Genomic DNA, 55,314 nt, shown 5'->3' with positions numbered 1-55,314 from the left:
CTCCAGATATTGACAGCGATATAGACGAGATAGGCGCCGCCTGCGACCTTCAGCAGGACATACAGCCATTCGAACTGCGACAGCAGCGCCGTCAGCCCGGCGAGTGCCAGTACGGCAAAAACGACACCGCCGGCGCCCATGCCGAGCGCGGCCGCAAGGCCATCCAGCCTGGAACGCGAGATGGCGATCCTGGAAACGACGACGAAGCTCGGGCCGGGGCTCATCGCCCCGACCGCCAAGGCTGCCATGATGCTGATGAAAATGCCCGCAGAAGACATCGGAAACCTCTCTTTTGGATTGAACGAACGCCAGGGGCGCCGCGGGCGCTCCGGCGCTTGCCGATGGTCGTCATCCCGTTTACCAGCTCTGCCGGCGGCGGCACGCACGTTTAAGGCTGCGGATCGGACCCGATGGTCCTTGATGCACGCCGAAAGCGGTAGCCTGCTTCCGGCGCAGCCGTCAGAACTTGTCTGCCACCTGGATGCCGGCCGGACCGAGAATGACGGCGATCAGCACCGGCAGGAAGAACAGAATCATCGGCACCGTCAGTTTCGGCGGCAGGGCGGCCGCCTTTTTTTCCGCTTCGTTCATGCGCTCGTCGCGTCCTTCCTGGGCGAGAACGCGTAGCGCCTGCGCGACCGGCGTGCCGTAGCGATCGGCCTGGATAAGCGCTTGAGTCACCGAGCGCACCAGCTCGATCTGGGTGCGCGTTGCAAGATTTTCGAGCGCCACACGGCGATCCGGCAGGAAGGAGAGCTCGGCCGTGGTCAGCACCATCTCTTCGGCAAGCGCCGGCGACTGCTCGCCGAGCTCTTCCGATACACGACGCATCGCGGCCTCGATCGAGATGCCGGATTCGACGCAGATCAGCATCAGGTCCAACGCATCCGGCCAGGCGCGCTTGATCGAATGCTGGCGCTTGCTCATACGGTTCGAGATAAAGATATTCGGCGCGTAGAAGCCGAGATAGCCGACGCCGATGATGGCAAAGAGGCGGATGGGCGTGCCTCGTCCAGCAAGGTTGCCGAGGCCGAAGACCCAGACAGCGGCAAGCGTCAGGAAAAGGAAGGGCAGCAGGAAACGCGCCACGAGGAAGGTATTTAGCGCGTTCTCCGAGCGAAACCCAGCGGCACGCAGCTTGTTGACCGTATTGTCGTCGACGAGCGCTTTACGCAGGTTGAAGCGCTCGACGATCTGGCGGACCGAGCGATTGTTCTGGCTCCTGAGCGAGGCCTTGCCAACGCCGGTTTCTGTGTTCATGCGGGCGCGTTCGCGGGCACGGATCTGCTCGCGCTCAGTCGAGACAGCCTTCATGCGCTTGTTGAGATCACCGCGCTCGAAGAAGGGGATGGCGATCGTGTAAAAGGTGGCGAAGACGGCGATCGCGACGAAGAGCGCGATCAGCATGCTCGGATTGGTCAGCGTTGCGGCAAAGTCCTGCGACATGGTGCTTCCTTCAGGCTAGATGTCAAAATTGACCATGTTGCGCATGACGAAGATGCCGATCGACATCCAGATTGCCGAGACACCCATAATGAAATGGCCGCGCGGATCGGTGAAAAGGATCATCATGTAGTTCGGCGAGGTGAGATAGACGAGAGTCGCGACGATGAAGGGCAGAGCGCCGATGATGACGGCCGACGCCTTGGCTTCCATGGAGAGCGCCGAGACCTTGGCCTTCATCTTCCTGCGCTCGCGCAGTACCTTTGAGAGGTTGCCGATTGCTTCCGACAGATTGCCGCCGGCCTGCGACTGGATGGCGATGACGATGGCGAAGAAGTTGACTTCCTGGAGCGGCATGTGGATCGTCATGCGGGCGCAGGCGTCGGGGATGCTGAGGCCTACCTGCTGCGCCTCGATCACGCGCCGGAACTCACTCTTGACCGGGTCGGTGCCTTCGGTGGCGATAAGGCGGATCGCATCGTTGAGCGGGAGACCCGATTTGATCGAGCGCGTAATGACGTCAAGCGCATTGGGAAGCTCGTTCAGGAATTTATTCTGGCGGCGCTTGATCAGGAAGCCGAGAACCCAGCGCGGCAGGCCGAGACCGGCGACGACGGCGACACCGACCATGACCATCCACGATACACCAACGACGAAGGCGACGAACAGCAGCACGGAGGCGAAGATGGCGCTGATGAGATAGAATTTCGCTACCGTGATCGTCAGGCCGGCCTGCACCAGCCGGGATTTCATCGACAAGGTCTTCTTGGTCTTTTCGTGCTGGCGCTTTTCCAGATCCTTCAGATTGTCCTGCACCGATTTGCGGCGCTTGGACAGCTCCTGCACCCGGTCACGGGCAGCCTTGACCTTGACGCGGTCGCTTTCGGCCGATTTGACGCGGTTGATGCGGCTTGCCGATTTCTTGTCGGCCTCGATCTTCGAAAACAATAGGGCATAGGCGACCGCCGCCGCGGAGACGGCGGCGAGGACGACGATTGCCAGCACTACCGGATCGAACCCAAACATCACGCCTATTCCTTGGTTTTCGCTTCCATCGCGTCGAGGGCAGCGGCAAGACGTTTTTCCTCATTGAAGTAGCGGGCGCGATCCCAGAAATGCGGCTTGCCGACGCCGGTCGATATGTGCCGGCCGATCAGGCGGCCGTTCGCATCCTCGCCTTCGATCTCGTAGCGCATCAGATCCTGGGTGATGATGACATCGCCTTCCATGCCGATCACCTCGGTGATCTGGGTGATGCGGCGCGAACCGTCACGAAGGCGTGCCGCCTGAATGACGACGTCAACCGAGCTGGATATGATCTCGCGCACCGTCTTTGCCGGCAGGGTAAAGCCGCCCATGGCGATCATCGATTCGATACGGCTCAGGCATTCGCGCGGCGTGTTGGCGTGGATCGTGCCCATCGAACCGTCGTGACCGGTGTTCATCGCCTGCAGCAGGTCGAAAACTTCAGGTCCGCGCACTTCGCCGACGATGATGCGCTCGGGACGCATACGCAGGCAGTTCTTGACGAGATCGCGCATTGTGATCTCGCCCTCGCCCTCGATATTCGGCGGGCGCGTTTCGAGGCGCACGACATGCGGCTGCTGCAGCTGCAGTTCGGCCGTATCTTCGCAGGTGATGACGCGCTCATCCCTATCGATATAGTTGGTAAGGCAGTTCAAAAGCGTCGTTTTGCCCGAGCCGGTACCGCCCGAAATGACGACGTTGCAGCGCACGCGCCCAATGATCTGCAGCACGGTTGCGCCTTCCGGCGTGATCGCGCCGAAACGGACGAGCTGATCGAGCGTCAGCTTGTCCTTCTTGAACTTGCGGATGGTGAGCGCCGGCCCGTCGATCGACAGCGGCGGCGCGATGACGTTGACGCGCGAGCCATCCGGCAGGCGCGCGTCGCAGATCGGGCTTGATTCGTCGACACGGCGGCCGACCTGGCTGACGATGCGTTGGCAGATCGAGAGAAGCTGCGCATTGTCGCGGAAGCGGATCTCCGATTCGATCGTCTTGCCGCCGACTTCGATGAAAGTCTGGCCAGCACCGTTGACCATGATGTCGGCGATATCGTCGCGCGCCAGCAACGGCTCCAGCGGGCCGTAACCGAGCACGTCGTTGCAGATATCCTCGAGCAGTTCCTCCTGCTCGGAGATCGACATCGCAAAGTTCTTGATAGTGATGATGTCGTTGACGATATCGCGGATTTCCTCACGCGCACTTTCACCGTCAAGCTTGGAAAGCTGCGAGAGATCGATCGTATCGATCAGCGCGGAAAAGACCTGCGCCTTGGTGTCGTAATATTCATCGGTGCGGGCCGGACGCTTGCGCTGCGGCGTCTGCATCGGCGGTGGCGTCACTTGCTGGCGTGCGGGCTCGCGCGAGGGTTCAACCAGAATGGAGGGGGAAGAGGCCACAGAGCCGGCGGCCGGAGCCGGCGGCGGCGGAGCAATCGCCCCTCCGACCTTTCCGGAACCTTCGTTTCCGCGTTTTCCAAACATGCCACTCGATCCAATCTGCTCGTTCTAACTTGTCTACTTGCGCTTCAGGAGGCCCAGCAGGCCGCCTTTCTTCGCCTTCTTGATCGCGACCCGACCGGTGACGATGTGCGATATCTGCGAAAAGGTTTCCGCCGTCGGCGATTTCGGGTCGACTTCCGAGATCATCCGGCCGCTATTGGCGGCGTTGCCGAAAAGATTGATGTCGAAGGGGATGATCGCGATCGGATCGATCTCCAGCGGTTCACAGAAATCCGACGGCGAAATCTCCGGACGTTTCGGCATGCCGACCTGATTGAGGATGAGATGCGGCGGCCTGTCGTTCGGCCGCATCTTGCGCAGCGCGTCCAGCATGTTCTTGGCGTTGCGCAAGTTGGCGAGATCGGGAACCGCTGCGATGACCACCTCGTCGACGCTCGACAGCACGGAGCGCGTCCATTCCGACCAAGCATGCGGAACATCGAGCACGGTGACGGGCGCGCTGCGCTGCAGGACATCGAGCACCGGCTGGAAAGCCTGGCCGTCGAAATCATAGGCACGGTCGAGCAGCGAGGGTGCCGCAAGCAGGGAAAGATGCTCGGAGCATTTCGTCAGCAGGCGGTCGAGGAAGACCTCGTCGAGACGATCGGGCGCGAAGACCGCTTCGGCGATGCCCTGGGCCGGATCCTGATCGAAATCGATGTTCGCCGTGCCATAGGGCAGGTCGAGATCGGCGAGGATCGTCTCGGTGGAGAAGAGGTTGGAAATGCCGAAGGCGCAATTGTGCGCGATGGTCGAGGCGCCGGTGCCGCCCTTCGAGCCGATGAAGGCGATGCTGCGACCAAGCCGCTCGGCGTCCGGATCGACGAAGATCGAGGCCATCGCCGCAAGGATATCGGGCATGGCGACGGGCTGGACCATATATTCGGAAATGCCGTTGCGGATGAGCTCGCGATAAAGCCCGATATCATTGTAATAACCGATAATGACGACCTTGGTCGTCGGATCGCAGACGGCGGCAAGCGGCGCGAGTTCGGCGAGCAGGTTCGCGGCATTCGCCTTGGTCTCGAGGATGATGAGGTTCGGCGTCGGGGCGCCAGAAAACATATTGGCGGCAGCGGCGATGCCGCCGCTGGTGATGCGCATGCTGACCTTCGCCACGCGCCGATCATTGGCACAGCGTTCCATGACATGCTGCAGGGCCTCGCTCTCGCAGAAAGCATGGACGGAGATGCGCGGCAGCGGCCGCATGTTTTCCAGATCCGCCATACGCACCGCCTCCTCGGCGTTGCGAAGCTCGCTGGGATTCCTTATTTCGTATTCGATCGCGCTCATCGTTCCGTTCCGCCTCAGAAGCCGCTGTTGCTGTCGGCAACATCTTCGATCGTCGATGTCGTCGTCCGGTATTCTTGGATCGCATTGTTGCGCCGCTGCGCGTCGATCGGAGTCATGCCACGGGGCGCCACCAAATCCTCCGGATTGGCTATCTGGGCGGCCAGGTTGTTCTGCGAGGCGCAGCCGAAATTATAGTAATTCTGGTTGGTCAAATCGTTCGAGATGTCCTTCGGCCACTGACCGCATTGCGTGGTGATCGCGGTGGTGCCGGTAAAACTCAGCCGGATCGGCGCCGCATCGCCCGCGCCGGCGGCGGCATAGGAAGTGTTGACGATCTTCGAGCTTGCGATCCCTCGCGACGCCAGCTCGGCACGGACCTGATTGCGCAGCTGATAGGCTGCTGCCGCATTGGGCGAACCTTGCGGCGACAGCACGTAAACCGGGCCTGAGGCGCGCGAGATGTAGTTTGCGGCAAAGCCGCGGATGAGATCGCGCTGGGCGATGGTCAGGCGGCGATCGGTCGAGGCGACGGGTATATCCACCGTCTGCTCCGCCTCCGTAACGATGATCGGGTGGCGGGCGCGGTAGTCATCCGGAATGCCGCCGGTCGTCAGTTGGTCGTGCGGGCCGGCGCATCCGGAAAGGACGGCCACCGAAATGGCGGCTGCGGCCAAAAGCGCCTTCGAGATTCCGAGGTGGGGTGTCGTCGAATTCATATGGGCCATCGCCTGATCTCTGTTTTCTGCCAATGCTGCCGATCGTGCCCCGCTCATTTGTAGATGAACCCGATCGAGCCGTGGAACTGCGCGTCGGCGACGGGCGCCTCGCTGCGGCCATAGACCTTGTTGACACGGTTGAGGAAGAAGGTTGCGCCATCGTTTTCGGGGCTGAAATTGTCGTCCGGCCGGTTGAGCTGATTGCGCGCCACCGGACGTACCAGATAGGGCGTTGCGATGATGACGAGCTCGGTTTCCTGACGCTCGAAACCTTTCTGGCGGAAGAGCGTCCCGAGCAGTGGGATCTTCGAGACGCCTGGTGTGCCGCCCATCGTCTGAGAAACGTTGTCGCGGATAAGACCGGCGAGCGCGATCGAACCGCCCGAGGGCAGCTCCACCGAAGTCTCCGCCGAACGGCGCTGATAGGTGGCGTTGCCGCTGCCGGCCACCGGTTCGGAGACATTGGTCTTGATCTGCAGGCTGATGCGTCCCGATGACAGCACGACCGGTTTGAAGGCGAGGTTGATACCGTAGTTAAACGGCGTGACGGTGACGTTGCCGTTGCTGTCGGTCGTCGAATAAAGTTGCTGACCGCCGGAATTGAAGGTCGCGGCCTGGCCCGATATCGCCGTCAGCGTCGGCTCGGCGAGCGTCTTGACGACCTTGGCCTGCTCCAGCGCGTTGAGGTAGGTCGAAATATCGTACTTGCCGATCGAGCTCTTGAAGAGCGCCGCCAGACCGCCGCCAACCGTCGATGTGGCACTGTCGGTGCCGGGACTGCCGAGTTGGGCGACCGTCATGCCGGAGGAATTGGAAACCAGATTGTCGAAGCCGAGTTGCTTCAGCACCTCGCGGCGGACCTCGGCGATCGTCACCTTGAGGGTGACCTGGTCCTCGCCCTCAATCTGCAGGAGGTTGACGACCTGCGAAGTCTGGCGGCCTTCGGCAAAGAGCGCCACCGAACTGTCGCCGCCGGTGCCGGATGCCGTCTCAGTTCTGGTCGTCGCCTCCCCACCCTTCAGGAAGACCTGCGCCAGATCGGCCGCCTGCGTGGCATCCTGCGGCGTGCGCACCGTGCCGGTCAGCACGATGTTGTCGGAGACGATTTCGACATTGATGTTGGAGTCGGGAATGAAGCGGCGGAGATTGACCTCGAGGCCGGAGACGTCGCGCTCGATCTCGATATCGAGATTGACGATCTCCTGTCCGCCGGCTCCGAAGACGAAGATATTGGTCTGGCCGACCTTCTTGCCGAACAGGTAGATGCGCCGCGAGGTGCGGGTCACAGCATCGGCCATGGTCGGATCGGAGACGAGGATATCATGCGCGTCCTCCGGCAGATCGACGACGACGGCCTTGTTGAGGCCGAGCTTCAGCCGGCGATGGGCATTGGAGCCGGTCTGCGAGATCCGGACCAGGCTATCGGAATCGGCGCGCGCCTCGCCTGCGCCGAGAACCGGAACGAAAGAGGCCGGCACTATACCGGAGACTCCGATTGCTAGCGAAAGGCAGCCTGTCAGGAGAGGTCCGGCGCGCCGCGTTGAATTGCCCATTTGCACGTCCTTTTACTCCGCCTTCGGCGCTGCGCTGGCATCCGTGACGATGGCGCCCGACTTGATGACCTGAATGATCGCACTGCCGTTGTCGCCGCTCAGCAGATAGTCGGCGGCACTTGTATCCTGCTCCTGCGCATCGGCGACTGAGCGCAACGCGAGCGACAGCCGGTCCGCCATCTGCTGGGCGACGGCGAGAACCTTCGTTTGATCAGGGGTGAGTTCGAGCGTCGCGGTCGTGCCGACCACCGATTTCGAGCCGTCGTCCTTTTCCTGGATCTGCTGGTCGATGGCGAGGACGCGGACATTGCTCAACACGGTTTCGGTGATGAGCTTGTCAGCCTCAGTGCCCTTGCGGACCATGATGACATCGACGCGGTCGTTCGGCAGGATGAAACCGCCGGCGCCGGTTGCCACCGATATCTCGGTCGCGACGGCGCGCTTGCCGGCCGGCAACAGCGAGGAGAGGATACGGCTGCTGGAATCGGCGATCTTTTCCGGCCGGATCGGTTCGCCTTCGAAGATCGGCAGACGCACGACGGCGCCCTGCAGATCCCTGATCGCATCCGGCCTATCGGCTTCGCTGATGAGGCCCGGGACGACGCCGCCCTGCGGCCAGGCCATCCAGTGCACCAACTTGTCGTCCAGCCGTGCGCCGACCGGCAGATTGGCGCTCGAGACGAGGATGTTGACGGTGGGTTCCTTCTCGACGACCGAGCGGACCTGGGTGACGACACCGCCACTGCCCGCCATGCGCATCGCGAGGAGGCCGGCGAGGCCGGCTGCCACCACGGCGACAGCTAGGATTATAAGGCGGGCCGGTTTCATCGATCATTCCTCGGGGCACGATATGTTCGCCCTGTAGAATGCTCAGTAATTGGTATAATTATGGTTAATGGAACGCTTACATTTTAAGTTAACGGGCATTTAAAATGCCGTCATTTCAGGCTTTCCAGCGCGGCGATGAAGAGCGGCGAGGAAGGAAAGGCCATGAAGCCGCCGATCGCGATCGCGATGCCGTAGGGGATCTTCTTGGCGAGCAGGACCGAGTTCGGCACCGGCAGCCCGATGGCGAGGATGGTATTGGACTGCGTTCTCACCAGCAGGATAAGCAAGGTGATGAGACCGCCGATCGCGGCGACATCGGTCATCAGGAAAAGCAGCGATTCGTTCAGACCGAACCAGAGCGCGGTGGCGCTCAACAGCTTGGCATCGCCGCCGCCCATCACATTGAAGGTAAAAAGAGCGAAGCAGGCGCTGAAGACGATGGCGGCGCCGGCAAGATGCATGCCTATCATCTCCAAGCTCAGGCCGGTAAGCGGCGCGAGGATGAGGAAGGAGGCAATGAGGATCAGGGAAACGCGGTTTGGGATCGTCATGGTGAACAGATCCGAGAAGGCCGCCATGGCGAGGCAGAGTGGCAGTATCACGAAGACTGCAGCTGCGATCATACTTATACCCGATGTGACTTGAAGCGAAAAGGCCCACGGCCGTTCGGCCTGTGAGCCCGCTCTATATATATCGGCCAGATCAATCCGACCGGCAATATTGTGAGGGCCGCGTGACGGCGCCCCTGCCTTACGGAGTGGTGGTCGTAGTGCCAGCGGCCTGGGTGGCGGCGTCATCCATCCGGTCGCTCAGGTTGTTAAACGTGTCGCCGATCTTGGTGCCAAGTGTCGTTGCGCCGGTGATGAGCGCTACGGAAATGAGAGCAGCGATCAGGCCGTATTCGATTGCGGTCGCGCCGGATTCGTCCTTCAGAAAACGGCTAAAAAGCTTGGTCATGGTAACTCCTAACTCCAGTTGATGTTCAGCACGTCCGCCAACTGTTTGCCGTTGATCGGATGACTGCAACCTAGCGAATGGCCGTTTCCATCGGCTTAAGGAAAAGAGTTAACGACATGTGAACGAGACAACAGACCTTTGTACGGTCAGTATTTTCTTATGCGCTTACCTCAATATTTAACAATATTCCGGGAATAATCGCTGCATTCATCCGGAAATAGCACTAATTCCGCTTCCAGCCGAAGGGTACCTTGCCCGGAGACCGTGTCAGATCGGAGCATTACGCTTCATCCTGGAACAGGGCGGCAGGCTTAAGGCTTCGTTCACCATTTTTTTCCATTCTATGCGCATATTGCGCTGTGATCGTGAAAGAGGACCCAATGTCATCGAGCGGCAAAACCATTTTCTTTGCCGGCATGATCGCCGTTTTCGGTATTTCGGGAGTTTCCGCGGCCGCAGACGATGACATGTTGCGCGTCTACATGGATCACGCGCGCGTCCTGAAGCTCGATCGCCCTGTCAGCAAGGTGATTGTCGGCAATGCCGCGGTTGCCGATGCGACCGTCGCCGACGCCAAGACCATCGTGCTCACGGGACGCAGCTTCGGCACCACTAATCTGGTCCTCCTCGATGCCGACGGCAACGCGATCCTCGACGAACGTATCCTGGTGTCGATCGACGAGGGTAATACGGTGCGCGTCTACCGGCAGACGCAGCGCTCCGTGCTGTCCTGCACGCCGAACTGCGAGCAGCATGCGCAGCAGGCGACCACGGGCACCTCGCCTTGATCGGCCTGCCTCGGTTCTTCGGCCATTCGTTAAAATCGTCGTGTCAGGTTGAAACGGAAAATCAACGAACGGACCTTAGTCTGACGACTGGAAAATGTCGCGCGGATCCAGGCAATGACGGCAATTGATCAGCAGACGGATAAGCGGCGCGCCTTCGCTCCGTTCCGTTTCTCACGGTTTCGCGCTCTCTCCCGTTCGCGCGACGGCGCAGCGGCGATCGAATTCGCCCTGCTCGCCATTCCCTATTTCCTGGTGATTTTCGCAATCCTCGAAACTTTCGTCGCCTTCGCCGCCGAAGAACTCGTCTCCAACGGCGTCGATACGATGAGCCGCCGGATGCGAACCGGGCAGATCACCTATAATCTCGGCCGCACGACCGATATGAACCAGGCGCAATTCCGCCAGGCTTTCTGTAACGAGATCTCGATCCTAGTCCGCTGCTCGGCGAGCGAAGTCGCCACGCCGAGCAAGCTCTACCTGGATGTTCAGACGTTCAGTACCTTCTCGGCCATTCCGACGACGATCCCCAAGCTTTCCACCGACAAATATGCCGATATCAATACGGCGGCCTTCAAATATGCGCCGGGCGGCGCCGGCACGATCAATATGGTCCGCGCCTATTACCGCTGGGAAATCATCACGGATCTGGTCCGACCCTATATCACCACGATACGCCCCTCCGACGGTTCGATGCCGAGCCAATATCTGATCGTCGCAACCGCGGCCTTCCAGAACGAGCAGTATCCATAATGGCGTTGCGCAACCCGTTCACCAGATTGGTCCTGACCGCACGGCGACTGGCCCGAGACCGCAAGGGTGCCGGAGCGATCGAATTCGCGATCCTCTTTCCCGTGCTGATCATGCTCTATATCGGCGCTTTCGAGATCACGATCGGCCTCAGCGTCAGCAAGCGCGCGACACGCGCTGCGGGGACGGTGGCCGATGTCGTCACCCAGCAACAATCCGTCACGAAGAGCACGCTCGCGCAGATGCCATCGGTCGCAACCGCGATCTTCATGCCCTACAACTCGACGTCGCTGACGCTGAAGATCACCGGGATTACCATCGATGCCAGCGCCAATGCGAAAGTGCTCTGGTCCTGGGCACGGGACGGGACGGTGCCCTATGCCAAGAATGCCACGGTGACCAACGTGCCGTCTGATATGAAGACGGCGAACAGTTTCCTGGTCCGTACCGAGCTCAGCATCCCCTATACGATGTTCCTGTTCGCCCCGAACTTCATGCCGGACGGCATGCGCACGATCACCATCAGCCGCAGTTATTTCTACCGCCAGCGGCAAGGCGACTCGATCCCCTGCGGCGACTGCTGACGGCCCTTCCCACTTCTCGAATTTGCCAAGCCGGCCGCAGCATTATATGGCTGGATTTCAGCCGCCTCCGACATTCCAGAGGCCGGCGATCGGCTCTCTCGGGTGTAAAATGGCGCGTGCCTTTCTTTTCGTTCTGGATTCCTTCGGCGTTGGCGGAGCGCCGGATGCGTCGGCCTATGGCGACGAGGGCGCCGATACGCTCGGCCATATCGCCGAGTTCTGCGCAGCCGGCGCCGGGGACCGCGCCGGATTGCGCGAAGGGCCGCTTTCCCTGCCCAACATGTCGGAACTCGGGCTGATGCACATTGCGCGGTCGGCGTCAGGCCGGTTCCCGGCCGGCATGCAGGTCCCAGAAAAGGTCTACGGCATTTATGGCGCCGCCACCGAAATCTCACGCGGCAAGGACACGCCATCAGGCCATTGGGAGATCGCGGGAACACCTGTCAGTTTCGATTGGGGTTATTTCCCGATCGAGGGCGACGCCTTTCCTCAAGAATTCATCGACGCATTGTGCAGGGAGGCTGGCGTGTCCGGCATTCTCGGCAACTGCCATGCCTCGGGAACAGAGATCATCGCCCGGCTGGGCGAGGAACATGTCCGCACCGGCAAGCCGATCTGCTATACTTCCTCGGATTCGGTCTTCCAGGTCGCTGCGCACGAGGTGCATTTCGGCCTCGATCGTCTGCTCGCCTTCTGCCGTTTGGCCAGGGGGCTGCTCGATCCCTACAATATCGGCCGCGTCATCGCCCGGCCCTTCATCGGCCAGTCCGTCTCTACCTTCCAGCGCACAGGAAACCGGCGCGACTTTTCTGTGCTGCCGCCGGAGCCGACGTTGCTCGACCGGCTTATCGAGCACGGCCGGCACGTGCATGCTGTGGGAAAGATCGGCGATATCTTCGCGCATCAGGGTATCTCGCGGGTCATCAAGGCGAACGGCAACGAGGCGCTAATGGATGCGTCGCTTTCGGCGATTGACGAGGCTGAGGACGGCGATCTCGTCTTCACCAATTTCGTCGATTTCGACATGATCTATGGCCATCGCCGCGACGTGCCGGGTTATGCCGCAGCCCTCGAGGCCTTCGATGCGCGCTTACCCGAAGTCCACAAGAAACTGAAGCCCGGCGATCTCGTCGTACTCACCGCCGATCATGGCTGCGATCCGACCTGGCGCGGCACGGACCATACGCGCGAGCGCGTGCCTGTTATCGCCTATGGCCCGGGCATCCGGTCGCGTTCGATCGGCGTGCGCCGCAGCTATGCCGATATCGGCGAGAGCATCGCTCGGCATCTCGGCATCCCGACGGGGCCGCACGGAAGGAGCTTTCTGTGACATCGCATTTGAAGAAGGTCGAACTGCACTGCCATCTGGAGGGTGCGGCCCCTCCAGCTCTGACCGCGGCGCAGGCGCAGAAATATGGCGTCGACATCAGCGCTGAACTTCGCGACGGAGCCTATGTCTGGCATGATTTCGCAAGCTTCCTCGAATGTTACGACAAGGTTTCCGAGGTCTACAGGACCGAGGAGGACTATGCGCTTCTGACCGAAACCTATCTCGACGAACTCGCCGGCATCCATACGATCTACAGCGAACTCATCGTCTCGCCCGATCACGGCAAGCGCATCGGCCTAGGGGCCGACCCCTATATTGCGGGTATCTGCGAAGGCATCCGGCGGGCCAGGGAAAAGAGCGGCATCGAGGCCCGGCTGATCGTCACCGGCGAGCGGCATTTCGGTCCGGAGAGCGTGATTGGTGCTGCCGAATATGCGGCAAAGGCCGGCAATCCTTTGATTACCGGCTTCAACCTTGCCGGCGAGGAGCGCATGGGGCGCGTCGCCGATTATGCCCGCGCTTTCGATATCGCCCGCGATGCCGGCCTCGGACTGACCATCCATGCCGGCGAGGTCTGCGGCGCCTTCAGCGTCGCCGACGCGCTCGATGCGGTGCGCCCCTCGCGCATCGGTCATGGCGTGCGCGCCATCGAGGATCTCGACTTGGTGAAGCGGCTTGCCGATCTCGGAACTGTGCTCGAGATCTGCCCGGGCTCCAATATCGCGCTCGGGGTGTTTCCCGATTTTGCTTCCCATCCGCTGCGCCGGCTGAAGGAAGCAGGCGTGGGGGTGACGATCAGCTCGGACGATCCGCCTTTCTTCCATACATCGCTTAAGCAGGAATACGAATTTGCCGCAGGGGTTTTCGGTTTCAGCGACGCCGAGATCGACGCGATGACACGCACTGCGATCGAGGCGGCCTTCGTCGACGAGCAGACGCGCAAGGTCTTGCTTGCCCGGCTTTGAGGGTAGAGGTTGGGGAAGATCGGCGCAAATTGACCACCACTCTTGCGGTCGGGCCGATTTCCGTGAAAGAAACATTCGATAGAAAGAATGAAAGGCTTCCCCATGGACGGCGTCACGGTCATCGATCATCCGCTTGTGCAGCACAAGCTCACCATCATGCGGCGCAAGGAGACATCGACGGGAAGTTTCCGGCGTTTGCTGCGCGAAATCTCGACACTGCTCTGCTACGAGGTGACCCGCGATCTCGAACTGACAATGGAAACGATCGAGACACCGCTGCAGACGATGGAGTCGCCGATCCTCGAAGGCAAGAAGCTGGTCTTCGCCTCGATCCTGCGCGCCGGCAACGGATTGCTCGAAGGCATGCTCGATCTCGTGCCATCCGCGCGCGTCTCGCATATCGGCGTCTATCGCGACCACGAGACGCTGCAGCCGGTCGAATATTACTTCAAGGCGCCGGAGGACGTGGCCGAGCGACTGATCATCGTCGTCGACCCGATGCTTGCAACCGGCAATTCCTCGATCGCGGCGATCGACAAGCTCAAGGAGCGCGGCGCCCACAATATCCGCTTCCTCTGCCTGCTTGCCGCGCCGGAAGGCATCCGCAACTTCCGTGCGGCGCATCCCGATGTTCCGGTTTTCACCGCATCGATCGACAGTCATCTCAACGAGAAGGGCTATATCGTGCCCGGTCTCGGCGATGCCGGCGACCGCATGTACGGCACCAAGTAATTTCAGCTTTCCTTTACCAAATCGAAAGACTTTACGGCCCGGTGGTTCGCTCCGGGCCTTTCGGCGTCGATATTAGCAACTTATCAGCACTTGAGGTTTAGGAGGTCTGAAGCATGAGGCCCCGCATGAAGCGGGGTTTATACAGGAAGGATTTCTGTTTCATGCTCGTGCGTACCGTCCTATTCGCCAGCATCGCCGCGGTGCTCGCCACACAGGTGCCTTCCTTCTTCGGAGGCACCAGCCAGCAGCCTGCTGACGCTCTCTCCGCCAATTATGTATCGACCGAAACCGACCAACCGGCCGCACCGGAGCCCGTCTACGGCAGCAATGCGATCCGCCTGCAGGCCGATGCACAGGGCCACTATACCGGCAGCTTCAAGATCAACGGCAAGCCGGTGCAAGGTCTGATCGATACCGGCGCCACCTATGTGGCGCTCAACGAGACGCTCGCCCGCCGACTGGGCTTCACCGCCAACCAGCTCGATTTCCGCTACGGGGTGAACACTGCGAACGGCCAGACGAAGGCCGCGCATGTGACACTCGACCGGGTCGAAATCGGCGGCATTCGCGTCCGCGATGTCGAAGCCTTCGTCCTGAGGGACGATGCGCTGACGACGACGCTGGTCGGCATGAGTTTCCTGCAGAAGCTCGCCTCCTATTCCGTCGCCGACGGTTCGCTCAGCCTCAAGCAGTAAACTGCGTCAAACAAGGCCTGCAATCACCGGCGTCGTCTCCGGCTTGTCGTCAGTAATGCGGTAGTGCATGGCAAGCGCCGCAGCCGCCCTCTCCGCCGCGGCTTCGTCAGCGGCATGAACGAGAGCGATCGGTTCGCCCGCGGTCACACGGGTGCCAAGCGGCAGGAGTTCGGAAAAGCCGACGCGATGGTCGATCCGATCCGACGGATGGCGTCTTCCGCCGCCGAGATCGATGACGCTAACGCCGATACCGCGCGCATCGCAGGCGGCAAGCCAGCCGGACCGGGCGGCCGGAACGGGTTTTTCCACAGGCGCCCTGGCCAGGTGTCGGTCGGGATTTTCGATGAGGTCGGACGGGCCGCCGAGCATCGATACCATACGCGCGAAGACTTCAGCCGCCTTTCCCGATGACAAGGCCTGACGCGCCATCCCCTCGGCTTCGTCAGGCGAAGCGGCGATGCCTGATTTCACCAGCATCTCGGCGGCGAAGGCGAGAACGACGATATCAAGCCGCGTGTCTCTTTTCCTGCCTGCCAGGAAATCCAGGCAGTTGCGCATCTCGACGGCATTGCCGGCACTATCGGCAAGCGGCTGGTTCATGTCGGTGATCAGGGCCGAGGTTTTCACGCCTGCGCCATTGGCCACCTCGACCAGCGATTGCGCCAGGATCTCCGCCTGGCCGCGGTCAGCCATGAAAGCGCCGTTGCCAACCTTGACGTCAAGCACCAGCGTCTCGAGCCCGGCCGCAAGTTTCTTCGAGAGGATAGAGGCGGTGATGAGGGGAATGGAATCGACGGTGGCGGTCACATCGCGCACGGCATAGAGCCTGCCGTCGGCGGGCGCCAAGGTGCCGGTCTGGCCGATGATAGCGCATCCCGCCTCCTTCACGACCTTGTGGAACAGGTCGGCGTCCGGAGTGATCCTATAGCCGGGAATGGATTCAAGCTTATCCAGCGTGCCGCCGGTGTGGCCGAGGCCGCGTCCGGAGATCATCGGAACGGCGAGGCCGCAGGCGGCCGCGATCGGCGCCAGCATCAGCGAAACATTGTCGCCGACGCCGCCGGTCGAATGTTTGTCGGCGATCGGGCGGTCGATATCGGCCCATTGCAGCCTGTCACCGGAATCGGCCATCGCCAGCGTCAAGGCCACGATTTCGGCCCGCGACATGCCCTTGAACCAGACGGCCATGGCGAATGCGCCGATCTGGCCTTCCGACAATCGACCGGCAGCGAGCGCAGCGATGAAGGACCTGATATCGGCGGCGTCGAGTTCGTCGCCATCGCGCTTACGCCGAATGATCTCCTGCGGAATCATTTCAGTAGCTCGACGCCGCAGCTGATGCTGACTGTGTTCCGCTTAGAACCGCCAGGATATCGTCGAGCAGGTCGGAAGCGCCGAAGCGGAACGTCGACGGCATCGCCCAGTCCGGTGTCATGATGGTTTCGGCAAGGCTCAGATAGAGTGCGGCATCAGCCACCGAGCCGATACCGCCTGCGGGCTTGAAGCCGACCTTGCGGCCGCTTTCGCGGATAGCGCGGATCATGATATCGGCGGCTTCGAGCGTCGCGTTGACGGCGACCTTGCCAGTGGAGGTCTTGATGAAATCGGCGCCGGCTTCGATGGCGAGTTCGGCGGCACGGCGGATCAATGCCGCATCCTTCAGCTCGCCAGTCTCGATGATGACCTTCAGAAGAACGTGGCCGGCGCATTCGGCGCGCACGGCCTTGACCATGTCGGTCACCGCCTTCTCGTTGCCGGCGAGCAGCTTGCGGTAGGGAATGACCAGATCGATCTCATCGGCCCCATCGGCAATCGCCTCGCGTGCTTCAGCAGCGACATCGGCCACTTCCATATCGCCAGAGGGGAGGTTGACGACGGTCGCGATACGCACGGCATGGCCCGTGCCAAGGATATTGCGGGCCTGAGCGACGAACCGCGGCCAGATGCAGATCGCAGCACTGTTGCCGTAGGGCGTCTGCGCGCGGGCGCAGAGCGCGTCGATCTGCGCCTCGGTGCAATCATCCTTCAAATTGGTGAGGTCGAGAAGAGAAAGGGCGACAGCCGCCGTTTCCCGGTTGGAATAGCTATTCATCTTCGCTTCCTCTAGAGCATGAGGCCGAAAAGTGTGCGCGGTTTTCGGACGACATCATGCTCTAACTATATAATTTAGAACAGGATTCAGATTTTAGGCCGACCCGGCCTAAAATCATCCTGTTCTAGCCGCAATCATGTCTTTCAGTATCGCGGCGAGACGGGCGCCGCCGATGGGCGCCATGTCCTTGGTTTCTTCATGGCTAAGCTCATTGCCGGTCATGCCTGCCCCATAGTTGGTGATAACGGAGGCGGCGGCAACCCTCAGACCCAGCATTCTTGCGATGATCACCTCGGGCACCGTCGACATGCCGACGGCATCAGCGCCAAGGATGCGCGCCATGCGGATTTCTGCCGGCGTTTCAAAGCTTGGACCGGAGAACCACATATAGACACCCTGCGCCAGCTCGATTTTAAGCTTTGCCGCTGCCTTTTGCATCGCCGCGGCAAGTCCGGCGTCATAGGCATTGGTCATGCCGACGAAACGATGATCGCTTTCCTCACCGATCAGCGGGTTCATGCCGGAATAGTTGATATGGTCGGTGATCTGCATCACCGAACCGGGCGGCATGTCGTCGCGCAGCGATCCGGCGGAATTGGTCAGGATCAGCGCTTCGACGCCGAGCGCCTTCAGCACCTCGATCGGCAGGCGCATGGCGTTGGCATCGCCCTTCTCGTAATAATGCACGCGGCCGGAAAGCATGACGACAGGCACGCCGCCGAGGCGGCCGGCGACGACTTCGCCTGCATGGCCGGAGACAGCGCTGACGGGAAAGCCCGGCAGATCGCGATAGGGAACACGAACGGCGCCGTCCAGCTCACCGACGAGGGAGCCGAGACCGGAGCCGAGCACGATGCCGTGGCGCGGCTTGATGCCGCCGAGCAGTGCGGCGAGCAGGCTGACCGTCGCCTTCATCCGAGTTCAGTCTCGAAGCTGAAGGGAAGAAGCTCTTCCATCGTCATGGTCTTCTTCACGCCTGCTTCATCGCAGAGGTAGATCTTCGTCTCCTTGGAGGCGAATTCGGAGATCTTCTGGCGGCAGCCGCCGCAGGGCGGGCAGAGCGGCAGCTTCTCGGCAATGACAGCCATTTCGATGATCTTCTTCGCGCCGCCCATGATCATGGCGCTGATCGCCGTCGGCTCGGCGCACCATCCTTGCGGAAAGGAGAGGTTTTCGATGTTGGCGCCGGTATAGACCTTGCCGTCCTCGGCGCGGATCGCCGCGCCGACCGGAAATTTCGAATAGGGCGCATGGGCAAAGGCCATGGCGCCGCGGGCGGCTTCGAACAGATCGTGAGACATATCAACGCTCCTTCGTATAGGGCACGCCACCGGCCTTTGGCGGAGTCGCGACGCCGATGAAGCCAGCAAGCAGGACGCAGGTCAGGACATAGGGCAGCGCCTGGAAAACCTGAACCGGCACTTCGCCGATCAGCGGCACCTGCTTTCCCTGCATGAAATTTGCCAGCGCATCGAGGAAGCCGAAGAGCAGGCAGGCAAACATGACGGGTACAGGCTTCCACTTGGCGAAGACGAGAGCTGCGAGCGCGATGTAGCCCTTGCCGGCCGACATGTCCTTGATGAAGGCGGCGGACTGGGCGATTGCCAGATAGGTGCCGGCAAAGCCGCAGAGAATGCCGGCACACATGACGGCGCGGTAACGCAGCCAGGCGACCGAGATGCCGGCCGTATCGACCGCGCCCGGGTTTTCGCCGACGGCGCGCAGCCGCAGGCCGAAACGTGTGCGGTAAAGCACCCACCAGGAAAACGGCACGGCGAGGAAGGCGAGATAGGTGAGGACATTGTTACCCGATATGACATTGGCATAGATCGGGCCGATGATCGGTATGCCACGGGCGGCATCGGCGCCCGGCAGGATGATCGGTGCGAAGCGCGACTCCGGCGACAGCTGCGGCGTGCGCCCGCCCTGGCCAAACCAGGCCTGCCCAAGCACGATGGTGATGCCGGCGATGAAGAAGTTGATCGCGACACCGGAGACGATCTGGTTGCCACGGTTGGTGATCGAGGCAAAGCCATGCACCAGGCTCAGCGCCACCGAACAGAGGATGCCGGCACAGAGCCCGAGCCAGGCCGAATCGGTGAGATAGGCAACGCAGGCGGCGGCAAAGGCCGAGCCCAGCATCTTGCCCTCAAGGCCGATATCGAAGATGCCGGCGCGCTCCGAAAACAGACCGGCAAGAGCAGTGAAGATCAGCGGGATCGACAGGCGGATGGTCGAGCTCAGAACGCTGATGAAGATGTCATAATAATCCATCGCCCGCTCCTTAACCGCGCTTGAACTGTTGGTAGAGGCGCACCATTGCCGGCCGGAACATGTATTCCAGCGCGCCTGCAAAGAGGATCACCAGACCCTGGATGACGAGGATCATCTCGCGGGTGATGTTCGGCATTTCGAAGGAAATCCAGTCACCGCCCTGGTAGAGAATACCGAAGAGGATCGCCGCCACGATGATGCCGAGCGGATGGTTGCGTCCCATCAGCGAGACGGCGATGCCGACGAAGCCGGCACCACCGACGAATTCCACCTGCAGGCGGGCCGACGAGCCCATGACGGGGTTCAGCGCCATCATGCCGGCAAGCGCTCCGGAGAGCAGCATGGCGATGATCACGGTGCGGGCATAGGGGATGCCGGCATAGGCCGCCGCCGTCGGGCTGACGCCCAGCGTGCGCATCTCGAAACCGAGCTTGGTGCGCCAGACGAGCAACCAGACGAGGTAGCTGACAACGAGCGCAATGATGAAGGAGACGTTGAACGGGGCAGCCCCCAGCTTGGCGCCGAACAGCTGCATAACCCAGCCGAGCTTCGGCAATTGGCCGCCTTCGAGGAAGGTGCGGGTTTCCGGCGCCATCTTGCCGGGCACGATCAGCACATGCACCAGGAGATACACCATCAGTGTCGCGCCGATATAATTGAACATGATCGTCGTAATGACGATGTGGCTGCCGCGTTTTGCCTGCAGGAAGGCCGGGATGAAGGCCCAGGCCGCACCAAACAGGCCGGCGCCAACGACGGCGATCGGCATCGTCACATACCATGGCACGTAACGATCGAGCGCCAGCGCCACCAGCGCGCAGCCGAGGCCGCCGACATAGGCCTGGCCTTCGGAGCCGATGTTGAAGAGGCCGGAATGGATCGCCACCGCGACGGAGAGGCCGGTGAAGATGAAGCTCGTCGCGTAATACAGCGTGAAGCCGATGCCTTCGCCATTGCCGAGCGCGCCCTGGATCAGCAGCGACAGCGCATCGAGCGGGCTTTCCCCGATTATCCAGACGACGAAGCCGGAGATCAGGAAGGCGACGACGAGGTTCAAAATCGGGATGAGGCCGTAATTGATCCAGTTTGGTAGTGGAACGGAAGCAGTGCTCATAACGGCCTCACGCGGCAATGCCGGCCATCATCAGGCCGAGGGTCTGTTCACCGGCATCGGGCGTCTTCTCGCCGACGATATGGCCGGCAAACATGACAAGGATACGGTCTGAAAGGGAGCGGATTTCATCGAGTTCGACGGAGACGAGCAGGATCGCCTTGCCCGCGTCACGCATTTCGATAATCCGGCGGTGGATGAATTCGATGGCGCCGATATCGACGCCGCGTGTCGGCTGGCCAATGATCAGTATCTTCGGATCGCGTTCGATCTCACGGGCAACGACGATCTTCTGCTGGTTGCCGCCGGAGAAATTCGCCGTCTTCAGCCGCGGGTTCGGCGGGCGGATATCGTATTTTTCGATCTTTTCCATTGCATCCTTGCGGATCGCATCGAGATCGAGCAGCGGGCCTTTGCTGTAAGCCGGGCGGCGATGGTAGCCGAGCACGGAATTTTCATATTCCTCGAATTTCAGCACCAGGCCCATATGGTGGCGATCCTCGGGAATATGAGCGAGGCCGAGATCACGCAGGCGGGCGGGATCGGCCTTGTCGATCGTCTGACCGTCGAGAAGAATTTCACCGGAGGTCGGCTTGCGGATGCCGGCAATCGCCTCCAGCAATTCGGACTGGCCATTACCGGCGACACCGGCGATGCCGACGATCTCGCCGGCGCGCACGTCGAAGGAGACGTTGTCGACCATGGTGACGCCGCGATTATCCTTGACCGTGAGGTTGCGGACGGACAGCACTGCGGCTTGCGGGTTCGCCTCGCCCTTCTGCACGCGCAGCAGCACGCGGCGGCCGACCATCAGCTCGGCCAGTTCCTCCACCGTCGTCTCCGACGTCTTGCGGGTCGCGACCATTTCGCCGCGGCGCATGACCGAGACCGTATCGGTGATTGCCATGATCTCGCGCAGCTTGTGGGTGATGAGGATGATGGTCTTGCCCTGATCGCGCAGCACCTTGAGGATGCGGAAAAGGTGATCGGCCTCGGCCGGGGTCAACACGCCTGTGGGCTCGTCGAGGATCAGGATCTCGGCGCCGCGATACATGGCTTTCAGGATCTCGACACGCTGCTGCAGGCCGACCGGGAGTTCCTCGATCAGCGTGTCGGGATCGACCTCCAGGCCATATTCCGTTTCCAGCCGCTTGAGCTCGGCGCGGGCCGAGGCAACACCCTTGGCCAGCAACATGCCGCCTTCGGCGCCAAGCATGATGTTCTCGAGCACCGTGAAATTGTCGACCAGCATGAAATGCTGGTGCACCATGCCGATGCCGGTGGCGATCGCCGCCTGGCTGTCACGGATGGTGACGGGATTGCCGTTGACGCGGATCTCGCCGCTGTCGGCATGGTAGAAACCATAGATGATCGACATCAAGGTCGATTTGCCGGCGCCGTTTTCGCCGATGATGCCGTGGATCGTCCCCTTGGCAACGGTGAGGTTGATGTCCTTGTTGGCGTGGACGGCACCGAATTTCTTGTCGATGCCGACAAGCTCGATAGCGGGCTTATCTGTCACTGCAGACTCCAAATAAGAAAAGGGCGTATGGCGAAAGTCCCCTCCGCCATACGCCCGATCTCAATCGTCGATCACATTCGGGCGAGGATCACTTCGGGCAAGCGTTGTCCGAGGTGTAATCGTGAACCTTGATGGTTCCCGCAATGATGTCGGCCTTGGCCTTGTCGACGGCAGCCTGCATTTCCGGCGTGATCAGCGACTTGTTGTGCTCATCGATCGCCGCGCCAACACCGTCTTCCTTGACGCCGAGCGCCTGGACGCCACCGGTGAACTTGTCGTTCTTGGTGTCGTTATAAGCATTGTAGACGGCGAGGTCGACGCGCTTAACCATCGAGGTCAGGACCGAGCCCGGATGCAGGTAGTTCTGGTTGGAGTCGACGCCGATCGACAGCTTCTTGTTGTCGGCGGCCGTCTGCAGAACGCCGAGACCGGTGGCACCAGCTGCCGCGTAAACGACGTCAGCGCCCTGGTCGATCTGGTTCTTGGTGAGCTCACCGCCACGGACCGGGTCGTTCCAGGCAGCGCCCGTGGTGCCGGTCATGTTCTGGAAGACTTCGATATCGGCCTTGACGGAGCGTGCGCCCTGCTCGTAGCCGCATTCGAACTTGCGGATCAGCGGAATGTCCATGCCGCCGACGAAGCCGACCTTGCCTGACTTCGACGCCATGCCGGCGAGAACGCCGACGAGGTAGGAGCCTTCTTCTTCCTTGTAGACAACCGAGCGGACGTTCGGCTTGTCGACGACGGAGTCAACGATGATGAACTTGGTATCCGGGAATTCGGCTGCAACCTTCTCGATGGCCGAAGTCCAGGCGAAGGAAACAGCAACCACCGGATTGAAACCGCGGCTTGCGAAATTGCGGATGGCCTGTTCGCCCTGGGTGTCGCCCGTCGGCTCGAAGTCGCGATAGGCAATGCCGGTCTCGGCCTTGAACTTCTCGGCACCGTTATAGGCCGCCTCGTTAAAGGACTTATCGAACTTCCCGCCGGTGCCGTAAACCAGCGCCGGCTTGACATCGGCGGCAAGCGCCGTCGTCGACACGGCAGCCACGGCAAAGAGAGTGAGAAGGGATTTTTTCATTGTGCAGCCCTGTTGTTGCTATTCGTTAGGGGTCCTCCCGCAAGCCCTTTCCGGGCATGTCTGCGGAACCACCGACCTCCCCCCGGAGGCCTGGCTGCGCGCATCCTTGCATGGCTCACGGAAAAATTCACCAGAAATTTTTCAGCTGGTAAAGATTTGCAGCGATTGCCGAAAATCAGCTCTTCGGGGCTGATTTTTGGACATTCCTTGCATCAGAATGCGGATTTTCTAGCCAATCCGACGGCAGATACCGAGGTCGAAGAGCTGGCGATGCCCAACGGGATTTCCCGCCGGATCGTGCCGGTAAAACCACCTTGCTATGCGGTGAAGCGACCGGCCACCGGCGGCTTCTTGTAGCCGATCATCCACAGAAGCAGCGCGATCACCAGGAAAATGGCAAAGGCCGGCTGGAGCATCAGCCACTGGAAGATCAAGGTGTAGAAACGCGGGTGGATATAATAGGAAAGGGAGGATTGCAGCGACGTAAGGGTTGTCGGGCTCACATCCTGCCAGGCATCGGAGATCGGCGTCATCACCACGGAGGACGCCGCAACCGACTGGATCGAATCGATGGTCCCGGCAATAACCGCCGCCGCAAGCGCGACAAGACTCGCCAGACGCAACAGGAAACGCATCAATTCCTCCGACGCTCGATATGCCGGACAATTCCGGCCGGCCGCGCCATTCTCCACCTTAGAGAATTACATAGTCGTCGATGAGGTGAAGCACAATGGAGTGGCCGAGGCGAGTTTTATCGGAAGAAGTCAAAAAAACTGTTAGATTTCGGTTGATCGACAAAAATTCATCGGTATATATCGCGCCGTTCCGACGATTTGCTCCTATCCGGGCGCGAACGCCAAAAAAGGACAGGTGGCCGAGTGGTTTAAGGCGCACGCCTGGAACGCGTGTGTACGTGAAAGCGTACCGTGGGTTCGAATCCCACCCTGTCCGCCATATCCCTCATTTTCAATATTGATTCAAACCGTATCGAGAGCGGGACGCGGAAGCGTTGTGGCGGCACGCTTCGCTGGGACAAGCCGGTCGTCCGCATATTCTCAAGGGCGCTGAAGCAGGGCGCGTCCGATCGGCTTCGGATTCTCGCTGCGCAACACGAGAGATGTCGTCACGGCCCCAAAACGCGCGATCGTGTCAACGATCGTTTCCAGCTCTCCCGGCGACGGAACCAGCACCTTCAAAAGGAAACAGTCCTCTCCGGTGAGGCGCAATACTTCCATGACCTGCGGCATCTCCGCGAACTGTTTCAGGCAGGCTTTGATATGCTCATGCGTCGTGCGCACGCGAAGCACAGCCGTCATTCCAATTCCCAAAGCGGTGGGGTCGATACGGGCGGAGTAACCGACAATGATGCCGCGGTCTTCCAGCCGCTTGACCCGTTCCGATGCTGCCGGCTGAGAGAGCCCGACCCTTCGACCGAGTTCGGAAATCGCAATGCGGCCATTTTCCTGCATCGCTTCGATAATTGCGATATCGGTTGGATCGAGCAGTACCCGATTGTTTTCCTGAAAAGCCATGGGATCACCTTGAAATCATCGGAGAGAGACGCGGTTTTCCGATGATCATTCATTCCGAAGCAAATGAAAATGCATCATTTTCACCTGCACGGACGATCAGAGGAAAAGACATGAAGGACATCATCATATTGCCGGGGATTGGCGGTTCGGGCGAGGCTCATTGGCAAACACGCTGGGAAAAGTCGAACCCGGAAATGCGACGTTTTCAACCAGCCGATTGGGAAAAACCCGATCTGGCGGACTGGATTTCAGCCCTGGAGCGCGCCGTCGGCGCATCGGCAACCCCTCCCCTGCTGGTCGCCCACAGCCTTGCCTGTCTGCTGGTCGCTCATTGGCAGCAGGCTTCTTCGCTTGCCGTTGCCGGAGCATTTCTTGTGGCGGTCCCGGATCCGCAGTCCGCGTCATTCCCTGAGGAGGCTGCCGGATTCGCCGATCCGCCGCCGCAAAAGATGCGCTTCCCCACTCTGATCATCGCAAGCGCCGATGATCCTTTCGGCACGCTCGACCATGCCCATGCGCGAGCGGATCTGTGGGGCAGCGGTCTTGTCGCGATCGGTCCTTTCGGCCATATCAACGGGCAAAGCGGCCTTGAGGACTGGGGCCTGGGAAAGGCCTTGCTGACGGCGTTTTCCGCCGGATTGGCAAAATCTGAACGGCCTTGATCTTGTTTTCGAGTTCACGATCAAATGGCCCAAACAGGCCTTGCCTGTGCTGGACGTGTCGGGACGGAGCAACGAAATGCCCCGCTCGCAAGCGTGCGTTCGTCTCATCGAACCCGTCGCTCCGGCGGCGCGGCGAGGTTCAAAGCGCCGAAAGATTCCTGATTTTTTACCATGCGAGTTCACCGCGTCTTTGCACGTTTGGGTTTACCGTCTGCCAAAATCAAAAACAGAGGTAAAACAGGTGGAAGAACTTTCGGTAAAGTCGAAGATCATCAAATCCGTCTATTTCAGCCAGGAAGACGGCCGGCTCAGGATTTGTTTCAAGAATGGCGAGGAGCGTCTGTTCGAAGGTGTTCCCTCCTCGGAAGCGCATGCGATGACGGTGGCGCCGTCTCCCGGCCATTATTATCTCGACCGGATCAGAACCCGGTTTCGCAGACTGGCAGCCTGAAAATTCGAGCGGTAGCGCCCGGTACGCATTGCGGGGCTGCGCGAGATCGGGACGAGGCCGGTGGATATTAACCGGTTGTTAGCCCTCGATATCATCTGAGTTGGATCGCCCTTGCCGGAAAGCGCCAACGTGTCGGCGCTGCCGGCCTGTTCAAGGTCGGCCAGCCGGGAGGCTCGGCGGCGGACCCCAGCCAGGAAGTCGAGCCTCCCCGTCACGGGTGCTCGTTGTGTGCGTGATGACGAAGCGCATGAGCGGCTCGCGGACGCCGCCATGCTCTGCTTGTCTGATTGAGATGACCCCGGGCCGGTTGCGACCCTAATCGTCCCCCGAACTAACGAATTGGGGCTAATCCTGTGAAAAACCCGAATTGTCGCATCCGGACTCGACAATGCTTTATTAGCATGATTGCATAAATCGGGATAAAGACGGGGGTAAAGATGTTCGAGAATCTGCTTGAGATGCAGGAGCGTGGCGCACGGGACCGTGCGCGTGGCCGCAGTCTGGCCGACAATCCGATGTCGAAGCCGGATATCCTGCCGATCACCGATTTTCAGGAATGGTACTCGATGTTCGACGCCTGGCGCTTCGGTTGGTCGATCGAGGATGCGATGGCGGGGCACATCAATATGCCCCGGGATGGCGGCACATTGGCCCAGACCTACACCAGAACGGTCTGATCCATCCTGTCCTCGGCACCGAAGAATTTCAGGTAGCGTTCGACCTCGGCCGGTTCGCCGGTCGCCTTCTGCGGATTATCGGAGAGCTTCACCGCCGGCCGGCCGTTGGCGGCGCTGACCTTGCAAACGACGGAGATCGGGTTGAGGCCGGAGATCTCGATCGGCGCGCAGCCGGAAAAATCGTTCGTCAGGTTGGTGCCCCAGCCGAAGCTCATGCGCACGCGGCCTTCAAAATGCCGGTAGGTATCGATGATGGCGTCGACATCGAGGCCGTCGGAGAAGATCAGCAGCTTCTGGCGCGGATCGCGGCCCATCTTCTTCCACCAGTCGATAATCTTCTCGCCGCCTTCGATCGGCGGGGCACTGTCCGGGCGGAAGCCGGTCCAGTCGGCGACCCATTCCGGCGCATCGCGCAGGAAGGCGGCGGTGCCGAAGGCATCGGGCAGCACGATCAGAAGGTTGCCGCCATAGAGCTTGTTCCAGTCGCGCAGGATCTTGTAGGGCGCGTTGCGCAACTGCTCGTCGGTTTCGGCAAGGGCGGCGGCCACCATCGGCAGCTCGTGAGCATTGGTGCCGACCGCCTCGAGATCGGAATCCATAGCCAGCAATACGTTGCTGGTACCGGCAAAAGCAGGCCCGATGCCTTCCTTCAGTGCCTCGACGCACCAGCGCTGCCAGAGGAAACTGTGACGGCGGCGGGTGCCGAAATCGGAGATCCGTAAGCCCGGCAATTCCTTCAGCCGCTCGACCTTCGACCACATCTTCGCCTTGGCCCTGGCATAGAGCACATCGAGGGTGAAGGGACCGAGCGCCTTCATCGCCGAGCGCGACCGCAGCTCGTTGACGATGGCAAGCGCGGGGATTTCCCACATGGTGGTTTCCTTCCACGATCCGTGGAAATCCAGCACATATTGGCCGTCCTTCTTCGACAGCTCGTATTCGGGCAACTGGAAATTGGAAAGCCAGGCGAGGAATTCCGGTTCGAAGATCTGGGCGCGACCATAGAAGCTGTTACCCGCAAGCCAGATCATCTCCTTCTTGGAGAGTCTCAGCGTGCGGGCATGATCGAGCTGCTCGCGCAATTCGCCTTCATCGAGCTCCTCGGCGAGACGCACCCGTTTGGTGCGGTTAATGAGGGTGAAGGACGCGTTAACGTCAGGATAGAGCTTCCAGATCATCTGCAGCATCAGGAGCTTATAGAAGTCGGTATCGATCAGGCTGCGGATGATCGGATCGAGTTTCCAGGCGTGATTGTAGACGCGTCTTGCGATATCAGTCCTGGCCATGAAATTCCTGCCCCTGTCCACTCCGGTCAGGTGCTGCCAAATTCCCGGGTATTGCCAAGTTCCGGGCCAGCGCACGAAACCGGCTCGTGTGCCTTCTTATCGAAAAATCGGCGGCTAAAGTCCAGACAAAACAATAAACGTCCCGCCGCAGTGTCACGGCGGGACGTGAACATGGTTTTGCTCACGATTATCGGGCCGGCGTTGCGGGCGCCACATTCGGAGCGGCCGGCGTGGTGTTCGGCGTTTCGGTTGGAACGGCCGTGCCGTTCTGTAGCGCCGGCGCGGCGGGCGGAGCAGGCTGCTGCGACTGAAGCTGCTGGCCTGGCTGCTGCGGCGCCACCTCGTTCGCTTCGCGCTTGCCCCAAATCTCGACCGGTATCCAAACAACGAAGGCAAGCACCAGCGCGACGATCAATACGGTCAGAATGCGATAACCCGTGCGTCCCTGCCTTGCGTTCACCGGCGGGATCAGCTCTTCCTTGTGAAGCTTGCCATCGGACTTTTCCCAGCGTGTTTCCGTCTGATGCGCCATCATCGTCTCCTTCCGCTGTCTTAACCGGCCTTGCCGGCCGCAAGAATTTCCGCAAAGGAAACGGGTGGCTGTCTGGAAGGTTCCGAAAGCTCAATAGCCGGCGGCGCGATCGACCACGAATTGCAGCGGTTCGCCGCGCTCGAAACGGGCAATCTGCGTCTCGACATGACGGAACAGCGCATTTTCTTCGGACACCGCCGCGTCGTGCGGCGTGAGGAAGACGTTCTGCAAGTCCCACAATGGGCTGTCTGATGCAAGCGGCTCCGCCTCGAAGACATCGAGGGATGCGCCGCCGAGGGTGCCGTTGCGGATGGCGGAAACGATATCAGCCTCGACCTGGCTCTTGCCGCGGCCGGCATTGATGAAGACCGCTTGCCCAAGCGCGCCGTTGCGGCGCAGCTTCGCTAACAGCCCGGCGTCATAGAAGCCTGATGTTTCAGGCGTCAGCGGCAGCAGGCCGACGAGGATGTCGGTCCTTGCGAGGAAGTTGTCCAACTCGCTGGCATCGAAAGTTTCGACGCCGTCGATCTGTTTGCGGCTGCGCGACCAGCCGATAACGTTAAAACCCATCACCCTCAGCTTGGCGACCGCGTCCTGCCCGAGAATGCCGAGGCCCATGACGCCGACCGTCACCTCAGCCGCCTCCGGCGCGATCAGCTTGGCCCATTCACGTTGCCGCTGGTGGTTGTCATGGGCGTATTGCCCGCGCAGATGCATCAGGCATTGCATGACGACCCATTCACTCATGCGGGTCGTCAGGCTGCGATCGACGAAGCGAACGATCGGGATCTCGGGCAGGCCGGCCATGCCGATGATGTGGTCGACGCCGGCGCCTCCCGAAAAGATTACCTTGAGGTTCGGCGCCCGCGCGAAAAGGTCGGCATCCGGTTTCCAGAGAAGCGCGTATTCGACCGCGCGGAGATCGCGGGCCTGATGGCCCGGATCGGCGAGATTGATGCTGCCCCGGTCGGCAAACGCCGTCTTCAGCACGCGGGCGACGCCTTCGGGATTGAACTTGATATCGACGAGAACGGGAGGACGGGCGGACATGATCTTCTTTACTGCTGCACGGCGAGCGTCGGCACCGCCTCGATGTTGAAAGCGGCCGCCATCAGCGCCCTGGTGTAATCGTTCTTCGGCGCGCGAAAGATTTCCGAGGATGGTCCCTGCTCCACCACCTTGCCGAACCGCATGACGATGACGTCGTTGGCGAGCGCCTTCACCACCTTCAGATCGTGGCTGATGAAGAGATAGGCGAGGTCGTGCTTCTTCTGCAGATCGCGAAGGAGATCGACCACCTGCGCCTGGACGCTCATGTCGAGCGCGGAGGTCGGCTCGTCGAGCATGACGAAGCGCGGTTTCAGCACCATGGCCCGGGCGATGGCGATGCGCTGGCGCTGGCCGCCGGAGAATTCGTGCGGATAACGCCAGCGGGTCAGGGGATCCAGACCCACCTCCTCCAGCGCCCAGCAGACGCGCTGGTCGCGTTCTTCTGATGTCAGGGAGCGCTCATGCACCTTCAGCCCTTCGGCGACGATATCGCCGACCGACATGCGCGGGCTGAGCGATCCGTAGGGATCCTGGAAGACGACCTGCAGCTGGTTGCGCAGCGGCCGCATCTCACTGAACGAGTAACCGGCTATATCCTTGCCGACGAAGGCGATCCGTCCTTCTGAGGAAATCAGCCGGGTGAGCGCCAGGCCGAGCGTGGTCTTGCCGGAGCCGGACTCGCCGACGACGCCCAGCGTCTGGCCGGCGCGCAGCGAAAGGTCGATGCCGTCGACCGCCTTAACGTGATCGACGATACGGCGCATCAGCCCTGATTTGATCGGGAACCAGACGCGGATATCCGAACCTTCCATCACCATCGGTTTCGAGGGATCGGCCAGCGGTGGTTCGCCCCGCGGCTCGGAGGCGAGAAGGTGCCGGGTATATTCATGCTTCGGATTGGCGAAGACGTCTTCGACGGTGCCGGTTTCGACGATCCTGCCCTTGGTCATGACACACACGCGATCGGCGAATTTGCGCACGATGCCGAGATCATGGGTGATGAACAGCATCGACATGCCGTGGACGGCCTTCAACTGCCGGAGCAATTCGAGGATCTGCGCCTGCACGGTGACGTCGAGGGCGGTGGTCGGCTCGTCGGCGATCAGCAATTCCGGCCGGTTGGCGAGCGCCATGGCGATCATGACGCGCTGGCGCTGGCCGCCTGACAGTTCGTGCGGATAGGCCTTCAACCGCTTCTCCGGCTCGCGGATACCGACCTGGTTCAGCAATTCCAGAACGCGCTGGCGCGCCGGCTGGCCGGTGAGGCCCTGGTGCAAGGCCAGGATCTCGGCGATCTGCTTCTCGATCGTATGAAGCGGATTGAGCGAGGTCATCGGCTCCTGGAAGATCATGGTGATGTCGTTGCCGCGCACTTCCCGCAGTGCCCGCTCCGACGCCTTCAGGAGGTCCTTGCCCTTGAAGAGGATTTCGCCCGAGGGATGGCTTGCGGACGGATAAGGCAAAAGCCGCAGGATCGAGTTGGCCGAGACCGACTTGCCGGAGCCGGACTCGCCGACGAGCGCCACGACCTCGCCTTTGGCGATATCGAAGGAGATATGATCGACTGCGAGCGAGGTCTCGCCGCCCTGATGAAAGGCAACCGAGAGATCGCGGACGGAAAGCAGCGGTTCTGGCATGTCACTCATTGAAACGTCTTCCTCGGATCGAAGGCATCGCGCACGGCTTCGCCGATGAAGATCAGCAGGGAAAGCATGATCGACATGGCAAAGAAGGCCGTCAGCCCGAGCCATGGCGCCTGCAAATTGGTCTTGCCCTGCGCGATCATCTCGCCGAGCGAGGGGGAGCCCGGCGGCATGCCGAAGCCGAGGAAATCGAGCGACGTCAGCGTGGTGATCGAGCCAGAGAGGATGAAGGGCAAGAAGGTCAGCGTCGCGACCATGGCGTTCGGCAGCAGATGGCGCCACATGATGGTGCGATTGTTGACGCCAAGCGCGCGGGCGGCGCGGACATATTCGAAATTGCGGGCGCGCAGGAATTCGGCGCGCACGATGCCGACGAAGCCGACCCAGGAGAAGAGCAGCATGATGCCGAGCAGCACGAAGAAACCGGGCGGCAGGAGTGCGGCGATGATCAGCAGGATGTAGAGCACCGGCATCGACGACCAGATCTCGATAAAGCGCTGTAACAGCAGATCGGTCCAGCCGCCAAAATAACCCTGCACAGCACCTGCCGTCACGCCGATGATCGCCGAGCAAATGGTCAGCACCAGGCCGAAGAGCACCGATATGCGGAAGCCGTAGATGACGCGCGCCAGCACGTCGCGCGCCTGGTCGTCAGTGCCGAGCCAGTTGAGATTGCCGAGGGTGCAATCCGGATCGTTCACCCCTTGCGGGTAGCCGGCGCAGCGCTCCTCCTTCGTCATCAGCCAGAAGGGGGCCGTGGGCGCCGAATGCGGAATGTTGGAATTGACCGAGCGGTAGGAATAGCGGATCGGCGGCCAGATCATCCAGCCATTGGCATTGATCTCGTCGGCAATGACCGAGGAACGATAGTCGGTTTCGGCCAGGAAGCCGCCGAATTTCTCCTCGGGATAGTCGATGAGGACCGGAAACAGGACCTCGCCCTTGTAGGAGGCAATGATCGGCCGGTCGTTGGCGATGAACTCGGCAAACAGGCTGAGGACGAACAGCAGCATGAACAGCCACAGCGACCAGTATCCACGGCCGTTTGCCCGGAAATTCTGCCAGCGGCGGATATTGGTCGGCGAGAGCAGGCCCTTGCGCGGCGGCTTGACGGGTGTTGCAACGGCGGGATTTGCGGCGGCGTCCATCAGACATCCCTCCGCTCGAAATCGATGCGCGGATCGATCCAGGTGTAGATCAGGTCGGAAACCAGGCTGACGACGAGGCCGAGCAGCGAGAAGATGTAGAGCGTGGCAAAGACGATCGGGTAATCCCGGTTGATGACCGAGAGATAGCCGAGACGGCCGAGGCCATCCAGCGAGAAGATGTTTTCGATCAGCAGCGAGCCGGTGAAGAAAGCGGAAATAAAGGCGCCGGGAAAACCGGCAATGATGATCAGCATGGCGTTGCGAAAGACATGGCCATAGAGCACCTGCCGCTGGTTCAGGCCCTTGGCGCGGGCGGTGACGACATATTGCTTCTTGATCTCCTCGATGAAGGAATTCTTGGTCAAAAGCGTCGTCGTCGCAAAGGCCGACAGGGAAAGCGAGATCAGCGGCAAGGTGAGGTGCCAGAAATAGTCGAGCGGCTTCTGCCACCAGGCCAGCTGGTCGAAATTGTCGGAGACCAGGCCGCGCAGCGGAAACCAGTCGTAGAAGGAGCCGCCAGCAAACAGCACGATCAGGAGAATGCCGAAGAGGAAGCTCGGGACAGCATAGCCGACGACGATGACGCCCGACGTCCAGACATCGAAGGTCGATCCATCCTTGATCGCTTTGCGGATGCCGAGCGGGATGGAGATGGCATAGGAGAAGATCAGGATCCAGATGCCGAGCGAGATCGACACCGGCAGCTTTTCTTTGACGAGTTCGAGCACGGAGGTGTTGCGGAAGAAACTCTCGCCGAAATCGAAGCGGATGTAATTCCACATCATCTCGCCGAAACGCGTCAGTGGCGGCTTGTCGAAGCCGAATTGCTTTTCAAGCTTGGCGATCAGTTCCGGATCGAGCCCCTGGGCACCGCGATATTTCGAGCCTTCGTCGCTGCCGCCGCCGCTGAGGAGATCGCCGCCGCCGGACAGGCGCTGGTCGGCACTGTCGGCCTGACCGGTCAATTGGGCGATCACCTGCTCGACAGGACCGCCGGGGGCGAACTGAATGACGGTGAAGGAAATCGCCATAATGCCGACGATGGTCGGGATCATCAGAAGCAGGCGGCGAAGGATATAGGCGCCCATCAGCCTTCAGCCTCCGGGAATGTTCTTCTTGTCTGCCTGCCGTCCAGTCTCATGCCGCTCAATCCGCCAGCCTTCCCTTGCCGGCCCTGCCGGCTTGTCGTGATTCGCTCGCGCCATTTGGAGCCGAGGGCCCCTGCATTGCAAGCCCGCTCATTTTGCCGAGGTGGACCACCAGGCATCAGGGAAGCCAACGCTGTACGCCGGAAACTCGGCCGGATGCGTGACCGTGTTCCAATAGGTGATGTTATAGGTATCACGGTAGAACAGCGGGATGACGTAGTGATTTGCAAGCAAGACCCGGTCCATCGCCTTGATCGCTGCGACCTGTTCATCGCGGTTCGGCGCGAAGATGATCATGCGAATGAGCTCATCAACGGCGGGGTTGGCTATGCCGGCATAATTGCGAGAACCCTGTTGGTTGACGGAACCGGATCCCCAATAGTCGGCTTGTTCGTTGCCCGGATTCATGGTCTCCGCCCAAACATTCCAGATCATATCGAAGTCGAAGCTGCGCTCGCGATTGACAGCTTGCGAGGCGTCGACTGTTCGCACCCGCGCATCGATACCGATTTTCCTGAGATTGTTTGCATATGGCACCGCCCAGCGCTCCAGCATGGGGCTCGACAACAGGATCTCGAAACTCATCGGCTGGCCAGTCTTGGTATTGACCATCCGGTTGCCCTTGAGCTCCCAGCCGGCTTCTTTCAGAAGTGCAATCGCCTTGCGGAGGTTGTCGCGACTCTTCTGCGGATCGCCGCCGACAGGATTGATATAGGGCGTCGTGAAGACTTCGGGCGGAACCTTATCCTTCATGCCCAGCAGAATTTCCAGTTCTCTACCCTGTGGAAGGCCGGAGGAGGCGAGCTCGGTATTCCAGAAATAACTGTCGATGCGTTTGTAACTGTTAAAGGCAACGGTGCGATTCAACTCTTCGAAATCGAAGCCGTAGTTCAGGGCCTCGCGAATTCGCTCGTCCTTAAACAGGTCACGACGCATGTTGGGCACCAGCGCTTGTAGGATACCGGTGGCGCGTAGCGGGTTAGCAACCTCTTCCTTCTTGACGCGTCCTTCCTTCACCGCGGGAAAATCATACCCTGTCGCCCACCGGGCAGCCGTTGTCTCCTGCCAGTAGTCACTATTACCAGCGCGAAACGCTTCGAACTCGACATCCCGATCACCGAAATAGGTGTAGATGATGTTGCGGAAATTGTTCTGGCCGACATTTACATTGAGGTCCTTGCCCCAATAGTAGTCACGTAATTCATAGCGGATTGTCGCGCCGGGCGAGAAGGAAGCAATCTTGTAAGGTCCCGAACCCATCACGGGCTCGAGCGTCGTCTTTGAGATATCGCGTGGCTTGCCGTCCGGTCCCTGCCCCTCCCACCAATGTTTCGGCACGACCACCAACTGGCCGAGAATATTCGGGAGCTCCCGGTTGTTCTTTTCGTCGAAGGTGAAGGTGACGTCGCGATCGCCGGTCTTTTCGGCTTTCACCACGTGGCGGTAATAGTTCGCCGTGAGGGGGTTTAATTCCTTCGTCTTATCCAGACTGAAGATGACGTCCTCGGGTATTACCGGCTGACCATCCGCCCATTTCGCTTCCTTGCGCAGGCGGAAAGTCGCGCTCGATACGTCTGCGGGAAAAGACAGTCCCTCGGCAAGCAGACCGTAGGAGACGAGGAGCTCGTCGTCGGCGGGCTTCATCAGCGTGTCGTAAACGAGCGTCAAGCCCACCGCCGCCTGACCTTTGGCAAGCAATGGGTTGAAGGTGTCGAAGGCGCCGCTTGCGGAGAGGCGCAGGTCTCCGCCTTTCGGTGCATCGGGATTGACATAGTCGAAATGCGTAAAGCCCGGCTTGTACTTCATCTCGCTGATGACCGAGCTTCCGATCTGAAAGGGCTGGTCCTGACCCGTTGCCGGCATCGGCGCCAGGGCACCCGCAAGCGACAGAAACAAACCGATCTTCGACCACAGAACCGCCATTCACGCTTTCCCCTGATTATTGATGGGTTCGACAATACGAAAAATACGGGCGAAAAACAGGAGAGAGTTTGGTTTTTGCCGGGCGCGCGAAATTTCGAGCATCGGGTCCGTGTCGGAGTGTCGCCTCTTCGGGCCGCCTTGGCAGCATGCGGCGATCCGTCACCGCCTCCCTCGATGGCGGCTGGCCAAAACATCGATTCACCAAAATCGCTTTTCACGATAGATTCGATCGCAAATCACTTCGGCAGCGGCTCAAGGGAACAGTATGGCTTTCGGCTTCGCTCAGGCTTTCAGGACAATCAGCAAACTGACGCTTGCCGGCGCAATCGGCGCAAGCCTTGCCGCCGGCGACGTCGGCGCGGAGCAGAAGACGCCGAGCCCGGGCAGCGCCAAGGGGCAGTTCGGCGCCGTCAGCCTGCCGACGCAAGGACCGGCGCAGCCGATCGGCTTTTACGCGAAGGGCTGCATGACGGGTGCGGTGGCGCTGCCGACCGACGGGCCGACCTGGGAGGCGATGCGGCTTTCGCGCAATCGCCGCTGGGGCAATCCGGCGATGATCGCGCTGCTCGAACGTCTTTCGCAGGATGGGGTCAAATATGCCGGCTGGCCGGGCATTCTCGTCGGCGACATTGCACAGCCGCGCGGCGGGCCGATGTTCAACGGCCATGCCTCGCATCAGATCGGCCTCGATGCCGACGTCTGGTTCACGCCGATGCCCGCGCGCCGCATGACGGCCGAAGAGCGCGAGAATCTGCCGTTCACCACCATGCTGCAAAAGGACAAGTTCCTGACCGTCGACCCCAAGGTATGGACGCAATCGCACGCGCGGCTGCTGATGCTGGCGGCAAGCTATCCCGAGGTCGAGCGCATCTTCGTCAATCCGGCGATCAAGAAGAAGATGTGCGACACCTGGACAGGCGATCGCACCAATCTCGGCAAGCTCCGGCCGGAATACGGCCATGACTCGCATTTCCACATCCGCATCAAGTGCCCGCGAGGTGCTGCGGGCTGCACACCGCAGGCCCCCGTCGCTGCCGGCGACGGCTGTGACAAGTCGCTCGCCTGGTGGTTCACGCCGGTGCCCTGGGCACCGCCGAAGCCGCCGAAGCCCGGCGCCAAGCCGCCAAAACCGCCGCGCGAGATGATGGTTTCCGATCTGCCCAAGGCGTGTGCCGCCGTGCTCGATGCTGCTTCCGTCGCCTCGATGCAGGCTGCAACCTATGGCGGACCTTCCGCTGCCAGCGCGCTCACCACCGCGCCGGCAGCAGCGCCTGCCGCCGACGCCGACGGCGCTTTGCCCGATGTCGGCCCGGTTCCGAACGACAAGCCGGCGATACAATGAGTAAGGCCCGGGGTGCGTTGTCTTTCAAATCGCAAACTCTTGGTATAGAAGCCATCAAATCGATTGAATTGCTCGGGCGGAGGGGTTTATGGCCGGCGGCAAATGCCTTGCATTGATTGCGCATGACCAGAAGAAGGACGACATGGCGGATTTCGCCCGCGCCAACAGGGACATTCTCTCCCGCTGGAAGATCGTCGCCACCGGCACGACAGGTGGACGCGTGCTCGACGCCGCCCCCGATCTCGACGTCACCAGGCTGAAAAGCGGGCCGCTCGGCGGCGACCAGCAGATCGGCGCGCTGATTTCGACCGGCGAGGTCGACGCCCTGATCTTCTTCGTCGACCCCTTGACGCCAATGCCGCACGATGTCGACGTGAAGGCATTGATGCGGCTGGCGATCGTCTATGATATTCCGATGGCGCTCAACCACGCGACCGCTATAAAACTTCTTCCCACACTCGAAGCCTGATCAGCACGGAACCGGCCATGCCAAAACCGAACAACAGCACCGCTCCGCTGCCTTTCCCGATCCTGATCGGCGATATCGGCGGCACCAATGCCCGCTTTTCCATCCTGACCGACGCCTATGCCGAGCCGAAGCAGTTTCCGAACGTGCGCACGGCAGATTTCGCCACGATCGACGAAGCGATCCAGAAAGGCGTGCTCGACAAGACGGCCGTGCAGCCGCGTTCGGCGATCCTCGCCGTCGCCGGTCCGATCAACGACGACGAGATCCCGCTGACCAATTGCGACTGGGTGGTGCGGCCAAAGACGATGATCGAGGGCCTCGGCATGGAGGACGTGCTCGTCGTCAACGATTTCGAGGCGCAGGCGCTGGCAATCGCCGCCCTGTCGGATGAAAACCGCGAACGCATCGGCGACGCTACCGGCGACATGATCGCCTCCCGCGTCGTGCTCGGACCCGGCACCGGCCTCGGCGTCGGCGGGCTCGTGCATGCCCAGCACAGCTGGATCCCGGTTCCCGGCGAAGGCGGCCATGTCGATCTCGGACCGCGCAGCAAGCGCGACTATGATATCTTTCCGCATATAGAGACGATCGAAGGCCGCGTTTCGGCCGAGCAGATCCTCTGCGGCCGCGGCCTCGTCAACCTCTACCATGCGATCTGCATTGTCGACGGCATCCAGCCGACGATGAAGGATCCCGCCGATATCACCTCTCACGCGCTTGCCGGCAGCGACAAGGCGGCCATAGAGACCGTCTCGCTGTTTGCCACCTATCTCGGCCGCGTGGCAGGCGACATGGCGATGGTGTTCATGGCGCGCGGCGGCGTCTATCTCTCCGGCGGCATCTCGCAGAAAATCATCCCGGCGCTGAAAAAGCCGGAATTCCGCATGGCCTTCGAGGACAAGGCGCCGCATACGGCATTGCTCCGGACCATCCCGACCTATGTGGTGACGCATCCCTTAGCAGCGCTTGCCGGGCTTTCCTCCTATGCGCGCATGCCGGCGAATTTCGGCGTCTCGACGGAAGGCCGCCGCTGGCGACGCTAGCCCGGCGCGCAAAGTAAATAGAGCGTCCCTGGCGCGTCCTATCCGGACGCGCGGCGCTCTAGCCAAACCGGTCCCAACTCTTTATAGACCCCGGCAAAAGTGCGTGTCGCCCTCGCGAGGCGCTTGGTCCGAGACAGGAAATCCTATTTGGAAGCGGCGGAAAGCAGAACGCAGAGCGTCAGCAGCGATACCGTAACCGGTATCCTGAAGCGCATCATCGCTGAAAACGGCCGCGACCATCTCTGGGGCTATGTCTTTGCGATTGCCTGCCTCATCGTGGTGGCGCTTTCGACGGCGTTTACCGCCTGGATCATGCGGGCGATCATCGACGAGGCCTTCGCCAATCGGCGCGCCGACGTCGTCTGGATCATCTGTCTTTCGATCTTCATCGCCTTCGTGCTGCGCGGTTTTGCGAGCTACGGCCAGGCGGTGGCGCTTTCCAGGGTCGGCAACGATATCGTCGCCCGCTACCAGCGCCGGCTTTATGCGCATCTGATGACGCTTTCGGTCGGCTTCTTCAGCGAGGCGCGCTCGGCCCATATCGCCGCGCAGGTGAGCCAGAACGTCAGCGGCATCCGCGACGTGCTCAACCTGACGATCACCTCGACGGTACGCGATCTGCTGACCTTCGTTTCGCTGCTCGCCGTGATGATCCTGCAGGATCCGCTGCTCAGCCTTGCCGTGTTCATCATGGCGCCGCCGCTGCTTTACGCGCTGCGCTATGTTTCGAAGCGGCTGCGCTCGGCGACCCGCGAGGCCGTGCATCTGAACAGCCACGTTCTCGGCGCGATGCAGGAGACGATCCAGGGCATCGCCATCGTGAAAGCCTTCACGATGGAAGAAGAACTGGAGCGCAAGGTCAACAAACTCATCAAGGGCGCCGAAAGCCGGGCGAACCGGATTGCCCGGCTTTCCGAACGCACGTCTCCGCTGACGGAGAGTTTCGCGGGCTTTGCCGTCGCCAGCGTGCTTGCCTATGCCGCCTACCGCTCGATCTACTTTAATGTGCCACCCGGCGCCTTTTTCTCCTTCGTCACGGCGCTGCTGCTTGCCTATGACCCGGCTCGACGGCTTGCCCGCCTGCAGGTGCAGATGGAGCGCGCCGTCGTCAATGCGCGGATGATCTACGAGTTGCTCGACATGGAGCCGCGTCAGCGCGACCTGCCGGATGCCCGGCCGCTGACGGTGACGCAGGCGAGGATCGAATTTCGCAACGTTTCCTTCGCCTATGGCAACGAAAGCGTGCTCAGCGGCGTGAGCTTCATCGCCGAGGGCGGGTCGACCACCGCACTGGTCGGTCCCTCGGGTGCCGGCAAATCCACCGTCATCAGCCTCATTCCGCGTTTCTACGATCCGCGCGAAGGCGAAATTCTGATCGACGGGCAGGACATCGCCCACATCACCAAGAAGTCGCTGCGCCAGCAACTCGCCTATGTCTCGCAGCAACCCTACCTGTTCGAGGGCACGATCCGCGACAATATCCGCTATGGCCGGCCGGAGGCGACCGATGCCGAAGTGGAAGAGGCGGCCAGGCTTGCCTATGCGCATGATTTCATCTCGGCACAGCCGCAGGGTTACGAGACGCCGGTCGGCGAAAACGGCGTGACGCTTTCGGGCGGCCAGCGCCAGCGCCTGTCGATCGCACGCGCCCTGGTGCGCAACGCGCCGATCCTGCTTCTCGACGAGGCGACCTCCGCCCTCGACACCGAATCCGAAGCCGCCGTGCAGAAGGCGCTCGACGAAGCGATGACCGGACGCACCGTCGTCGTCATCGCCCATCGGCTCTCGACCGTGGTGCGCGCCGACAAGATCGTCGTCATGCAGCAGGGCCGCGTCGTCGAGGAAGGCAATCACGAGACGCTTGCGAAGGTCAGCGACGGTCTTTACGCTCGCCTCAACAACCTGCAGAGGCCCTCGGCCTCCGATTCATACTGACCTGGTGAGACTGACATGAGCGATGCTGCGATGAAACTGGTGGTGGTTGGCGCAGCAGGACGCATGGGGCAGACGCTGATCCGGCTCATCCATTCCATCGAGGGCGTGACGGTGCATGCCGCGGTCGAGCGCGCCGGTTCGCCCTTCGTCGGCAAGGATGCCGGCGAGATCGCCGGTCTCGGCCCGACCGGCGTCATTATCGGCGACGATCCGCTCAATGCCTTTCTCGATGCCGAAGGCGTGCTCGACTTCACCTCGCCTGCCGCAACGGTGGAATTCTCAGGCCTCGCCGCGCAGGCCCGCATCGTCCATGTCGTTGGAACGACGGGCTGTTTACCCGATGACAATGCCAAGATCGCCGCCGCGGCCCGCCATGCCCGCATCGTCAAATCAGGCAATATGAGCCTCGGGGTCAATCTGCTCAGCGTGCTGGCAGAGCAGGCAGCGCGGGCGCTTGATCCTGATGACTGGGATATCGAGATCCTGGAAATGCACCACAAGCACAAGGTGGATGCGCCTTCCGGCACCGCCCTTCTCTTCGGCGAGGCTGCGGCAAAGGGGCGCGGCATCGATCTGGCCTCGAAGTCGGTCCGGGTGCGCGACGGCCATACCGGCGCCCGTGAAGCCGGCACCATCGGTTTTGCGACGCTGCGCGGCGGCTCCGTCATCGGCGAGCATTCCGTGCTTTTCGCCGGAGAAGGCGAAATCGTCACCTTGTCGCACAGCGCGGCCGACCGCTCGATCTTTGCGCGCGGCGCCATCAAGGCGGCGCTCTGGGCGCGCGACAAGAAGCCGGGTCTCTATTCCATGCTCGATGTGCTCGGGCTTTCTTCCTCATAACGATACTACGGAGGCATATTCATGAGCGGTACCCTCGTCCTCGTTCGCCACGGCCAGAGTGACTGGAACCTGAAGAATCTCTTCACCGGCTGGAAGGATCCCGATCTGACGGAGCTCGGCATCCAGGAAGCCAATGCCGGCGGTACGGCACTTGCCGAATACGGGATCAAATTCGACGTCGCCTACACCTCGGTGCTGGTGCGTGCGCAGCACACGCTGAAACTCATCCTCGACAAGGTCGGCCAGCCCGATCTCCAGACGATCCGCGACCAGGCGCTGAACGAGCGCGACTATGGCGATCTCTCCGGCCTCAACAAGGACGATGCCCGCGCCAAATGGGGCGAGGAACAGGTGCACGTCTGGCGCCGTTCCTATGACGTGCCACCTCCCGGCGGCGAAAGCCTGCGCGACACCGGCGCCCGCGTCTGGCCCTACTACCTCACCGAGATCCTGCCGCGCGTGCTCAGGGGCGAGAAGGTGCTGGTGGCCGCACACGGCAATTCGCTGCGTTCGCTGGTGATGGTGCTCGACAAGCTGAACAAAGAAGGCGTGCTCGCCCTCAACCTCGCGACCGGCGTGCCGATGGTCTACAAGCTGAAGGCGGATTCCACCGTCGCTTCAAAGGAAGTGCTCGGCGACATGTCGGGCGCGCATTGATCTCAGCTGATCTTTCCCCGCTTCGGCGGGGAAAGACGCTCAGTTCTCGATGGTGAACTGCACCCGGTCGGCCGCGAAACGGCTGATCGAATATTGCACCGGCACGCCGTCGAGATCGGTATTCATCGCCTTGGCGATCAGAAGGATGGCACCGGGAGTGAGTTCGAGGTCGGCCATATCGGCTGCACTCGCATGGGCGGCCGTTACCTCGGTCGTCGCCCGGACATAATCCGGCAGGCCGAGTTCGGCGAAAGCCTTGGTGATCGATTCCCCCGCCCGGTAGGCCTCGCCGATACCGGCGAAGCGTTCGGCCGGAAACCAGCTCGTCGCCCTTGAAACCGGCCGCTTGTCCGCCTGGCGCAATGTTTCCAGGCGGATCACCGGCTCACCCTGCTTCAGGCCCAGCCAGCGGGCGACCTCGGCACCCGCTTCCTCCTTCGCCTCATCGAGCAGAAGGCCGCGCATTTCACGCGCCTGATCGCCAATGCCGGCGGTAAAGCGCGTGCGCCTTGTGATCGGGAAATTCAGCCGCTCCTTGCGTTCGATCAGCGTGCCGCGACCTTGTACCGCACGGACGATCCCCTCCTGCGCCAGTGCCGCCAGCGCACTGCGCACCGTATGCCGGTTGACGCCGAATTGCACCGCCAACATGGTTTCCGGCGGTACCATTCCCGTTTCGTCATAGGCTCCGTTGCTGATCGCCTCGCGAATCCGATCGGCGATCTGGCGCCACAGCGCCACGCCGGTTTGCCTTTGCACCTGCTTCAATCCCGCCATTCCACCCCTGCCTGCTATTTCTCGCCTTCTGCATAATTCGATCCTGAAAACTATCCCGATTTCAGGATCGAATTATGCAGCAATTCAAAGTGCTGCAGCGTCCTTTGCGCGTCTGAGAAGACGCGCGGCGCTGTAGATGTCACACGCTTGTCACGACATCGATTTAGAGCTAAATGTATCTTGTATGGTTGTCTATATCAATAGACGTTTTAAGGGAAGCGGCGATGATACCAGCGGACAGGAAAGACGCTGCGTCACAGACGGCATCCGGGCGCAAACGCGCCGCCGATCTGCTGGCGCGTGCGGAACGCAGCGAACTCTTGGCGGTCTTCGATGCGCTGCCGCAAAAGCCTGTGACCCATCAGGTGCGCGGACCGGAGACCGGGCTGGTGATGGTGCGCGGACGCATCGGCGGCGGCGGCGCTCCCTTCAATCTTGGCGAAGTGACCGTGACGCGGGCCACGGTCCGGCTCGACACGGGCTCGGTCGGCCATGCGCAGGCGCTCGGCACCGACCGCGAGAAGGCCCGGCTTGCGGCGATCTTCGACGCGCTCTGGCAGGAGGACGCGACGAAGGATTTTGTCGAACAGGCACTGCTTTTGCCAATCGCCGAACGCATCGCCGATGCCGAACGCCGCAAGGCGGACGAGACGGCGGCGACACGCGTCGATTTCTTCACCATGGTGCGGGGAGACAACTGATGGGCCTGAAGACAGAAGCTCTGACCGGCGGCTTTGCCGAGCCGGTCTTCCATGCCCAGAGCGTCTTCAAGATGCTGATGGACGGCATGGCTCGCCCCGGCACGATCCAGACCGTTCAGCCCCATGTCGCTCCGCCGGCACCGCTCGGCATCGCCGCAGGCACGATCGCGCTGACGCTTTGCGACCACGACACGCCCGTCTGGCTTTCCCAGGGACTGGTGAAATCCGCCGTGCCGGAATGGCTCGGCTTCCATACCGGCGCGCCGTTGACCAGCGATAAGGCCGAGGCGCGCTTTGCCTTCACCGAGGCCGGCACCGCACTTTCCTCCTTCGGCCTCTTTGCATCAGGCACGCAGGAATATCCCGACCGCTCGACGACCGTTGTCATCGATCTCGCCGAACTCGCGGGAGGCCGCAGGCTGGCGCTGATGGGTCCGGGCATCCAAAGCGTGACGGAGATCGCGCCCATCGGCCTGCCGGAGACCTTCCTGCGGCTCTGGACCGAGAACCGTGCGCTCTTTCCGCGCGGCGTCGACATCGTGCTGACGGCGGGCAAGCGTTTCCTCTGCCTACCGCGCACCACCAAGATCACAGCAACGGAGATCTGAGCTCATGTATGTTGCCGTCAAGGGTGGCGAGGCCGCCATCGCCAATGCCCACCGCCTGCTGGCCGACCGCCGCCGCGGCGACCGTTCGCTGCCGGCGATCGGCATCGAACAGATCGTCGCGCAGCTGGCGCTCGCCGTCGATCGCGTCATGGCCGAGGCCTCGCTTTTCGACCGCACGCTCGCTGCACTTGCCATCCGCCAATCGCGGGGCGACATGATCGAGGCGATCTTCCTGCTGCGCGCCTACCGCACGACGCTGCCGCGTTTCGGCTATTCCAGGCCGCTCGACACGGCTGATATGACGATCGAACGCCGCATCTCGGCGACCTACAAGGATCTGCCGGGCGGCCAGCTCCTCGGTCCGACCTTCGACTATACCCACCGCCTGCTCGACCCCTCGCTGCTTTCTGACGAGGCGGTCGAGACGCCCGCTCAGCGTGCAGCCGAGATCGGCCGCGTCATGCGCGTCTCCGAAATCCTCGGCGAAGAGGGCCTGATCGAGGCCGACGGCGACATGCCGGAAGATCATGAGATCGGCGATCTGACCCGCGAGCCGATGGAATTCCCGATGACCCGCGATCTGCGCCTACAGGCGCTTGCCCGTGGCGACGAGGGCTTCCTGCTGGCGCTCGGTTATTCCACCCAGCGCGGCTACGGCCGTAACCACCCCTTCACCGGTGAAATCCGCATCGGCGACGTCGAGGTGGAATTCGACGTGCCGGAACTCGGTTTCGCCGTCTCGCTCGGCACGATCCAGATCACCGAATGCCAGATGGTCAACCAGTTCAAGGGTTCGGCCAAGGCGCCGCCGCAATTCACCCGCGGCTACGGCCTGGTCTTCGGCCAGAGCGAGCGCAAGGCGATGGCGATGTCGCTGGTCGACCGGGCGCTTCGCGCCGAAGAGCTCGGCGAGGATATCACCGCGCCGGCACAGGACGAGGAATTCGTCATCTCGCACTCCGACAACGTCCAGGCGACGGGCTTCGTCGAGCACCTGAAGCTTCCGCATTATGTGGATTTCCAGGCCGAACTCGATCTCGTCCGCCGCATGCGCCGCGAATTCGAAGCCGCCCGCAACGGTGGCGAAGACATGAAGGAAGCCGCCGAATGACCGATCTGGCCAGCTACAACTTCGCCTATCTCGACGAACAGACCAAACGGATGATCCGCCGGGCCATCCTGAAGGCAATCGCCATTCCCGGCTACCAGGTGCCCTTCGCCTCGCGCGAAATGCCGATGCCCTACGGCTGGGGCACCGGCGGGGTGCAGGTGACGGCCTCGATCATCGGACCTGATGACGTGCTGAAGGTCATCGACCAGGGCGCCGACGATACGACCAACGCCGTTTCCATCCGCGCCTTCTTCCAGAAGGTCGCCAATGTCGCGGTGACGACGCATACCAAGGATGCGACGATCATCCAGACGCGCCACCGCATTCCCGAAGAAAAGCTTGGGGTCGGGCAGGTGCTCGTCTACCAGGTGCCGATCCCCGAGCCGCTGCGCTTCCTCGAGCCGCGCGAGACCGAGACGCGCAAGATGCACGCGCTCGAAGAATACGGTCTCATGCATGTGAAGCTCTACGAGGATATCGCCCATAACGGCCGCATCTCGCGGACTTACGCCTATCCGGTGAAGGTCCACGGCCGCTATGTCATGGACCCGTCGCCGACGCCGAAATTCGACAATCCGAAGATGCACATGTCGGACGCGCTGCAGCTCTTCGGCGCCGGACGCGAGAAGCGCATCTATGCGGTTCCGCCCTATACCGACGTCGTCAGCCTGGATTTCGAGGACTATCCCTTCGATATCCAACGTTTCGATAAACCCTGCGCCCTTTGCGGTGCCGAGGATGTCTATCTCGACGAAGTGGTTCTCGACGACAAGGGCGGGCGGATGTTCGTCTGCTCCGACACCGATCATTGCGAAGACCGCCGCGCGCACGGACATGCCGGCGAGATGCTGGCCCGGGAGGCTGCAGAATGAGCGATACGCCGCTTCTCAAAGTCCACGACGTTTCGAAATTCTACGGCAACCGCATCGGCTGCCGCGACGTCTCCTTCGAGCTCTGGCCCGGCGAAGTGCTGGCCATCGTCGGCGAGTCCGGCTCCGGCAAGACGACGCTGCTCAACTGCCTCTCCACCCGGTTGCTGCCCAGCACCGGCAGCGTCGAATATCACATGCGCGACGGCAGCTACCGCGACCTCTACCGCATGAACGAGGCCGAGCGGCGCTTCCTGATGCGCACCGATTGGGGCTTCGTGCACCAGAATCCGGCCGATGGCCTGCGCATGACCGTCTCAGCCGGCGCCAATGTTGGCGAACGGCTGATGGCGATCGGCGACCGGCACTACGGCAAGATCCGCGCTTCGGCGATCGACTGGCTCGAACGCGTCGAGATCGACGCCGACCGCATCGACGATCAGCCGCGCGCCTTTTCCGGCGGCATGCGCCAGCGCCTGCAGATCGCCCGCAACCTCGTCACCGCGCCGCGCCTCGTCTTCATGGACGAGCCGACCGGCGGCCTCGACGTTTCGGTGCAGGCGCGCCTGCTCGATCTGGTCCGCGGCCTCGTCAACGATCTCGGTCTCTCGGCCATCATCGTCACCCACGATCTCGCCGTCGCCCGCCTGCTCTCGCACCGGATGATGGTGATGAAGGACGGCTACGTCATCGAACACGGGCTTACCGACCGCGTGCTCGACGATCCGCGCGAACCCTACACGCAGTTGCTCGTCTCCTCGATCCTGCAGGTCTGAGCGCTGCTGCATAATTCCTTAAATCGGAATCGATTTTAGGTAAAATTATGCAGCAATTCAGCATGTTACGTGTCCATTGCGCGTCCTTTCAGACGCGCGGCGAAACCAAGGAAGAAGAAATCATGGCAACGCCCCTCGTCGTTTCCGAAGTCTCGAAGAGCTTCACCATGCATCTGCGCGACGGCATCAAGCTACCTGTCGTCTCCGATGTCGCCTTCTCGGTTACATCGGGCGAATGCGTCGTGCTCGGTGGCCCATCGGGCATCGGCAAGAGCTCGCTGCTCAAGATGATCTACGGCAATTATGCCGTCGACACCGGCCAGATCCTCATCCGTCACAATGACCGCATCGTCGATCTCGCCTCCGCCGATCCGCGCACCGTGCTCAACGTCCGCCGCGATACGCTCGGCTATGTCAGCCAGTTCCTGCGCACCGTGCCGCGCGTCGCGGCGATCGACGTGGTTGCCGAACCGCTGGTGGCACGCGGCGAGGACGCCGTCACCGCGCGGGAAAAGGCGGGCGCCCTGCTTGCCAGGCTCAATCTGCCGGAAACGCTCTGGCAGCTTCCGCCCGCCACCTTCTCCGGCGGCGAGCAGCAACGCGTCAACATCGCGCGCGGCTTCATCACCGAGCATACGATCCTGCTTCTCGACGAACCCACAGCCTCACTCGATGCCAGGAACCGTGCCGTCGTCGTCGGCATGATCGCGGAAAAGAAGACGGCGGGGGTGGCCCTTCTCGGCATCTTCCACGACGAAGAGGTGCGCGAAGCCGTCGCCGACCGCATCCTCGACGTCCAGCAATTCTCACCGAGAAAGATCGCTGCATGAGCCGCAAGCTGGGTATCGAGCCCTATTTTCATGAGACGGCGTCCGTCAGCGATTCCACCTTCGGGCGCTATACGGAGGTCTCTGAACGCTGCCGCATCAGCGAGGCCACGTTCGGCGACTATTCCTACATCATGCAGGACGGCTCCGTCTGGTGTGCGACGATCGGCAAGTTCGTCAATATCGCCGCCGCCGTGCGTATCAACGCCACCAACCATCCGACCTGGCGCGCGACACTGCATCATTTCACCTATCGCGCCGCCGACTACTGGCCGGACGGCGACATGGAGACGGACTTCTTCGCCTGGCGGCGCGCAAATCGCGTGACGATCGGCAATGACATCTGGATCGGCCACGGGGCGACGATCCTGCCGGGCGTCAACGTCGGCAACGGCGCGGTGGTCGGAGCCGGCGCCGTCGTCTCGAAGGACGTCGCGCCCTATACGATCGTCGGCGGCGTGCCGGCAAAGCTCATCCGCGAGCGCTTTCCAAGAGAGGTCGGCGAACGGATGGACAGGCTTTCCTGGTGGGACTGGGAGCACGACCGGCTACGCCAGGCGCTCTCCGACTTCCGCAACCTGAGCGCGGAAGATTTCCTATCCCGTTACGGCGGTTAAACCCCCGATATAGGGGCGGAGAATTGTGACAGGACTTACACAAATATGACATGTGAGGTTCATCAAGCGGGACTAATGCGATGCTGACCAAGGCCTGGATCGCAAGGGAAGAGCATGATGTTCGAGCTGAAGAATGTCACACGTCGTTTCGGAAAAAAGCTCGCCGTCGATTCCGTCACCCTCGCCATTCCTCAGGGCCAGATGGTCGGCATCATCGGCCGCTCCGGCGCCGGCAAGTCGACGCTACTACGCATGATCAACCGCCTTCAGGAGCCGAGCTCCGGCTCCATTCATTTCGCCGGCGTCGAGGTCTCCGGGCTTCGCGGCCAGGCGTTGCGCAACTGGCAGCGCGACTGCGCGATGATCTTCCAGCAGTTCAACCTGGTGCCGCGCCTCGACGTCCTCACCAATGTCATGCTTGGCCGCCTCAATCATCGCTCGACGCTTATGAGCCTGCTCAACATCTTCACCCGCGAGGAACGCGTGCATGCCATCGCGGCACTCGAACGCCTCGGCATCGAGCAGACGGCGTTGCAGGCAGCCGGAACGCTTTCCGGCGGCCAGCAGCAGCGCGTGGCGATCGCCCGCGCGCTGATGCAGAACCCGAAGATGGTTCTCGCCGATGAGCCGATCGCCTCGCTCGATCCGCTGAACGCCAAGATTGTCATGGATGCGCTGCGCGATATCAACGAGCGCGAGGGCATCACCGTCATCACCAACCTTCACACGCTCGACACCGCCCGCAACTATTGTGAGCGCATCGTCGGCATGGCCGGTGGCCGCGTCGTCTTCGACGGCAAACCCTCGGAGCTGACGGCCGAAGCGGTGAAGGAAATCTACGGGACGGACAAGGACGGCGCCGGCATCGACGAAACGGTGACCTCGACATCGATCAATATCGCCCCCGAGCGGGCAGACCATCAATCCGCCGGCACACAGCCGCTGGCGCTGGCCGGCCTCTGAGAGAGGCAGCCGCGATCGAGCGCCCGCGTCAAGGGCACACTTCTTCGTAACGGGAAGGCCGGGGACACCGGTCAATAGGAGAGAACATGTTGAAGAAAGCACTCTTTGCGGCAACGGCGCTCTTCGCGCTCGCCGGCGCTGCCCACGCTGCAGACCTCAAGGAATTCCGCATCGGCATCCTCGGCGGCGAAAACGAAACCGACCGCCTGCGCAACTATGCCTGCCTTGCCGACCATCTGAAGCAGGAATTCGGCTTCGAGAAGGTTTCGCTCTTCCCGGCCGCCGACTATGACGGCGTAATCCAGGGCCTGCTCGGTGGCACGCTCGATTTCGCCGAACTCGGCGCCTCCGGCTACGCCGCCGTCTACATCAAGGATTCGAAGGCTGTCACGCCGATCCTGACGACGCAGCAGAAGGACGGCTCGACGGGTTATTACTCGATCGGCCTTGCTCTGAAGTCCTCCGGCATCAACTCCATCAAGGACGCCAAGGGCAAGAAGCTCGGCTACGCCGATCCGGATTCCACCTCGGGCTACCTCGTTCCGCTGACGCAGATCCCGAAGGACACGGGCATGCCGAACGACAAGTTCTTCGCCTCGACCCAGTTCAACGGCGGTCACGAGAACAACCTTCTCGCTGCCTATGACGGCAAGGTCGACATTGCCGTCGACGATAGCTCGGGCATCGGCGACTTCAAGGACGGCTACACCTCCGGTACCTTCCGCAAGGAAGTCGACAAGGGCGCCGTCGACCCGAACAAGCTGGTCGAAGTATGGCGTTCGCCGCTGATCCCGAACGGCCCGCTCGTCGTTCGCAACGCTCTCGGCGAAGAGTGGCAGACGAAGCTTGCAGCCTTCTTCACGGCTCTGCCGGAGAAGGATCACAAGTGCTTCGCCGCTGTCGAAGGCGGCGACTACAAGGGCTACGCGCCTGTCAAGCACGACTTCTACAATGCCGTCGTCGACGTCCGCAAAGCTGCCATAGGCGGCTGATCGAGCCGTTTCGAATTGGGGGCGGCCGGCGACGGCCGCCCTCTATCTTTTGACTACGGCGCCGCGCGTCTTAGACGCGCAGAGGACGCTGTAGCACTTCGAATTGCTGCATAATTCTATCCTCAAATCGATTCCGATTTGAGGATAGAATTATGAAGTAGGCGAGGCGTTGATGACTATTGCCGATACACAGCCGCACATGCAGAGCACCAAGGAAATCGGCACCGCCTGGGACCGGATGGTCGCCAAGCGCCGCTTCTATACCATCCTCGGCCTGGTTATCCTCATTGCGGCTTTCGTCAGCTCCGTCCGCTTCGCCGACGAGAGCAATGCCGGCCATTTCTTCGACCGGCTGCCGCATCTCTTCGACTTCCTGAGCTGGCTCATCCCCAGGGATTGGCACGACGTCTGGCGCGCGCTGTTTGATATAGCGAGCGTCAACGACAAGGGCGGCGAGGAATTCAATTTCGACAGGGGCCGCGTCTACGTCTGGGGCGCCTTCTACATTCCCGAATATTTCGAGCTGATGATCGTCACCATCAACGTCGCGCTGATCTCGACGATCGTCGCCTTCGTCTTTGCCGTCCCATTGAGCTTCTTTGCCGCGCGCAACCTGACGAATTCATGGCCGTTGCGCATCTTCACCAAGCGGCTGATGGAGTTCCTGCGCGCCTTCCCTGAAATCGTCATAGCCGGGCTGTTTTCGGCGATCCTGTCGATCGGGCCGGTCGCCGCCATCATCGCCATCACCCTGCACACGATCGGCGCGCTCGGCAAACTCTTCTACGAAGTGGCCGAAAATATCGACATGAAGCCTCACGAGGGCATGAAAGCCGTGGGCGCCAACTGGTGGGAACGCGTGCGCTTTGCCGCCCTGCCGCAAGTGCTGCCGAATTTCACCTCCTATGCGCTGCTGCGCCTTGAGATTAACGTGCGCGCCTCGACCATCATCGGCGCCGTCGGCGGCGGCGGCATCGGCGAGGAGCTGAAGCTCTCGATCTCGCGCGGCTTCGGCGCCAAGACGGTGGCGCTCGTTCTGCTGCTGTTCGTGACGATCGTCGCCGTCGACCAGTTCTCCGCATGGCTGCGCCGCCGCCTCGTCGGCGAGCACGCCTTCCTCCTGCAACATTGAGGCCGCCATGACGGTGATCGACGCAAACCGCATGCATGAGATAGAAACGCGCTATCCGGAATATTTCCACCGGTCGTTCCGCCAGCGTTTCGGCGGGCTGATGATCCTCATCGCGACACTGCTCTACAGCCTCTATGCCGTCTGGTTCTTCGACCTGCCCAAGCTTTTTGCCGAAGCCCATTGGGAGCGCGTCGGCATCTATCTCAGCCAATGGGTGAGCTACGACGTTCAGCCGGAATTCCGCATCGGGAATGACGGCTCGATCGATATCCGTTATCCGCGCTTCTCGCCGCTCGGCGACAATCCGCATCCGGACTGGCTGGTCAACAATCCCGACGGCAGCATCACCGTCTCGATCAGCGGCACCAGCGGCAGCGTCACCGTCTCGAAGAGCGAGACGATCGTCACCGCGCATGGCGTCAGCGTCCCGGTGGAAGTTTCGAGCGGCGCGCCGAAAGTCGTCGGACCGGTACCCGGCTGGATGACAGTCTATGATGACAACGTGCTGGCGGATCTCGGCTTTGCCGGCAATGTCAGCATCTCAGTCGACCGGGTGAAGATCCGCAAACGTTTCATCGGCTGGGCGAATTTCATCTTCGACACGCAATCATCCTTCTTCGACAAGCCGTTCGGGGAGGTCGTCAGCCTCATCGTCTCCGGCCCGCGCATCAAGCCCGACCAATCCAACCTGTCGCTCGCCTTCGACGATATCTGGAACAACAGCGAATGGCAGCACGGCGACGTCTGGACCAAGCTTTTCCAGACGATCGTCATGGCGTTCCTCGGAACGCTGCTCGGCTCGCTTACCGCCTTTCCGCTCGCCTTCCTGGCAGCGCGCAACATCACGCCGAACCGCCTGCTGAACCAGATCCTGAAGCGCTTCTTCGATTTCCTGCGCTCGGTCGATATGCTGATCTGGGCGCTGTTCCTGACGCGCGCCTTCGGGCCCGGCCCGCTCGCCGGCAGCGGTGCGATCTTCCTCACCGAGACCGGCACGCTCGGCAAGCTCTATTCCGAAGGCCTCGAGAATATCGACAATAAGCCGCGGGAAGGCATCAAATCAACAGGCGCTCAGACCGTGCTCGTTCATCGTTATGGCATTATGCCGCAGATCGTTCCCGTCTTCGTCAGCCAGACGCTCTACCAATGGGAATCGAACGTGCGCGGCGCGACCATTATCGGCGCTGTCGGCGCCGGCGGCATCGGCCTCAAGCTGTGGGAGGCCATGCGCACCAACGCCAACTGGGAAAACGTCGCCTACATGGTCATTCTGATCCTGATCGTCGTCTTCATTTTCGACGCCGCCTCGAACGCGTTGCGCCACCGGCTGATGGGCACGAAAGCCCACTGATCCATCCATCAAAGCAGTGGCGCCGCTGCCGCCATCATCATTCTGTCACGGAAATCTTTTAGCCGGGAGCCTGCTTGCGGTTCGCCGCCAAATCACTGCACAGTGCCCTCCCCGTTTGGACGATCTCCAGGATAAAAGCCTTGCGCTACGCTCTCTATTTCTCGCCGCCGAAGGATGATCCCCTGACCGGCGCGGCCTCGCTCTGGCTCGGCCGCAGTGCTTTCACCGGCGAGACCTACCCTGCACCGGAATATGAGCAACTGGGGGCGGCAGAACAGTTCGAGCTGACCGCCGACCCGCGCCGTTACGGCTTTCACGCCACGATCAAGGCGCCCTTTTCCCTCGCCTCCTCGGTCACCGAGGAGGATCTCATGACCGTTGCCGAGGATTTTGCCCAGCGCACGCAAGCCTTCGAGATTCCTGAGCTCGTGCTCGGCCAGCTCGGCCGTTTTTTTGCCCTCGTTCCCGGTTCACTTCATCAACCTCTTCAGGATTTCGCCGCGAAAGTGGTAAGGTCCTTCGAACCGTTCCGGGCGGCGCTTTCCGAGGCCGATATGGCGCGGCGCAATCCGGAGAAGCTCAGCGACAGCCAGCGCGCCCATCTGCAGCGCTGGGGTTATCCTTACGTCATGGAGGATTTCGGCTTTCACATGACGCTGAGCGGCCAAGTGCCCGAGACACGTGCTCAGGTGATGAAAGCGATCCTAACAGAGCGTTTTGCCGATTTCATCGGCCGGCCGCTTTCGATTTCCGGCCTTGCCGTCTTCATCGAGGAGACGCGCGGTGCCCCGTTCAAAGTTCATTCCTGGCTGCCGCTTGCCGGCGCCAAAAGCTGAAAGACCTGACGACATGAGCAAAGAGACCGTGTTTTCCAACGCCCGCATCGTTCTCGAGGATGACATCCTCTCAGGCTCGATCCTCATCCGCGACGGGAAGATTGCCGACATCTCCGAGGGCAACTCGGTAGCCGGCGAAGATTTCGAAGGCGACTACGTCATTCCAGGCCTTGTCGAGCTGCACACCGATCATCTCGAAGGCCATTATCAACCGCGTCCCGGCATTCGCTGGAACAAGACCGCCGCAGTTCAAGCGCATGACGCCCAGATCGTCACGTCAGGCATCACGACGGTGTTCGACTGCCTGCGCATGGGTGCGGACGAGGACGGCGGCTTCGAACATGGCGAGATGCGCGAGATGGCGGACGCCATCCAATCGGCGGAGAAGGAAGGCAGGCTGCGCGCCGAGCACCTCATCCACCTTCGCTGCGAGGTCTCGGCCGACAACGTGCTCGAACACTTCGGCGATTTCGAAAACGACCGGCATGTGCGGCTCGTCTCGCTGATGGATCATGCACCCGGCCAGCGGCAATTCCAGACGATGGACCAATATATCTTCTACTACCAGAAGAAGCGGGGCCTGAGCGACGAGGCTTTCGCCCGTTTCGTTGCCAAGCGTCAGGCAGAATCGGCGCGCAATTCGACGCCGCATCGCAACGCCATCGCCAAGGTCTGCGCCGAGCGCGGCATCACCGTGGCTAGCCACGATGACGCGACGCTCTCGCATGTCGACGAGGCAATTGACAACGGTGTGCGCCTGGCCGAGTTCCCGACCAGTTTCGACGCCGCCCGGGCGTCGCACGAACATGGCATGAGCGTGCTGATGGGCGCGCCGAACATCGTGCGCGGCAAATCCCATTCCGGCAACATCGCCGCCCGCGACCTTGCCGAGATGGGCGTGCTCGACGTGCTTTCCTCCGACTACGTGCCGCTCAGCCTGCTGCATGCGCCCTTCATTCTCGCCGATGAGGTGGAGAGCATCAGCCTGCCGAAGGCGATCGCCATGGTGACGTCGACGCCCGCCCGCACCGTCAGCCTCGACGATCGCGGCCGGCTCGCAACCGGGCTGCGCGCCGATCTTGTCCGCGTCCATCGTTCGCACGGCGTGCCGGTGACACGCTCCGTCTGGCGCCAGGGACGCCGTGTCGCATGATGCCGCACGAACCCCACGCAGGAGCCGGTGCCGAGCGCGGCATCATGGTCGTTGTCGTCGGTCCGAGCGGTGCTGGCAAGGACACGCTGATGAACCTCGCCGCCCGGCGTTTTGCCGGCCGTGAGAACGTGCATTTCGTCCGCCGCGTCATCACCCGCCACCGCGATGCCGGCGGCGAGGACCATCTTTCCGTCTCCCTCCAAGGGTTTGCCGCCATGGAGCAATCAGGCTCCTTCGCCGTCTGGTGGGAAGCGCACGGCCTGAAATACGGTATTCCCGCCGAGGTCTCGGTGGCGCTGTCCAGAGGCCATGTCGTTGTCGCCAACGGCTCGCGCTCGGCGCTTCACCGCTTCCAGGCCGCCTTCCCGCGGCTGAAAGTCATCAACGTCACCGCCCGCCCCGAAGTGCTTGCCGGCCGGCTGGAGGCGCGCGGACGCGAGACGCATGAAGATATCATGGCCCGGCTCGCCCGCGGACCGCTGACGGTGCGCGGCGAATATGACGTGGTGGAGCTCGACAATAGCGGCTCGCTCGAAGAGGCAGAGCAGAAGATGATCGAGATCCTGGACGGATTGCTGACCAAGGCGCATTGACCAGGCTCGAGGGAAAAGGCATGCGCGCCATCAAAGTGGCCGACTACGATCCCTCTTGGCCACTGCTGTTTGACGAGATCAGCGCGGAGGTTTCCGCCTTGCTCGGTGACCGCCTGCTTTCCATCGATCATATCGGCAGCACATCAGTGCCTGGGCTGGCAGCCAAGCCGAAGATCGACCTTAATGCCGTGATGATATCCGACGAGTTCCTGCCGACGGCGATCGAGGTGGTGCGCGCTGCCGATTTCGTCTTCCACGGCGATACCGGAGAGCAACGATGGGCTTTCACCCGTGATCATCAAGCTTATGGCATCAGGCTCTATCTTTGCGGACCCGATAATCGCGGACATCGGGAGCGCATTCTGTTTCGCGATTATCTCAGGGTTCACCCCGAGAGAGCCAAGGCTTATGCCGAGTTGAAACGCCGGCTGGCC

At 61.5% G+C, this 55,314-nt stretch carries 59 protein-coding genes and 1 tRNA gene (2 of these 60 running past the window's edge); 32 read left to right on the top strand and 28 right to left on the bottom strand.

Annotated features, from left to right (window positions below; translation table 11 throughout):
• From BS629_RS32575 to BS629_RS32530, 10 genes are all read right to left on the bottom strand, one after another.
• Positions 1-278 carry the beginning of a LysE family translocator gene (locus BS629_RS32575; protein ID WP_018244349.1) on the bottom strand. It extends 355 nt beyond the left edge of the window, so the window shows 278 of its 633 coding nt (coding positions 1-278); the start codon lies at positions 276-278; its stop codon lies beyond the left edge, outside the window.
• Between the two features lie 181 nt (positions 279-459).
• Positions 460-1,446 carry a type II secretion system F family protein gene (locus BS629_RS32570; RefSeq protein WP_018244348.1) on the bottom strand — a complete coding sequence of 329 codons (987 nt, stop codon included), beginning with the start codon at positions 1,444-1,446 and terminating at the stop codon, positions 460-462.
• A gap of 15 nt (positions 1,447-1,461) precedes the next feature.
• Complete coding sequence (locus tag BS629_RS32565) at positions 1,462-2,469, bottom strand: type II secretion system F family protein (RefSeq protein ID WP_018244347.1); 1,008 nt, start codon at positions 2,467-2,469, stop codon at positions 1,462-1,464.
• A gap of 5 nt (positions 2,470-2,474) precedes the next feature.
• Positions 2,475-3,950, bottom strand: a complete 1,476-nt coding sequence (locus BS629_RS32560; RefSeq protein WP_018244346.1) for a TadA family conjugal transfer-associated ATPase — start codon at positions 3,948-3,950, stop codon at positions 2,475-2,477.
• A gap of 33 nt (positions 3,951-3,983) precedes the next feature.
• On the bottom strand, positions 3,984-5,261 hold the full coding sequence (locus tag BS629_RS32555; RefSeq protein WP_018516402.1) for a CpaE/TadZ family protein: 1,278 nt from the start codon (positions 5,259-5,261) through the stop codon (positions 3,984-3,986).
• 14 nt (positions 5,262-5,275) lie between these two features.
• On the bottom strand, positions 5,276-6,034 hold the full coding sequence (locus BS629_RS32550; RefSeq protein ID WP_018244344.1) for a CpaD family pilus assembly protein: 759 nt from the start codon (positions 6,032-6,034) through the stop codon (positions 5,276-5,278).
• Positions 6,031-7,530, bottom strand: a complete 1,500-nt coding sequence (locus BS629_RS32545; RefSeq protein WP_032981355.1) for a type II and III secretion system protein family protein — start codon at positions 7,528-7,530, stop codon at positions 6,031-6,033. Before BS629_RS32545 ends, BS629_RS32550 begins: the two co-directional genes overlap by 4 nt.
• A gap of 12 nt (positions 7,531-7,542) precedes the next feature.
• A complete protein-coding gene (cpaB, locus tag BS629_RS32540; RefSeq protein ID WP_018244342.1) occupies positions 7,543-8,358 on the bottom strand; it encodes a Flp pilus assembly protein CpaB in 816 nt (271 codons plus the stop codon).
• Positions 8,359-8,468: 110 nt separating this feature from the next.
• A complete protein-coding gene (locus BS629_RS32535) occupies positions 8,469-8,981 on the bottom strand; it encodes an A24 family peptidase (protein WP_018244341.1) in 513 nt (170 codons plus the stop codon).
• 127 nt (positions 8,982-9,108) lie between these two features.
• Positions 9,109-9,315 (bottom strand): Flp family type IVb pilin, encoded by a 207-nt coding sequence (locus BS629_RS32530; RefSeq protein WP_018244340.1) that lies wholly within the window; start codon positions 9,313-9,315, stop codon positions 9,109-9,111.
• Positions 9,316-9,695: 380 nt separating this feature from the next.
• On the opposite strand from BS629_RS32530, the gene BS629_RS32525 reads away from it, so the two are divergent.
• The 7 genes from BS629_RS32525 (at position 9,696) to BS629_RS32495 (ending at position 15,156) form a co-directional block, all read left to right on the top strand.
• Positions 9,696-10,103 (top strand): pilus assembly protein N-terminal domain-containing protein, encoded by a 408-nt coding sequence (locus BS629_RS32525; protein ID WP_018244339.1) that lies wholly within the window; start codon positions 9,696-9,698, stop codon positions 10,101-10,103.
• Between the two features lie 114 nt (positions 10,104-10,217).
• Entirely contained in the window at positions 10,218-10,853 is a 636-nt protein-coding gene (locus BS629_RS32520) for a TadE/TadG family type IV pilus assembly protein (protein WP_018244338.1), read from the top strand.
• Positions 10,853-11,434 (top strand): TadE/TadG family type IV pilus assembly protein, encoded by a 582-nt coding sequence (locus BS629_RS32515; protein ID WP_018244337.1) that lies wholly within the window; start codon positions 10,853-10,855, stop codon positions 11,432-11,434. The genes BS629_RS32520 and BS629_RS32515 overlap by 1 nt, the downstream gene beginning before the upstream one ends.
• 109 nt (positions 11,435-11,543) lie before the next feature.
• Positions 11,544-12,764 carry a phosphopentomutase gene (locus BS629_RS32510; RefSeq protein WP_018244336.1) on the top strand — a complete coding sequence of 407 codons (1,221 nt, stop codon included), beginning with the start codon at positions 11,544-11,546 and terminating at the stop codon, positions 12,762-12,764.
• Positions 12,761-13,729, top strand: coding sequence for an adenosine deaminase (locus BS629_RS32505; protein ID WP_018244335.1), 969 nt, complete (start codon positions 12,761-12,763; stop codon positions 13,727-13,729). Before BS629_RS32510 ends, BS629_RS32505 begins: the two co-directional genes overlap by 4 nt.
• A 102-nt stretch (positions 13,730-13,831) precedes the next feature.
• Entirely contained in the window at positions 13,832-14,461 is a 630-nt protein-coding gene (upp, locus tag BS629_RS32500) for a uracil phosphoribosyltransferase (RefSeq protein ID WP_012759721.1), read from the top strand.
• Between the two features lie 125 nt (positions 14,462-14,586).
• Complete coding sequence (locus BS629_RS32495) at positions 14,587-15,156, top strand: TIGR02281 family clan AA aspartic protease (protein ID WP_018244334.1); 570 nt, start codon at positions 14,587-14,589, stop codon at positions 15,154-15,156.
• 6 nt (positions 15,157-15,162) lie between these two features.
• On the opposite strand, the gene deoA is transcribed toward BS629_RS32495, so the two are convergent.
• The 9 genes from deoA to BS629_RS32450 all read right to left on the bottom strand — a co-directional run bounded on the left by deoA (position 15,163) and on the right by BS629_RS32450 (position 23,871).
• Positions 15,163-16,470 (bottom strand): thymidine phosphorylase, encoded by a 1,308-nt coding sequence (deoA, locus tag BS629_RS32490; protein ID WP_018244333.1) that lies wholly within the window; start codon positions 16,468-16,470, stop codon positions 15,163-15,165.
• Position 16,471: 1 nt separating this feature from the next.
• Positions 16,472-17,248, bottom strand: coding sequence for a deoxyribose-phosphate aldolase (gene deoC / locus BS629_RS32485; protein WP_018244332.1), 777 nt, complete (start codon positions 17,246-17,248; stop codon positions 16,472-16,474).
• A 114-nt stretch (positions 17,249-17,362) separates the two neighbouring features.
• Complete coding sequence (locus BS629_RS32480; RefSeq protein WP_018244331.1) at positions 17,363-18,163, bottom strand: purine-nucleoside phosphorylase; 801 nt, start codon at positions 18,161-18,163, stop codon at positions 17,363-17,365.
• Positions 18,160-18,549: a cytidine deaminase gene (locus BS629_RS32475; protein ID WP_018244330.1), complete on the bottom strand. Its 390-nt coding sequence runs from the start codon at positions 18,547-18,549 to the stop codon at positions 18,160-18,162. Before BS629_RS32475 ends, BS629_RS32480 begins: the two co-directional genes overlap by 4 nt.
• Position 18,550: 1 nt before the next feature.
• Entirely contained in the window at positions 18,551-19,522 is a 972-nt protein-coding gene (locus BS629_RS32470; RefSeq protein WP_018244329.1) for an ABC transporter permease, read from the bottom strand.
• Between the two features lie 10 nt (positions 19,523-19,532).
• Entirely contained in the window at positions 19,533-20,636 is a 1,104-nt protein-coding gene (locus tag BS629_RS32465) for an ABC transporter permease (protein ID WP_018244328.1), read from the bottom strand.
• 7 nt (positions 20,637-20,643) lie between these two features.
• The gene (locus BS629_RS32460; protein WP_020493415.1) at positions 20,644-22,155 is read right to left on the bottom strand and encodes an ABC transporter ATP-binding protein; all 1,512 of its coding nucleotides are present in this window, start codon (positions 22,153-22,155) and stop codon (positions 20,644-20,646) included.
• Positions 22,156-22,243: 88 nt separating this feature from the next.
• Positions 22,244-23,236, bottom strand: a complete 993-nt coding sequence (locus tag BS629_RS32455) for a BMP family lipoprotein (RefSeq protein ID WP_018244326.1) — start codon at positions 23,234-23,236, stop codon at positions 22,244-22,246.
• A 317-nt stretch (positions 23,237-23,553) separates the two neighbouring features.
• Positions 23,554-23,871, bottom strand: coding sequence for a hypothetical protein (locus BS629_RS32450; protein ID WP_018244325.1), 318 nt, complete (start codon positions 23,869-23,871; stop codon positions 23,554-23,556).
• A 229-nt stretch (positions 23,872-24,100) separates the two neighbouring features.
• Between BS629_RS32450 and BS629_RS32445 the strand changes: the two genes are divergently transcribed.
• Positions 24,101-24,190, top strand: a tRNA-Ser gene (locus BS629_RS32445).
• A gap of 101 nt (positions 24,191-24,291) precedes the next feature.
• On the opposite strand, the gene BS629_RS32440 is transcribed toward BS629_RS32445, so the two are convergent.
• Entirely contained in the window at positions 24,292-24,768 is a 477-nt protein-coding gene (locus tag BS629_RS32440; protein ID WP_018244324.1) for an Lrp/AsnC family transcriptional regulator, read from the bottom strand.
• Positions 24,769-24,809: 41 nt separating this feature from the next.
• Between BS629_RS32440 and BS629_RS32435 the strand changes: the two genes are divergently transcribed.
• The 3 genes from BS629_RS32435 to BS629_RS32425 all read left to right on the top strand — a co-directional run bounded on the left by BS629_RS32435 (position 24,810) and on the right by BS629_RS32425 (position 26,558).
• Positions 24,810-25,430, top strand: a complete 621-nt coding sequence (locus BS629_RS32435) for an RBBP9/YdeN family alpha/beta hydrolase (RefSeq protein WP_018244323.1) — start codon at positions 24,810-24,812, stop codon at positions 25,428-25,430.
• Positions 25,431-25,671: 241 nt separating this feature from the next.
• Complete coding sequence (locus BS629_RS32430) at positions 25,672-25,881, top strand: KTSC domain-containing protein (protein ID WP_003555857.1); 210 nt, start codon at positions 25,672-25,674, stop codon at positions 25,879-25,881.
• Positions 25,882-26,318: 437 nt separating this feature from the next.
• Positions 26,319-26,558, top strand: coding sequence for a CrpP-related protein (locus BS629_RS32425; protein ID WP_018244322.1), 240 nt, complete (start codon positions 26,319-26,321; stop codon positions 26,556-26,558).
• Here the strand turns inward: BS629_RS32425 and pncB are convergent.
• The 7 genes from pncB to BS629_RS32390 all read right to left on the bottom strand — a co-directional run bounded on the left by pncB (position 26,540) and on the right by BS629_RS32390 (position 35,288).
• Positions 26,540-27,844, bottom strand: a complete 1,305-nt coding sequence (gene pncB, locus BS629_RS32420; RefSeq protein WP_018244321.1) for a nicotinate phosphoribosyltransferase — start codon at positions 27,842-27,844, stop codon at positions 26,540-26,542. The genes BS629_RS32425 and pncB overlap by 19 nt on opposite strands.
• 187 nt (positions 27,845-28,031) lie before the next feature.
• Complete coding sequence (locus tag BS629_RS32415; RefSeq protein WP_018244320.1) at positions 28,032-28,379, bottom strand: hypothetical protein; 348 nt, start codon at positions 28,377-28,379, stop codon at positions 28,032-28,034.
• An 87-nt stretch (positions 28,380-28,466) separates the two neighbouring features.
• Positions 28,467-29,426, bottom strand: coding sequence for a 2-hydroxyacid dehydrogenase (locus tag BS629_RS32410; protein WP_018244319.1), 960 nt, complete (start codon positions 29,424-29,426; stop codon positions 28,467-28,469).
• 8 nt (positions 29,427-29,434) lie between these two features.
• Positions 29,435-31,072, bottom strand: coding sequence for an ABC transporter ATP-binding protein (locus tag BS629_RS32405; RefSeq protein WP_018244318.1), 1,638 nt, complete (start codon positions 31,070-31,072; stop codon positions 29,435-29,437).
• Entirely contained in the window at positions 31,069-32,217 is a 1,149-nt protein-coding gene (locus BS629_RS32400; RefSeq protein WP_018244317.1) for an ABC transporter permease, read from the bottom strand. Before BS629_RS32400 ends, BS629_RS32405 begins: the two co-directional genes overlap by 4 nt.
• Positions 32,217-33,305 carry a microcin C ABC transporter permease YejB gene (locus BS629_RS32395; protein ID WP_018244316.1) on the bottom strand — a complete coding sequence of 363 codons (1,089 nt, stop codon included), beginning with the start codon at positions 33,303-33,305 and terminating at the stop codon, positions 32,217-32,219. Before BS629_RS32395 ends, BS629_RS32400 begins: the two co-directional genes overlap by 1 nt.
• A 150-nt stretch (positions 33,306-33,455) precedes the next feature.
• A complete protein-coding gene (locus tag BS629_RS32390) occupies positions 33,456-35,288 on the bottom strand; it encodes an extracellular solute-binding protein (protein WP_018244315.1) in 1,833 nt (610 codons plus the stop codon).
• Between the two features lie 265 nt (positions 35,289-35,553).
• Between BS629_RS32390 and mepA the strand changes: the two genes are divergently transcribed.
• From mepA to BS629_RS32360, 6 genes are all read left to right on the top strand, one after another.
• Entirely contained in the window at positions 35,554-36,630 is a 1,077-nt protein-coding gene (mepA, locus tag BS629_RS32385; RefSeq protein WP_018244314.1) for a penicillin-insensitive murein endopeptidase, read from the top strand.
• Between the two features lie 88 nt (positions 36,631-36,718).
• A complete protein-coding gene (locus tag BS629_RS32380; protein WP_003583482.1) occupies positions 36,719-37,099 on the top strand; it encodes a methylglyoxal synthase in 381 nt (126 codons plus the stop codon).
• 17 nt (positions 37,100-37,116) lie between these two features.
• On the top strand, positions 37,117-38,142 hold the full coding sequence (locus tag BS629_RS32375; protein WP_018244313.1) for a glucokinase: 1,026 nt from the start codon (positions 37,117-37,119) through the stop codon (positions 38,140-38,142).
• Positions 38,143-38,289: 147 nt separating this feature from the next.
• Positions 38,290-40,077 (top strand): ABC transporter ATP-binding protein, encoded by a 1,788-nt coding sequence (locus tag BS629_RS32370; protein WP_018244312.1) that lies wholly within the window; start codon positions 38,290-38,292, stop codon positions 40,075-40,077.
• 15 nt (positions 40,078-40,092) lie between these two features.
• The gene (gene dapB / locus BS629_RS32365) at positions 40,093-40,917 is read left to right on the top strand and encodes a 4-hydroxy-tetrahydrodipicolinate reductase (RefSeq protein ID WP_018244311.1); all 825 of its coding nucleotides are present in this window, start codon (positions 40,093-40,095) and stop codon (positions 40,915-40,917) included.
• A 21-nt stretch (positions 40,918-40,938) separates the two neighbouring features.
• Complete coding sequence (locus BS629_RS32360; RefSeq protein ID WP_018244310.1) at positions 40,939-41,574, top strand: 2,3-bisphosphoglycerate-dependent phosphoglycerate mutase; 636 nt, start codon at positions 40,939-40,941, stop codon at positions 41,572-41,574.
• A gap of 39 nt (positions 41,575-41,613) precedes the next feature.
• Here the strand turns inward: BS629_RS32360 and phnF are convergent, their stop codons facing one another.
• Positions 41,614-42,351: a phosphonate metabolism transcriptional regulator PhnF gene (phnF, locus tag BS629_RS32355; protein ID WP_018244309.1), complete on the bottom strand. Its 738-nt coding sequence runs from the start codon at positions 42,349-42,351 to the stop codon at positions 41,614-41,616.
• Between the two features lie 224 nt (positions 42,352-42,575).
• Here phnF and phnG point away from each other — a divergent pair, with 224 nt between their 5' ends.
• The 15 genes from phnG to BS629_RS32280 form a co-directional block, all read left to right on the top strand.
• Positions 42,576-43,052 carry a phosphonate C-P lyase system protein PhnG gene (gene phnG / locus BS629_RS32350; protein WP_018244308.1) on the top strand — a complete coding sequence of 159 codons (477 nt, stop codon included), beginning with the start codon at positions 42,576-42,578 and terminating at the stop codon, positions 43,050-43,052.
• Entirely contained in the window at positions 43,052-43,660 is a 609-nt protein-coding gene (gene phnH, locus BS629_RS32345) for a phosphonate C-P lyase system protein PhnH (RefSeq protein WP_018244307.1), read from the top strand. Before phnG ends, phnH begins: the two co-directional genes overlap by 1 nt.
• Positions 43,661-43,664: 4 nt before the next feature.
• Positions 43,665-44,771, top strand: a complete 1,107-nt coding sequence (locus BS629_RS32340; RefSeq protein ID WP_018244306.1) for a carbon-phosphorus lyase complex subunit — start codon at positions 43,665-43,667, stop codon at positions 44,769-44,771.
• On the top strand, positions 44,768-45,643 hold the full coding sequence (locus BS629_RS32335) for an alpha-D-ribose 1-methylphosphonate 5-phosphate C-P-lyase PhnJ (protein ID WP_003544415.1): 876 nt from the start codon (positions 44,768-44,770) through the stop codon (positions 45,641-45,643). The genes BS629_RS32340 and BS629_RS32335 overlap by 4 nt, the downstream gene beginning before the upstream one ends.
• Positions 45,640-46,416 (top strand): phosphonate C-P lyase system protein PhnK, encoded by a 777-nt coding sequence (gene phnK, locus BS629_RS32330; RefSeq protein ID WP_018244305.1) that lies wholly within the window; start codon positions 45,640-45,642, stop codon positions 46,414-46,416. Before BS629_RS32335 ends, phnK begins: the two co-directional genes overlap by 4 nt.
• A 122-nt stretch (positions 46,417-46,538) precedes the next feature.
• Positions 46,539-47,246, top strand: a complete 708-nt coding sequence (gene phnL, locus BS629_RS32325) for a phosphonate C-P lyase system protein PhnL (RefSeq protein WP_026188578.1) — start codon at positions 46,539-46,541, stop codon at positions 47,244-47,246.
• Positions 47,243-47,860 (top strand): LbetaH domain-containing protein, encoded by a 618-nt coding sequence (locus tag BS629_RS32320; protein ID WP_018244303.1) that lies wholly within the window; start codon positions 47,243-47,245, stop codon positions 47,858-47,860. Before phnL ends, BS629_RS32320 begins: the two co-directional genes overlap by 4 nt.
• Positions 47,861-47,977: 117 nt before the next feature.
• Positions 47,978-48,823 carry a phosphonate ABC transporter ATP-binding protein gene (phnC, locus tag BS629_RS32315; protein ID WP_032981350.1) on the top strand — a complete coding sequence of 282 codons (846 nt, stop codon included), beginning with the start codon at positions 47,978-47,980 and terminating at the stop codon, positions 48,821-48,823.
• A gap of 86 nt (positions 48,824-48,909) precedes the next feature.
• Positions 48,910-49,815, top strand: coding sequence for a phosphonate ABC transporter substrate-binding protein (phnD, locus tag BS629_RS32310; protein ID WP_077988765.1), 906 nt, complete (start codon positions 48,910-48,912; stop codon positions 49,813-49,815).
• 172 nt (positions 49,816-49,987) lie between these two features.
• Complete coding sequence (phnE, locus tag BS629_RS32305) at positions 49,988-50,947, top strand: phosphonate ABC transporter, permease protein PhnE (RefSeq protein ID WP_018244300.1); 960 nt, start codon at positions 49,988-49,990, stop codon at positions 50,945-50,947.
• 7 nt (positions 50,948-50,954) lie between these two features.
• Positions 50,955-52,298, top strand: a complete 1,344-nt coding sequence (gene phnE / locus BS629_RS32300; protein WP_018244299.1) for a phosphonate ABC transporter, permease protein PhnE — start codon at positions 50,955-50,957, stop codon at positions 52,296-52,298.
• Between the two features lie 140 nt (positions 52,299-52,438).
• Positions 52,439-53,134 (top strand): DUF1045 domain-containing protein, encoded by a 696-nt coding sequence (locus tag BS629_RS32295; RefSeq protein ID WP_018244298.1) that lies wholly within the window; start codon positions 52,439-52,441, stop codon positions 53,132-53,134.
• A 13-nt stretch (positions 53,135-53,147) separates the two neighbouring features.
• Positions 53,148-54,287 carry an alpha-D-ribose 1-methylphosphonate 5-triphosphate diphosphatase gene (locus tag BS629_RS32290; RefSeq protein ID WP_026188577.1) on the top strand — a complete coding sequence of 380 codons (1,140 nt, stop codon included), beginning with the start codon at positions 53,148-53,150 and terminating at the stop codon, positions 54,285-54,287.
• Entirely contained in the window at positions 54,284-54,880 is a 597-nt protein-coding gene (phnN, locus tag BS629_RS32285) for a phosphonate metabolism protein/1,5-bisphosphokinase (PRPP-forming) PhnN (RefSeq protein ID WP_018244296.1), read from the top strand. The genes BS629_RS32290 and phnN overlap by 4 nt, the downstream gene beginning before the upstream one ends.
• Before the next feature lie 20 nt (positions 54,881-54,900).
• A protein-coding gene (locus tag BS629_RS32280) for a GrpB family protein (protein WP_018244295.1) crosses the window boundary here: on the top strand, positions 54,901-55,314 show its 5' portion. Its footprint extends 120 nt past the window's final position; 414 of the gene's 534 nt are visible here — the first part of the coding sequence; its start codon is at positions 54,901-54,903; its stop codon lies beyond the right edge, outside the window.

It is taken from the genome of Rhizobium leguminosarum bv. viciae USDA 2370, assembly GCF_002008365.1.
GTDB lineage: Bacteria > Pseudomonadota > Alphaproteobacteria > Rhizobiales > Rhizobiaceae > Rhizobium > Rhizobium leguminosarum.
This window is presented reverse-complemented; position numbering and strand designations above follow the sequence as displayed.

What these genes read in the sequence shown, in the direction of transcription:
- phnD (WP_077988765.1), top strand. Translation starts at nt 48,910, where the DNA reads ATGTTGAAGAAAGCACTCTTTGCGGCAACGGCGCTCTTCGCGCTCGCC.
- BS629_RS32525 (WP_018244339.1), top strand. Translation starts at nt 9,696, where the DNA reads ATGTCATCGAGCGGCAAAACCATTTTCTTTGCCGGCATGATCGCCGTT.
- BS629_RS32570 (WP_018244348.1), bottom strand. Translation starts at nt 1,446, where the DNA reads ATGTCGCAGGACTTTGCCGCAACGCTGACCAATCCGAGCATGCTGATC.
- phnN (WP_018244296.1), top strand. Translation starts at nt 54,284, where the DNA reads ATGATGCCGCACGAACCCCACGCAGGAGCCGGTGCCGAGCGCGGCATC.
- BS629_RS32360 (WP_018244310.1), top strand. Translation starts at nt 40,939, where the DNA reads ATGAGCGGTACCCTCGTCCTCGTTCGCCACGGCCAGAGTGACTGGAAC.
- BS629_RS32455 (WP_018244326.1), bottom strand. Translation starts at nt 23,236, where the DNA reads ATGAAAAAATCCCTTCTCACTCTCTTTGCCGTGGCTGCCGTGTCGACG.
- BS629_RS32465 (WP_018244328.1), bottom strand. Translation starts at nt 20,636, where the DNA reads ATGAGCACTGCTTCCGTTCCACTACCAAACTGGATCAATTACGGCCTC.
- BS629_RS32415 (WP_018244320.1), bottom strand. Translation starts at nt 28,379, where the DNA reads ATGATGGCGCATCAGACGGAAACACGCTGGGAAAAGTCCGATGGCAAG.
- BS629_RS32480 (WP_018244331.1), bottom strand. Translation starts at nt 18,163, where the DNA reads ATGAAGGCGACGGTCAGCCTGCTCGCCGCACTGCTCGGCGGCATCAAG.
- BS629_RS32565 (WP_018244347.1), bottom strand. Translation starts at nt 2,469, where the DNA reads ATGTTTGGGTTCGATCCGGTAGTGCTGGCAATCGTCGTCCTCGCCGCC.
- BS629_RS32495 (WP_018244334.1), top strand. Translation starts at nt 14,587, where the DNA reads ATGAAGCGGGGTTTATACAGGAAGGATTTCTGTTTCATGCTCGTGCGT.
- BS629_RS32320 (WP_018244303.1), top strand. Translation starts at nt 47,243, where the DNA reads ATGAGCCGCAAGCTGGGTATCGAGCCCTATTTTCATGAGACGGCGTCC.
- deoA (WP_018244333.1), bottom strand. Translation starts at nt 16,470, where the DNA reads ATGATTCCGCAGGAGATCATTCGGCGTAAGCGCGATGGCGACGAACTC.
- BS629_RS32425 (WP_018244322.1), top strand. Translation starts at nt 26,319, where the DNA reads ATGTTCGAGAATCTGCTTGAGATGCAGGAGCGTGGCGCACGGGACCGT.
- BS629_RS32545 (WP_032981355.1), bottom strand. Translation starts at nt 7,530, where the DNA reads ATGGGCAATTCAACGCGGCGCGCCGGACCTCTCCTGACAGGCTGCCTT.
- deoC (WP_018244332.1), bottom strand. Translation starts at nt 17,248, where the DNA reads ATGAATAGCTATTCCAACCGGGAAACGGCGGCTGTCGCCCTTTCTCTT.
- phnG (WP_018244308.1), top strand. Translation starts at nt 42,576, where the DNA reads ATGATACCAGCGGACAGGAAAGACGCTGCGTCACAGACGGCATCCGGG.
- BS629_RS32435 (WP_018244323.1), top strand. Translation starts at nt 24,810, where the DNA reads ATGATCATTCATTCCGAAGCAAATGAAAATGCATCATTTTCACCTGCA.
- BS629_RS32400 (WP_018244317.1), bottom strand. Translation starts at nt 32,217, where the DNA reads ATGGACGCCGCCGCAAATCCCGCCGTTGCAACACCCGTCAAGCCGCCG.
- BS629_RS32405 (WP_018244318.1), bottom strand. Translation starts at nt 31,072, where the DNA reads ATGAGTGACATGCCAGAACCGCTGCTTTCCGTCCGCGATCTCTCGGTT.
- phnE (WP_018244299.1), top strand. Translation starts at nt 50,955, where the DNA reads ATGACGGTGATCGACGCAAACCGCATGCATGAGATAGAAACGCGCTAT.
- BS629_RS32535 (WP_018244341.1), bottom strand. Translation starts at nt 8,981, where the DNA reads ATGATCGCAGCTGCAGTCTTCGTGATACTGCCACTCTGCCTCGCCATG.
- BS629_RS32395 (WP_018244316.1), bottom strand. Translation starts at nt 33,305, where the DNA reads ATGGGCGCCTATATCCTTCGCCGCCTGCTTCTGATGATCCCGACCATC.
- BS629_RS32450 (WP_018244325.1), bottom strand. Translation starts at nt 23,871, where the DNA reads ATGCGTTTCCTGTTGCGTCTGGCGAGTCTTGTCGCGCTTGCGGCGGCG.
- BS629_RS32515 (WP_018244337.1), top strand. Translation starts at nt 10,853, where the DNA reads ATGGCGTTGCGCAACCCGTTCACCAGATTGGTCCTGACCGCACGGCGA.
- BS629_RS32390 (WP_018244315.1), bottom strand. Translation starts at nt 35,288, where the DNA reads ATGGCGGTTCTGTGGTCGAAGATCGGTTTGTTTCTGTCGCTTGCGGGT.
- phnH (WP_018244307.1), top strand. Translation starts at nt 43,052, where the DNA reads ATGGGCCTGAAGACAGAAGCTCTGACCGGCGGCTTTGCCGAGCCGGTC.
- BS629_RS32475 (WP_018244330.1), bottom strand. Translation starts at nt 18,549, where the DNA reads ATGTCTCACGATCTGTTCGAAGCCGCCCGCGGCGCCATGGCCTTTGCC.
- dapB (WP_018244311.1), top strand. Translation starts at nt 40,093, where the DNA reads ATGAGCGATGCTGCGATGAAACTGGTGGTGGTTGGCGCAGCAGGACGC.
- BS629_RS32550 (WP_018244344.1), bottom strand. Translation starts at nt 6,034, where the DNA reads ATGAGCGGGGCACGATCGGCAGCATTGGCAGAAAACAGAGATCAGGCG.
- BS629_RS32560 (WP_018244346.1), bottom strand. Translation starts at nt 3,950, where the DNA reads ATGTTTGGAAAACGCGGAAACGAAGGTTCCGGAAAGGTCGGAGGGGCG.
- pncB (WP_018244321.1), bottom strand. Translation starts at nt 27,844, where the DNA reads ATGGCCAGGACTGATATCGCAAGACGCGTCTACAATCACGCCTGGAAA.
- cpaB (WP_018244342.1), bottom strand. Translation starts at nt 8,358, where the DNA reads ATGAAACCGGCCCGCCTTATAATCCTAGCTGTCGCCGTGGTGGCAGCC.
- mepA (WP_018244314.1), top strand. Translation starts at nt 35,554, where the DNA reads ATGGCTTTCGGCTTCGCTCAGGCTTTCAGGACAATCAGCAAACTGACG.
- BS629_RS32335 (WP_003544415.1), top strand. Translation starts at nt 44,768, where the DNA reads ATGACCGATCTGGCCAGCTACAACTTCGCCTATCTCGACGAACAGACC.
- BS629_RS32380 (WP_003583482.1), top strand. Translation starts at nt 36,719, where the DNA reads ATGGCCGGCGGCAAATGCCTTGCATTGATTGCGCATGACCAGAAGAAG.
- phnF (WP_018244309.1), bottom strand. Translation starts at nt 42,351, where the DNA reads ATGGCGGGATTGAAGCAGGTGCAAAGGCAAACCGGCGTGGCGCTGTGG.
- BS629_RS32530 (WP_018244340.1), bottom strand. Translation starts at nt 9,315, where the DNA reads ATGACCAAGCTTTTTAGCCGTTTTCTGAAGGACGAATCCGGCGCGACC.
- BS629_RS32340 (WP_018244306.1), top strand. Translation starts at nt 43,665, where the DNA reads ATGTATGTTGCCGTCAAGGGTGGCGAGGCCGCCATCGCCAATGCCCAC.
- phnE (WP_018244300.1), top strand. Translation starts at nt 49,988, where the DNA reads ATGACTATTGCCGATACACAGCCGCACATGCAGAGCACCAAGGAAATC.
- upp (WP_012759721.1), top strand. Translation starts at nt 13,832, where the DNA reads ATGGACGGCGTCACGGTCATCGATCATCCGCTTGTGCAGCACAAGCTC.
- BS629_RS32470 (WP_018244329.1), bottom strand. Translation starts at nt 19,522, where the DNA reads ATGGATTATTATGACATCTTCATCAGCGTTCTGAGCTCGACCATCCGC.
- BS629_RS32375 (WP_018244313.1), top strand. Translation starts at nt 37,117, where the DNA reads ATGCCAAAACCGAACAACAGCACCGCTCCGCTGCCTTTCCCGATCCTG.
- BS629_RS32520 (WP_018244338.1), top strand. Translation starts at nt 10,218, where the DNA reads ATGACGGCAATTGATCAGCAGACGGATAAGCGGCGCGCCTTCGCTCCG.
- phnL (WP_026188578.1), top strand. Translation starts at nt 46,539, where the DNA reads ATGGCAACGCCCCTCGTCGTTTCCGAAGTCTCGAAGAGCTTCACCATG.
- BS629_RS32555 (WP_018516402.1), bottom strand. Translation starts at nt 5,261, where the DNA reads ATGAGCGCGATCGAATACGAAATAAGGAATCCCAGCGAGCTTCGCAAC.
- BS629_RS32410 (WP_018244319.1), bottom strand. Translation starts at nt 29,426, where the DNA reads ATGTCCGCCCGTCCTCCCGTTCTCGTCGATATCAAGTTCAATCCCGAA.
- phnK (WP_018244305.1), top strand. Translation starts at nt 45,640, where the DNA reads ATGAGCGATACGCCGCTTCTCAAAGTCCACGACGTTTCGAAATTCTAC.
- BS629_RS32510 (WP_018244336.1), top strand. Translation starts at nt 11,544, where the DNA reads ATGGCGCGTGCCTTTCTTTTCGTTCTGGATTCCTTCGGCGTTGGCGGA.
- phnC (WP_032981350.1), top strand. Translation starts at nt 47,978, where the DNA reads ATGTTCGAGCTGAAGAATGTCACACGTCGTTTCGGAAAAAAGCTCGCC.
- BS629_RS32440 (WP_018244324.1), bottom strand. Translation starts at nt 24,768, where the DNA reads ATGGCTTTTCAGGAAAACAATCGGGTACTGCTCGATCCAACCGATATC.
- BS629_RS32290 (WP_026188577.1), top strand. Translation starts at nt 53,148, where the DNA reads ATGAGCAAAGAGACCGTGTTTTCCAACGCCCGCATCGTTCTCGAGGAT.